The organism is Streptomyces sp. NPDC059909, assembly GCF_042730885.1.
Classification (GTDB): Bacteria; Actinomycetota; Actinomycetes; order Streptomycetales; family Streptomycetaceae; genus Streptomyces.
In genome coordinates this window covers 1-43,846 of sequence record NZ_JBHWKX010000063.1, presented here as the reverse complement: position 1 = coordinate 43,846, position 43,846 = coordinate 1, and the positions used below count along the sequence as shown (strand labels likewise).

General features: G+C 70.3%; 34 protein-coding genes and 6 pseudogenes. 23 read left to right on the top strand and 17 right to left on the bottom strand.

All coding sequences use genetic code 11. The annotated features are described in order from the left end of the window. Window positions 1-86: 86 nt before the first annotated feature. The 3 genes from ACFV9O_RS31160 to ACFV9O_RS31150 are packed head-to-tail and all read left to right on the top strand — an operon-like array spanning window position 87 to window position 3,005. Window positions 87-938, top strand: a complete 852-nt coding sequence (locus ACFV9O_RS31160) for a carbon-nitrogen hydrolase family protein (protein WP_385423689.1) — start codon at window positions 87-89, stop codon at window positions 936-938. Further along, the gene (locus tag ACFV9O_RS31155) at window positions 935-1,771 is read left to right on the top strand and encodes a carbon-nitrogen hydrolase family protein (protein WP_385423687.1); all 837 of its coding nucleotides are present in this window, start codon (window positions 935-937) and stop codon (window positions 1,769-1,771) included. Before ACFV9O_RS31160 ends, ACFV9O_RS31155 begins: the two co-directional genes overlap by 4 nt. A 19-nt stretch (window positions 1,772-1,790) precedes the next feature. Further along, the gene (locus tag ACFV9O_RS31150) at window positions 1,791-3,005 is read left to right on the top strand and encodes an MSMEG_0565 family glycosyltransferase (protein WP_385423685.1); all 1,215 of its coding nucleotides are present in this window, start codon (window positions 1,791-1,793) and stop codon (window positions 3,003-3,005) included. Window positions 3,006-3,176: 171 nt separating this feature from the next. Here the strand turns inward: ACFV9O_RS31150 and ACFV9O_RS31145 are convergent. After that, window positions 3,177-3,757, bottom strand: a pseudogene (locus ACFV9O_RS31145) (FMN-dependent NADH-azoreductase). A gap of 1,113 nt (window positions 3,758-4,870) precedes the next feature. On the opposite strand from ACFV9O_RS31145, the gene ACFV9O_RS31140 reads away from it, so the two are divergent. After that, entirely contained in the window at window positions 4,871-5,452 is a 582-nt protein-coding gene (locus ACFV9O_RS31140) for a hypothetical protein (RefSeq protein ID WP_385423683.1), read from the top strand. 555 nt (window positions 5,453-6,007) lie between these two features. Here the strand turns inward: ACFV9O_RS31140 and ACFV9O_RS31135 are convergent. Both ACFV9O_RS31135 and ACFV9O_RS31130 read right to left on the bottom strand, forming a co-directional pair. After that, window positions 6,008-6,247, bottom strand: a complete 240-nt coding sequence (locus ACFV9O_RS31135) for a hypothetical protein (protein WP_385423693.1) — start codon at window positions 6,245-6,247, stop codon at window positions 6,008-6,010. After that, window positions 6,135-6,581: an ATP-binding protein gene (locus tag ACFV9O_RS31130; RefSeq protein ID WP_385423691.1), complete on the bottom strand. Its 447-nt coding sequence runs from the start codon at window positions 6,579-6,581 to the stop codon at window positions 6,135-6,137. The genes ACFV9O_RS31135 and ACFV9O_RS31130 overlap by 113 nt, the downstream gene beginning before the upstream one ends. A gap of 123 nt (window positions 6,582-6,704) precedes the next feature. On the opposite strand from ACFV9O_RS31130, the gene ACFV9O_RS31125 reads away from it, so the two are divergent. The 4 genes from ACFV9O_RS31125 (at window position 6,705) to ACFV9O_RS31110 (ending at window position 12,051) form a co-directional block, all read left to right on the top strand. Next, complete coding sequence (locus tag ACFV9O_RS31125; protein ID WP_385423681.1) at window positions 6,705-7,172, top strand: respiratory nitrate reductase subunit gamma; 468 nt, start codon at window positions 6,705-6,707, stop codon at window positions 7,170-7,172. Window positions 7,173-7,284: 112 nt separating this feature from the next. Further along, a complete protein-coding gene (locus ACFV9O_RS31120) occupies window positions 7,285-9,975 on the top strand; it encodes a GNAT family N-acetyltransferase (protein ID WP_385423679.1) in 2,691 nt (896 codons plus the stop codon). A gap of 260 nt (window positions 9,976-10,235) precedes the next feature. Continuing rightward, window positions 10,236-10,946 (top strand): CBS domain-containing protein, encoded by a 711-nt coding sequence (locus ACFV9O_RS31115; protein WP_385423677.1) that lies wholly within the window; start codon window positions 10,236-10,238, stop codon window positions 10,944-10,946. Between the two features lie 775 nt (window positions 10,947-11,721). Next, window positions 11,722-12,051 (top strand): OsmC family protein, encoded by a 330-nt coding sequence (locus ACFV9O_RS31110; RefSeq protein ID WP_385423675.1) that lies wholly within the window; start codon window positions 11,722-11,724, stop codon window positions 12,049-12,051. Here the strand turns inward: ACFV9O_RS31110 and ACFV9O_RS31105 are convergent. Both ACFV9O_RS31105 and ACFV9O_RS31100 read right to left on the bottom strand, forming a co-directional pair. After that, on the bottom strand, window positions 12,038-12,898 hold the full coding sequence (locus ACFV9O_RS31105) for a CBS domain-containing protein (RefSeq protein WP_385423674.1): 861 nt from the start codon (window positions 12,896-12,898) through the stop codon (window positions 12,038-12,040). The genes ACFV9O_RS31110 and ACFV9O_RS31105 overlap by 14 nt on opposite strands. A gap of 60 nt (window positions 12,899-12,958) precedes the next feature. Continuing rightward, the gene (locus ACFV9O_RS31100) at window positions 12,959-13,618 is read right to left on the bottom strand and encodes a universal stress protein (protein WP_385423672.1); all 660 of its coding nucleotides are present in this window, start codon (window positions 13,616-13,618) and stop codon (window positions 12,959-12,961) included. Between the two features lie 312 nt (window positions 13,619-13,930). On the opposite strand from ACFV9O_RS31100, the gene ACFV9O_RS31095 reads away from it, so the two are divergent. The 7 genes and pseudogenes from ACFV9O_RS31095 (at window position 13,931) to ACFV9O_RS31065 (ending at window position 19,067) form a co-directional block, all read left to right on the top strand. Continuing rightward, the gene (locus ACFV9O_RS31095; protein WP_385423670.1) at window positions 13,931-14,353 is read left to right on the top strand and encodes an Hsp20/alpha crystallin family protein; all 423 of its coding nucleotides are present in this window, start codon (window positions 13,931-13,933) and stop codon (window positions 14,351-14,353) included. 83 nt (window positions 14,354-14,436) lie between these two features. Next, a pseudogene (locus ACFV9O_RS31090) lies at window positions 14,437-15,259 on the top strand (universal stress protein). Window positions 15,260-15,741: 482 nt separating this feature from the next. Next, window positions 15,742-16,106 (top strand): annotated as a pseudogene (locus ACFV9O_RS31085) (dsRBD fold-containing protein). Window positions 16,107-16,135: 29 nt separating this feature from the next. Further along, a pseudogene (locus ACFV9O_RS31080) lies at window positions 16,136-16,454 on the top strand (STAS domain-containing protein); the annotation flags it as partial. Window positions 16,455-16,740: 286 nt separating this feature from the next. Further along, entirely contained in the window at window positions 16,741-17,619 is an 879-nt protein-coding gene (locus ACFV9O_RS31075; RefSeq protein WP_385423668.1) for a universal stress protein, read from the top strand. A gap of 121 nt (window positions 17,620-17,740) precedes the next feature. Then, on the top strand, window positions 17,741-18,259 hold the full coding sequence (locus ACFV9O_RS31070) for a DMT family transporter (RefSeq protein ID WP_385423666.1): 519 nt from the start codon (window positions 17,741-17,743) through the stop codon (window positions 18,257-18,259). Between the two features lie 658 nt (window positions 18,260-18,917). Then, on the top strand, window positions 18,918-19,067 hold the full coding sequence (locus ACFV9O_RS31065) for a hypothetical protein (protein WP_385423664.1): 150 nt from the start codon (window positions 18,918-18,920) through the stop codon (window positions 19,065-19,067). 309 nt (window positions 19,068-19,376) lie between these two features. Here ACFV9O_RS31065 and ACFV9O_RS31060 read toward each other — a convergent pair. Continuing rightward, window positions 19,377-19,543 (bottom strand): annotated as a pseudogene (locus ACFV9O_RS31060) (IS5/IS1182 family transposase); the annotation flags it as partial. 311 nt (window positions 19,544-19,854) lie between these two features. Continuing rightward, a pseudogene (locus ACFV9O_RS31055) lies at window positions 19,855-20,566 on the bottom strand (response regulator). 358 nt (window positions 20,567-20,924) lie between these two features. Here ACFV9O_RS31055 and ACFV9O_RS31050 point away from each other — a divergent pair. From ACFV9O_RS31050 to ACFV9O_RS31030, 5 genes are read left to right on the top strand one after another with little or no spacing between them, the layout of a single operon-like run. Further along, the gene (locus ACFV9O_RS31050) at window positions 20,925-22,610 is read left to right on the top strand and encodes an NAD(P)H-dependent oxidoreductase subunit E (RefSeq protein WP_385423662.1); all 1,686 of its coding nucleotides are present in this window, start codon (window positions 20,925-20,927) and stop codon (window positions 22,608-22,610) included. Continuing rightward, window positions 22,607-25,291 (top strand): formate dehydrogenase subunit alpha, encoded by a 2,685-nt coding sequence (gene fdhF / locus ACFV9O_RS31045; protein ID WP_385423660.1) that lies wholly within the window; start codon window positions 22,607-22,609, stop codon window positions 25,289-25,291. The genes ACFV9O_RS31050 and fdhF overlap by 4 nt, the downstream gene beginning before the upstream one ends. Before the next feature lie 25 nt (window positions 25,292-25,316). Further along, complete coding sequence (locus tag ACFV9O_RS31040) at window positions 25,317-28,133, top strand: cation-translocating P-type ATPase (protein ID WP_385423658.1); 2,817 nt, start codon at window positions 25,317-25,319, stop codon at window positions 28,131-28,133. After that, a complete protein-coding gene (locus tag ACFV9O_RS31035; RefSeq protein ID WP_385423656.1) occupies window positions 28,130-28,789 on the top strand; it encodes a potassium channel family protein in 660 nt (219 codons plus the stop codon). Before ACFV9O_RS31040 ends, ACFV9O_RS31035 begins: the two co-directional genes overlap by 4 nt. Beyond that, entirely contained in the window at window positions 28,786-29,442 is a 657-nt protein-coding gene (locus tag ACFV9O_RS31030) for a potassium channel family protein (RefSeq protein WP_385423654.1), read from the top strand. The genes ACFV9O_RS31035 and ACFV9O_RS31030 overlap by 4 nt, the downstream gene beginning before the upstream one ends. 35 nt (window positions 29,443-29,477) lie before the next feature. Here the strand turns inward: ACFV9O_RS31030 and ACFV9O_RS31025 are convergent, their stop codons facing one another. Then, the gene (locus ACFV9O_RS31025; protein WP_385423652.1) at window positions 29,478-29,897 is read right to left on the bottom strand and encodes a CBS domain-containing protein; all 420 of its coding nucleotides are present in this window, start codon (window positions 29,895-29,897) and stop codon (window positions 29,478-29,480) included. A 627-nt stretch (window positions 29,898-30,524) separates the two neighbouring features. Between ACFV9O_RS31025 and ACFV9O_RS31020 the strand changes: the two genes are divergently transcribed. Then, window positions 30,525-31,148, top strand: a complete 624-nt coding sequence (locus ACFV9O_RS31020; protein WP_385423650.1) for a hypothetical protein — start codon at window positions 30,525-30,527, stop codon at window positions 31,146-31,148. A gap of 172 nt (window positions 31,149-31,320) precedes the next feature. Here the strand turns inward: ACFV9O_RS31020 and ACFV9O_RS31015 are convergent, their stop codons facing one another. Next, window positions 31,321-31,893, bottom strand: a complete 573-nt coding sequence (locus tag ACFV9O_RS31015) for a rhodanese-like domain-containing protein (protein ID WP_385423648.1) — start codon at window positions 31,891-31,893, stop codon at window positions 31,321-31,323. Window positions 31,894-31,973: 80 nt separating this feature from the next. Between ACFV9O_RS31015 and ACFV9O_RS31010 the strand changes: the two genes are divergently transcribed. Next, complete coding sequence (locus tag ACFV9O_RS31010) at window positions 31,974-32,261, top strand: metal-sensitive transcriptional regulator (protein WP_385423646.1); 288 nt, start codon at window positions 31,974-31,976, stop codon at window positions 32,259-32,261. Window positions 32,262-32,299: 38 nt separating this feature from the next. Here ACFV9O_RS31010 and ACFV9O_RS31005 read toward each other — a convergent pair whose 3' ends face one another. The 7 genes from ACFV9O_RS31005 to ACFV9O_RS30975 form a co-directional block, all read right to left on the bottom strand. Next, window positions 32,300-33,049 (bottom strand): sulfite exporter TauE/SafE family protein, encoded by a 750-nt coding sequence (locus tag ACFV9O_RS31005; protein WP_385423644.1) that lies wholly within the window; start codon window positions 33,047-33,049, stop codon window positions 32,300-32,302. Next, entirely contained in the window at window positions 33,046-33,408 is a 363-nt protein-coding gene (locus ACFV9O_RS31000; RefSeq protein WP_385423642.1) for a rhodanese-like domain-containing protein, read from the bottom strand. Before ACFV9O_RS31000 ends, ACFV9O_RS31005 begins: the two co-directional genes overlap by 4 nt. Window positions 33,409-33,431: 23 nt before the next feature. Continuing rightward, the gene (locus ACFV9O_RS30995) at window positions 33,432-34,829 is read right to left on the bottom strand and encodes a rhodanese-like domain-containing protein (RefSeq protein WP_385423640.1); all 1,398 of its coding nucleotides are present in this window, start codon (window positions 34,827-34,829) and stop codon (window positions 33,432-33,434) included. A gap of 292 nt (window positions 34,830-35,121) precedes the next feature. After that, on the bottom strand, window positions 35,122-37,725 hold the full coding sequence (locus ACFV9O_RS30990; RefSeq protein ID WP_385423638.1) for a cation-translocating P-type ATPase: 2,604 nt from the start codon (window positions 37,723-37,725) through the stop codon (window positions 35,122-35,124). Window positions 37,726-37,796: 71 nt separating this feature from the next. Then, window positions 37,797-38,210, bottom strand: a complete 414-nt coding sequence (locus ACFV9O_RS30985; RefSeq protein WP_385423636.1) for a fasciclin domain-containing protein — start codon at window positions 38,208-38,210, stop codon at window positions 37,797-37,799. A gap of 361 nt (window positions 38,211-38,571) precedes the next feature. Then, window positions 38,572-40,971, bottom strand: a complete 2,400-nt coding sequence (locus tag ACFV9O_RS30980; protein WP_385423634.1) for a glycoside hydrolase family 65 protein — start codon at window positions 40,969-40,971, stop codon at window positions 38,572-38,574. Between the two features lie 61 nt (window positions 40,972-41,032). Continuing rightward, a complete protein-coding gene (locus ACFV9O_RS30975; protein WP_385423632.1) occupies window positions 41,033-41,908 on the bottom strand; it encodes a universal stress protein in 876 nt (291 codons plus the stop codon). A 276-nt stretch (window positions 41,909-42,184) separates the two neighbouring features. Between ACFV9O_RS30975 and ACFV9O_RS30970 the strand changes: the two genes are divergently transcribed. Beyond that, window positions 42,185-42,955, top strand: a complete 771-nt coding sequence (locus ACFV9O_RS30970) for a CBS domain-containing protein (protein WP_385423630.1) — start codon at window positions 42,185-42,187, stop codon at window positions 42,953-42,955. A 122-nt stretch (window positions 42,956-43,077) separates the two neighbouring features. On the opposite strand, the gene ACFV9O_RS30965 is transcribed toward ACFV9O_RS30970, so the two are convergent. After that, window positions 43,078-43,413, bottom strand: a complete 336-nt coding sequence (locus ACFV9O_RS30965) for a transposase (protein ID WP_385423628.1) — start codon at window positions 43,411-43,413, stop codon at window positions 43,078-43,080. Window positions 43,414-43,846 lie beyond the last annotated feature (433 nt).

Below are 43,846 nucleotides of genomic sequence, written 5' to 3'. Positions count from 1 at the left end.
AGCGGCTCGCACCGATGGCCGTGCACCCACCGGGACCGAGAGGTCACAACCCTACTCGTGAGGGCTGCAGAAGGGATGGTCCTCTAATGAGCACCCTTCGCATGGCGGCCGCCGCCGCCGAGTTCGGCCGCGACCTCGAAGAGGACTTCGCCATCGCCGAGCGGCTGATCGAGGAGGCCCGGGCCGACGGCGTACGCCTGCTCGCCCTGCCCGAAGCCTGTCTCGGCGGCTATCTGCTCAGCCTCGACAACGACACCGCGCTGGACGAGGGCCCGCCCGCGCTCGCTCTCGACGGCCCCGAGATCCGCCGGCTGGCCGCGCTGGCGGGCGAGATGACCGTCGTCGCCGGTTACTGCGAGGCCGGCACGGACGGACGGCGCTACAACAGCGTCGTGTGCGTCAACGGTGACGGCGTTCTCGACAACCACCGAAAGGTTCACCAGCCGCTCAGCGAGGACGCCAGCTATGCCTCCGGCGACCGCTTCCACGCCTTCGACACGCCGGTCGGCCGGATCGGCATGATGATCTGCTACGACAAGGCGTTCCCGGAGTCGGCGCGCGCCCTCGCGCTGGACGGTGCCGAGATCGCCGTGGTTGTCTCGGCCTGGCCGGGCGCGCGGACCAACGCCACCACCGATCTCGCGGGCGACCGCTGGAAGCGGCGCTTCGACCTGTTCGACCGGGCCCGCGCGCTGGAGAACCAGATCGTGTGGGTCTCCGCCAACCAGGCGGGCACGTTCGGGTCGCTACGCTTCGTCGGCAGCGCCAAGGTCGTCGACCCCGGCGGTGAAATACTGGCGGACACCGGTGTCGGCGCGGGCCTGGCGGTTGCCGAACTCGACGTCGCCCAGGCCCTGGAGACCGCCCGCCGCGCCATGGGCCACCTGCGCGACCGGCGCCCGGAAACCTACACATACGCAGGAGCAGTCAGCGCATGAGCACGATCCGGATCGCGGCCGCCGCCGCCCACTTCGGCCGCGACCTGGAGTTCGACCTGGCCCGCATCGCCAAACTCATCGATGACGCCCGCAGGTCGGGCGCCGGGCTGCTCGTGCTCCCCGACGCCGCGCTCGGCGGCTATCTCGCCGATCTGCGCCACCCCGACCCGGAAGCGCTTCCCCCGGCCCTCAAGCCCGACGACCCGCTGATCCTCCAAGTCGCCCGCCTGGCCGCCGAGATGGTGATCTGCGTCGGCTACTGCGAGGACGGCGGCGACGAACACTACAACGCGGCCGTCTGCGTCAGCGGCGACGGAATCCTCGGCCGCCACCGCAAGGTCCACCTCCCCGCCGGGGAAACCGCCGCCTACACACCCGGCGACCGCTTCGACGCCTTCGACACCCCCGTCGGCCGCCTCGGCATGCTCATCGACTACGACAAGACCTTCCCCGAGTCCGCCCGCTCCCTCGCCCTGGACGGCGCCGAGATCCTCGCCTGCCTCTCGGCCTGGCCCACCAGCATCACCAACCGCGCCCCGCGCATGGCCCAAGACCGCCAGGCCAAGCTGTTCGACCTGTACGACCAGGCGCGCGCCGCCGAGAACCAGGTCGTCCTCGCCTCCTCCAACCAGACCGGCGCCATGGGCGGCATGCGCTTCCTCGGCCAGTCCAAGGTCGTCGGCCCCGGCGGCGACATCCTCGCCCGCACCTGGGCCAAGGCCGGCCTCGCCGTCGCGGAAGTGGACGTGTCCGAGGAGATCGACCGCGCGCGCCGCGTCCTGCGCCACCTCGACGAGCGCCGCCCGGCGGCCTACCGGGAGAACCCATCGTGACGTACCGGGAGAACCCATCGTGAAGATCGCCCTGCTGAGCTACTCCACCAAGCCCCGTGGTGGCGTCGTCCACACCCTCGCCCTCGCCGAGGCGCTCGCCGCCGCCGGGCAGGACGTCACGGTCTGGTCGCTGGGGCGGGGCGGCGACGACGGCTTCTTCCGCGCGGTCGACCCGGATGTGCGCGTACGGATCGTGCCTTTCCCCGACGGACCCGCGGCGGAGACCGTCGGGGAACGCATCCTGCGCTCCATCGCCACCCTCCGCGACGCCTTCGACCCCACCCCGTACGACGTCGTCCACGCCCAGGACTGCATCAGCGCCAACGCGGCCGGCCGCTGCGTCCGCACCGTCCACCACCTCGACCACTTCACCACGCCCGAGCTGGCCGCCTGCCACGAGCGGGCCATCGTCGAGCCGTACGCCCACATCTGCGTCTCACGCTCGGTCGCCGACGAACTCGCGCAGGGCTGGGGCCTGAAGGCGGAGGTCATACCCAACGGCGTGGCGTACGACCGCTTCGCCGTCACCGACCCGGCGGCCCGCGTTGCCTGGCGGACCCGCCTCGGCCGCTACGTCCTCACCGTCGGCGGCATCGAACCCCGCAAGGGTTCCCTGGACCTCCTGGAGGCGTACGCGCTCCTGCGTGCCGACCACCCGGACGTGCGGCTGGTGATCGCGGGTGGCGAGACCCTCTTCGACTACCGCGACTACCGCGCCCGCTGGGAGGACCGCGCGGCCGAACTCGGCGTCGAACCGGTCGTCCTGGGCCAGGTCCCCGAGGAGGATCTCCCGCCGCTCGTCGCCGCCGCGGACGCCTTCGCGTTCCCCTCCGTCAAGGAAGGCTTCGGCCTGGCCGCGATGGAGGCCCTCGCCGCCGGGGTCCCCCTGGTCGTCCGTGACCTGCCCGTCCTGCGCGAGGTCTTCGGCCCTGCGGCCCGCTTCGCCGCCACGCCCCAGTACCTGGCCGACGAACTCGGCGCGGCGCTCGCGAACGGCGACCCCGTACGCCGCGAAAGGGGCCGGCAGCTCGCCGCCGGCCACACCTGGGACGCCGCAGCCCAGCGCCACCTGGACTTCTACCGCACGCTGCCCCTCTCTGCGGACAGTGGCGCCACGCGCCTGTCCAGTTCCTCGGATGCCGCGGTACCCGTAGACGCCGGTTCGGAGAACGTCCTGCCCATCGCGGACACGCACAGCGGCGCCTTCGGCGTCAGCCGCTCCAGGACTCGATAGAAGGGCAAGTTGGGCTCGGGCGCCGAGGAAGCGGCCCATCCCCGGCACCTGCAGCCCGAAGCGCGTTGAGGAGAACGCCCGCGCCACCGACCTCACCCTGACCGACGCCGACCTCTCCGCCATCGATGAGGTCCTGCCCCACGGCGGGTTCGGTGCCCGCCGCGCGGAAGGTCACGTGCCCACCTGGATCTGAGGCCCGGGCCGGCGGACCGCCGTCGGGGCGACGCGAGAGTGCGGCTCCCTCCTCGCGAGGGCGGCCTCTTCGTGGACGCGGTCGCGGGACGCCTCGAAGAGGGGAATGAGGTGGTGCATGGCCGGGTCCACGGGCGCGAGGGTCAGCTCGGGGACGATGAAAACGATGACGTGCTTGCCCTTGACCGTGGCCGCGCCCATGACCGTGTGCCCGATCACCACCACGTTGTCGATCCACGCCTTGAGGTTGGAGGGCACCGACAGGTTGTACATCGGAGCGCCGACCAGCAGGGCGTCCGCGGCTTCGATCTCCTCGATCAGCTCCTTGCGCTCGGCGAAGGCCGCGGCCTGCTCCGGGGTGTGCCCGGCGGGTCGATCGTGCCGGCGAAGTACGCGTCGGCGGTGATGTGGGACACGTGCTGGATGGCGAGGTCACGGTGGACGACCGAGCCCTCGGGGTGCTGCTCCCGCCAGGACTTGAGGAACGTGTCCGCGACCGCGCGGGACGCGGAGTCGGAGGCGGGCTGGTAGGACGAGTCGATGTGCAGAAGGGTCGCCATGATGAGCTCCATTGGTCGGTAAAGGTGTGGTCTTGTGCGGAGGCGGCCTGATGGCGTGGATGGCACCGACGGCTACCAGGTGCCGCCCTGCGGAGCGTGGATGATCTCGGGCTGGTTCCTCAGGGTTGGGATCCGGGGCCTCACGGGCCGCACCGATCTAACTTGAGGCCCGCCTCACGGAGCAGCTGCTGCAAGAGCTCGCGAACGCCGGCGGCCGGATCGTCAAGCCCAGCAGCGGTCCGGACTCCGTTAACTGGCCGTCCCGCATCGTTGCTGCACGCAGGTCCGGAAGAATCCCGAAGACGAAGGAGCTGTGCGGCGGTTGGTGCCGCGACGGCTACGAGATCAGGCTCGTCGACATTCCCGCCTGGCGCCTTGCCGTCCTCGAACCCGTCCCCGTACCCTCCCGGCTCACCCGCGCCCACACCGTGGTCCGGGCCATGCAGAACGAACCCCCGGCCGCTGGGCCTCACCAAGCCCGTCCAAGGACGCGCTCTCAGACTCATCCAGGCACTGATCACCGCTGCCGAGGCCCAAGCCTGGATCAGGATCCCCCGCTTCGACTACAACCCGTCCGAACGCCTCCGCATCATCCTCAGCGGCGGTCAGCCACACCGGGCCGGCGAATGGGCCGACACCCCCACACGCCTTCTCGAAGATCAGCTCGCCGAAATCGCCCAAGAGGTCACGCTCCGCGGCGAAGCCGCCGCCGTGGAGCGCCTCGACCCACTGAACACGCCACCCCGGCTGCCCGACATCCCAGAACCACGAGCCGACGACCTGAAGCCCTTCCTCGGGCAATGGAGCCCCTACGGCCCCTGACACGACACCCGCCTGCCGCCCCACGCAGCATCACGGAACGTCAGCACCGAGAAGCGAAGGGGCTCAGCCAACGGCTCGACAGCCGGTCCCCCCAATCGCACATGACAACCCATCAGAATCTGCGCCGTTCGTGCGTCACCATACGGGCATATGCGGCCGGCCTCGGAGCGTACGCGACACAGCCTGCAGCGACTCCTGTGACCGCGAATCCAATCAACCAGGCACGGCTTTACGGAGCCCCCACAGAGGCCAGTACGCCCCCTGCGGTCACTCATGGGCAGAATCCGCAAGTTGGTTAACAAGACCGTTCTTCTCCACGGACGCGTGGACGCCGCTTCTACGCTGGCCGTCATGCGCGAAGTCGAATACCGGAGCAGCGGCGTTCCGTTGGAGGAGTATGAACTCACCCGCAGGGACCATCGCCGTCAGAAGCAGAGCGAGGAGACCAGCGAGTCGGTTCGGCGTCAGGTCGAGGAGGACAACGCCAAATGCCGGGCGGACCCGGCGAGGGCGGAGCGTCGCCGCCAGGCGTTCGAGGATGTCGCGAAGCTGATGCAGTCCTTCAAGAAGGCAGACCACGAGATCATGCGATGGCGTGTCCGGCTGTACTGCGGCCACATCATCGAGACCGAGGCGCACTACACGTACACCGACCCCTTCTCCGCCGGGTCATATAGCAGGCGATGCTCTGAGTGCGGGGAAGACCGGCAAACAATCGTGGCCTTCGAACCCATCGGACTGCGTTGCGAGCCACCGGAAGCAACAGAACCTCCTCCTCCGCCCCCGAAGAAGCCGACACGAGCCGACCTCGAACGACGCGTTAAGACCCTGGAGAAGGAGAACGAACGCTTGCGCGCGAAGCTAAGTGGCTGAAGGCCCCGACACTGCCGACAGGAATGCCGAGCCGAAACAGCGAATTGCCGCACGAGGCGTTCAGCCCCGAGCGCATCCGTGCCACCTGGAGCGGTACCGCGAGCGTCCAGGACGTCGCCCAGGCGTTCGGCATGTCGAGATCAAAGGGCTACGACCTTGTGCGTCGCAGGGAATTCCCCTGCAGTGTGCTGCCGATCGGCAGCACAGCCCGTGTCGTCGCCGCCTCACTCCTCCGCGTCCTCGGGAGCGGCGAGCCAGCAGCCCCGCCGGCCAGACCGGCGGGGCTTCGTCGTGCTGTCAGGTGTCACGCGCGAATCACAGACCTAGTGGACACGCTCCCGGCACAGGACCCCGAAACTGGACATATATGTCCGCATAGGACTGGATGGACGGCCCTGGACGGCTTCTACGACATGTGCCATGTAGTACCGAGCGAGGGCCCGAGGACGAGAACGGGTGCGTCGTCAGGACCGTCGATCCGGTACTGCAGGGTCTTCGGGGGCATCTGCGTCTGCGTCTCACTCACCCGCTCACGCTCCCACATCTCACAATTTCTCACAGGCGGGGGGTCGGGACGCTGGCCAAGCCTCCCCACGCGATGGCGCTTACCTCGATCGAGGCGGGGCGCGAATACGCGCCGAGGACAGCCTCCAGGTCGTCGTACAGCTCGTCGGTGACGGCCTCATGCGCAAGAGAGCGGCGCAGGGACGAGCGGAGCGAGCCCAGCGTCGTGACATCGGTGGAATACCGTCGACTTAACATCTGAGCTGAATCGTCGTTCGTCACCACGGCCATCACGAAGCCCCGTCAAGCTCGGTTTTGAGGAGGCTGAGCCAGACGTCCTTGCCACCGCGGGGGAAGGGGACAACCCGAACCGGTCTGCTACAGCCTTGATCAGGTGGAGGCCGCGGCCACTCTCCTCGTCGCCGGCCGCAGTCATCTCACGTGGGAGCTTCGGGTCCCCGTCGTGGACGCAGAGAGCCACCCCGTCAGGTGTCCGCGTGACGGTGATCTGCGCGCTCCGGTGACCGTCGTCGTCCGGCTCGGTGTGAAGCAACACGTTGGTCAGCAGCTCGGACACCGCGAGCCGTGCGCTGTCACGGAGGTCATCAAGCCCCCACAGCCGCATGTGCGCTCCGAGGATGGTTCTTGCGATGTGCACGGAGCGGGGTGTCACGACGTAGTCCATCTCCAGCAGGCCCACAGTGCTGCGCGTTACGCCACGTGCACCGGGGGGAGCAAGGTCATCGGCATGCTGCTCTTCGCCAACTGGCCGTTCACCCGCCTCGTCCACGCCCTCACCGCACCTGTCGGCTATCTGTTCCGGCCGTACGTCGTTTACCGGTCACGGTCTGCCGGCGTCCCGGCGCGGGGGCCGCCGCGGCTGGGAAGGCCGAGGCTCATAGCACGGGCCGAATATCGAACGCAGAGGCGTTCCGTCAGAGCCCGGATGACCGCGCTGGCTGGGACCAGCGAAGCAGTGCGGGGACAGGCGAGCACGATCTGTCCTCCGGGCATGCGGTGTCCTCGGAGCGCGCCTGGGCGCTACATGGCTCGTACGCCTTGCGGCCGCATGACGTGCGTGTCTGCCTTGGCTCTCTCACCAGGCCTGTGGGAGGGGAAAGGCGGGGCGGCCCCAGCAGAAGGGCCGTTCGGCCCATGCCGAGCCCTCGGGGCACGGGCGAACGTGGTGCCGCACGGCAGTGAGGAGGCGCGATGAATCCGCAGGGGCGAGTCCCCCTCGTCGACCTGTGGCACGACGCCGACCCGGTGTGGTCGCGGCTGCCGTACACCAGCACCGAGAGCCCTATCCGGTCGTTGAGAGGCCCGTCATGAATGGGACCGCGCTGACACCCGATGCCGAACACGCTCTCCTCGCGGATGGCACGACTGTGCGGATCCGCCCGGTGCAGCCCAGTGACCATGCACGGGTGCTACGGCTGTACGAGGAGATGTCCCCGGAGAACATCCGGTTGCGGTTCTTCACCACGAACCGGAACTCTGCCGTGCAGGATGCCGACCGGATGTGCTCCCTGGACCGTCCCGGTCGCCGGTCACTGCTGGCCGAGGCCGGCGACGAAGTCGTGGGGATGGCCGAGTACGAGCGGCTGGAGGCGGGCACCGAGGCGGACGTGGCGCTGGCCGTCTCCGACCGCTGGCACCACCGAGGCGTGGGCACCCTGCTGCTGGAACACCTGGTGTCCCTCGCACGGGCAGACGGAATCACCGCATTCAGCGCCGACGCGCTCTCGGAGAACCACGAGGTGCTGAAGGTCTTCGCCGACCTCGGGCTGAGCGTCACCCGGCATTTCGACGGGCCCGAGGTGCACTGTACGGTCCGGCTCGACGAGGACGAGAGCTATCTGTCCGCGGTGGAGACCCGGGGCAGGACTGCCGATGTGGCGAGCCTCCGCCCGCTGCTGCGGCCCCGGTCCGTGGTGGTGGTCGGCCCTGGACGTCGGCCCGGATCGGTGGGACGAGCAATCCTGCGCCATCTGCAGGCAGGCGGATTCACCGGCCGCCTGTTCGCTGTGCATCCCGCGACGCCGGGCGGCCTGGGCGTGCCCACCTACCCCAACGTCCACGCACTGCCCCAGGCACCGGATCTCGCGGTCCTGGCCGTGCGGCCCTCGGTTGTGCCACTCGTCGCCGAGGAGTGCGGCAAGCGCGGGATCCGCGGCCTGCTGGTCGTGTCCTCGGGACTCGACGCCGACCAGGGGCGGGCGCTGCGATCGGCGTGCCGCTGGCACGGGATGCGGCTCGTCGGCCCAAACTGCCTCGGCCTCGCCAACATGGAGGAGGCAGTCGGCCTGGATGCGACATTCGCCGCCGACCGTCCCCGCCCAGGGACCGCCGGAGTCGCGGTGCAGTCCGGGGGCGTCGGCATCGCGCTCCTCAGCGGGCTGGCCCGGCTCGGCATCGGCGTGTCCACATTCGTCTCGCTCGGCGACAAGTACGACGTGAGCGGCAACGACATGCTGCAGTGGTGGGAGTGCGACGGCCGGACCGATCTGGCCCTCCTGCACCTCGAATCCTTCGGCAACCCGAGGGCGTTCTCCCGCACAGCCCGCCGGGTGACCCGCCGGATGCCCGTGCTCACCGTCGACGCGGGACGCACGGACGCGGGCCGGCGGGCGGCGGCCTCGCACACCGCTGCCGCGGCCACCGCGACCATGACCCGCGGGGCTCTGTTCCGCCAGGCGGGCGTCACCGCCACGCGCAGCGTCGCCGAGCTCCTGGAAACGGCCCCGCTGATGCACTCCCAGCCGCTGCCGAGGGGCCGTCGGGTGGCGGTGGTCAGCAACGCCGGTGGCACGGGCGTGCTCGCGGCCGACGCCTGTGCCGAGGCCGGGCTCGACGTACGGCCTTTCGGGCGCACGCTGAGCGCGGACCTGCTCGCCACACTCCCCCACGGCGCATCGGCCACCAACCCGGTCGACACCACCGCCGCCGTGTCCGAAAACCAACTGCGCCACTGCCTCGACACGCTGGCGGCGAACGCCGAGGTCGACGCGGTGCTGGTGGCGCTCGTTCCGACCGCTGTCGCCGCGGCGACAGGCGACGATCTCACCAGGGCCGTCACCCAGCGACCGGAGCGCCCCGGCCACACGGTCGCCGCGGTTCTCCCCGACCAGGAGGCGTCCGTACGAATGCTCCCGGCCGTCAGCGGTTCGATCCCCGCCTACGCCGACCCGCAGACAGCGGCTCGGGCCCTGGCACACGCAGCATTCCGCGGCGAGTGGCTCGCCCGGCCCACCGGCAGCATCCCGCACCTCGAAGGCATCGACACGGAGCAAGCTGTCGGGATCGTCGCCGCGTACCTGGCCACGCATCCGGAAGGCGGCTGGCCCGACCCGCCGACGTGCGCGGCGATGCTGGACTGCTACGGCATCCCCCAGCTGCCCTGGGCCTGGGCCCGGACCGAGGACGAGGCCGTACGTGGGGCGGAACGCGTCTCCGGACCGGACGGCCCCGCGGTCCTCAAGGCGTACTGGCCAGGGCTGATCCACAAGAGCGACGAGCATGCCGTCCGTCTCGATCTACGCGGTGACGCCGACGTACGGGCTGCACACCACGACTTCGTCAGCCGGTTCGATGGGCAGCTGGCCGGTGTCCTCGTCCAGCCGCTCGCCGAGCGCGGCGTTGAACTGTTCGCGGGTGTCGTCCAGGACGAAGTCTTCGGCCCGCTGGTCCTGTTCGGACTCGGCGGTACGGCGACCGAGGTGCTCGCCGACCATGCCGCCCGGCTGGCGCCTCTCACCGACCAGGACGCCCACGACCTGATCGGCGCGCCGCGCTGCGCCCCATTGCTCTTCGGACATCGCGGCGACCCGCCCGTCGATCTCGCAGGGCTCGAACAGCTCCTGCTGCGGCTCTCCCGGATGGCCGGTGAGCTGCCGCAGCTCGCCGAGGCCGACTTCAATCCCGTCCTCGCCCGCGCAGCCGGGATCTCCGTGGTCGATGCCCGCCTCCGGCTGCTGCCCCGGCGCTCCGTCGATCCCTACCTGCGTCGGCTCCGCTGAAGCTCAAGATCGCCCGATTCCTGGCCGAAAGTACGGGTTGAGCGGCACTCCCGTTGTCCGCACGACGCGCAAGCGCGACCGGTAGGGCTGGTGCGCCCCGGTGCCGTGAGAATGCCGGCAGGCGGCCGGTGGGGTTCCTTCAGGGACCATTCGGTTCTGCCTTCGTGAGACAGCTCTGCCTTCGTGAGACAGCGGCGGAGAGTGGTGAGGAGGCCGAGCCCGGAGTCCGCGACCTAAAGGCTCCCAAAAGGAGTGAGCACATGCAGCACCGCACCATCTTCGACGTGATGACACGGAGCGTCGTTACGGCCAACCCTGGCTCGTCGTTCAAGGAGATCGCCCAGCTGTTCCACGACAACGACATCACAGCTGTTCCGGTCGTCGACGACGAAGGCCATCTCCTCGGCGTCGTCTCGGAGGCGGACCTGCTGCGCAAGGCGGCGAGCCTGCCCCACCCGGACGGGCGCCGTGCCCGGCTCGGGCTCATGCCGGTGGACCCGGCACGGGCCGAGGATGAGACCGCTCGGGCCATGATGACCTCTCCCGCCATCACGGCCCGGCCGGCCTGGAGCATCGTAGAGACGGCCAGAACGATGGACCGCAACAGCGTCAAGCGGCTGCCTGTGATCGACGAGTCGGGGAAACTCGTCGGCATCGTCAGCCGCTGCGACCTGCTGCGGCCGTTTCTGCGGGGAGACGGCGCCATCAGCGACGAAATCCACCGGGACGTGCTGGAACAGACCTTGGGGCTCCCTCCCGGCACCGTGCATGCGACCGTACGGGATGGTGTGGTGACACTGACTGGCCGGGTCGCGGAGCGTGCCGACGTCCCGGTGATCGAACGCCTGTGCCGCTCCGTCGACGGCGTGGTCGCCGTGCACCAGACGATCGGCTACGAGTACGACAACTTCGGGTTGGATGTCGAGCCGCCACGGGGGTACCTGGCCTCCGGCGGGCAGCTCGGCGTCTGACGTTCCTGCCCGGATCGGCACGACAAGGCGGAAAGGACCTATCCGCTTCTCGCAGATCCTGATCGCGCGGTGCACGGCCGCCAGCCGCTTCTCCGCGTCCCTTCAGAGGTCCTTTCCGTCAATTCCAGGGAAGCACCCGGCGCACTCTGTCACCAGGGCCCAACGGTCCTTTGGTCGGCCCTGCCCGCGGTGGCCCTCGACAGCCACGCTCGGAGCTACGAGGTATTTACAGCGGCAACGAACAGTCGTACCAGGCCGTTGGTGGCGTGGTGATGCACACCGTGATCGCCGTGGGACGCGAGGCCCGGCTGACCGTCCGGCGCCCGGTTCGGTGCGCTGACGCCGCCAGTACGGGCCAAGCACCAGCGACTCGCGGATGGTGACATCGTGTTCGAGAAGCGGTCGGTTACCCAGGCAGAACGTGTGCGTACAGGATGTGGCCGCACGATCAGCATCTCCAGGTTCGTGCCCGATGGGCTGCCCGCCGAGATGGGACGAGTGGTGCTCGACACCGTGTACGAGCCGTATGACCGCACTGAGGTCTGGGCCTCCTTGACGCCTGAGGAGGCCAGGCGCATCGCCGGGCTTCTGCTGTTCCAGGCCGAAGCGGTCGAGCCCTCGCAGCCCGGCCTGGCACAACACGCCGAGGCCGTTCCGCTCGCAGGCGATGCCTATGAAGTCACGGTGCGAGGACACGTACTGACGGTTGACCAGCCCGTTACGGACGGTGGCCGTGACACGGCGCCGACGCCGGTGGAACTGTTCGTGTGCTGCCATGGCGTCGTGCGTCGCGCACTACGCCGGGAGGTTCCTCGACCGCCACGGCATCGCCCGGAAGGGGCTCCGTGTCGCTGCCGACTACACGATGGCTTCAGAACGCCCGGCGCGTGTGGCCTCGTTGAGCATTTCCGTCGACGTCCCCGACCTGCCCCCGGCCCGTACCACTGCCATGCAGGCGGTGATCTCGCACTGCACCGTCAAGAACACACTCGAGTTCCCATCCGAGATCGCCATCACGCTGAAGAACAGGAACCAGGATCCCGGTTCCGCCGCCGGGCGTGAGGCGGGGGCCGCCCCGCCCTTTGACGCTCTCACGCGCCGCTGAGGTGGTCTTTCACTTCGGTCACGTCGTCGAGGTCCTCGATCTGCGCGAGGAGTCGCGGGACATCGGCCTCCGCCATCCGGCCGCTGAGGTCGACCACGCCGTTGCGTACGGCGACCTCCACGGTGCTCTGGGCGGCCGGGAATCGTTTGGCGAGGATCCTGGACTCGATCTCCTCGCGGATTGCGGCGTCATCACGTATCAGTGCGTTGAGCAGGGCGTTCCTGTGCACTACACCGACGAGACGCCCGTCGTGATCCGTCACCGGTAGGCGCTTGAGACGGGACAGCGACACCAGCCAGGCCGCTTCGGCAACCGTTTGGCCGGGGTACACGGAGACCGCCGGGGTGGTCATCAACTCCTCCGCGGTCTCGCCACGTGCCTTGTCGTGCAGCCGCCGTTCCCTCAACCGGCCGAGCGCGCCCGGACGGTGCCCCGACGCCTCCACGGCGGCCTTGGCCAGTAGATCGGACTCCGACACCACACCCAGCACATGGTCCTCAGCGTCGACGACCGGCAGTGCACCGACGTGTTCACGGGTCAGACTCCGTGCGATGTCCAGGAACGGCGCGTCTCCGCGCAACGATGCGGCCGGTACGTCCATCACCTCACGAACCAGCAAAGGCTCGGGTTCACCGCCCGCCGCAGCGGCCTCGCTCACTCGCTCGGCGGGGGCCGACCCGGTGGCCGTGGGCCGGCGTGCGGCAGCCTGTTTCGCGGACACCGAAGCCACCGCGCCGAGGTATCGCAGCAGCAGATCCTCGCGCCGGGGCTCGTCGGGCCTCGGCGTCCCGTCCGGTACCTCGCGGCGAGCTTCGGCTCCTGCCGACGACTTCTCGCGTTCAGTCATGGTCGGCTCCTCACTCCGGGCCGAGTCGGCCCTGCCCTCCCAGTCTCCCGCTGCCAGGGCTCAGCGGTCCTCGTGAGCCGATGGGGGCACGGTGACCACAGGGCAGACGGCCCTGTGCAACAGACCGTGCGGAACGGAACCGAGTCGCATGCCGGTGAAGCCCTCCCGGCCACGGCGCCCCACGACGACGGCGAGGGCATGCTCAGCGGCCTCAGCCAATGCCTCCACCGGGTGCCCCCGCAGCACTGCATGGCTCAGCGGCACGTCCTGGTACGCGGCGGACCGCGCAGTGGTCGCTTCGTGCAGCTGCCGGTGGCACGACTCGAGCGCAGCCTGCTCGTCGAGGAATCCGAGCAGTGGGCGCTGCCACACCCCCACCGCACGCACCGAGGCACCTCGCGAGGCGGCGGTTGCCAAGGCATGGTCCAGGGCGGCGTCGGCCGACGGGCTGCCGTCGACCCCGACCACGAGATAGGGCGGCTCCTCCACCGTACGCTCGGCTTCCGGCACCACGACCACCGGACAGGCGGCGTTCGCGCTCACCGGGACGGTCGTCGAGAGAGCGCTGACCACTTCCGCCAGCCGCCCCAGCCGACGCGAGCCGAGGACCACCAGTCCCGCCGTGCGCGGACTGCCGTACCAGCGCCTGCGCCGGATTGGCGTCCGTGATGAACCGCGACGGGTGACCGGCAGCACCGCGTGGACCAACTGCAGGGGCACCCCGCGGCGGGCGGCTTCATCGGTCCCCCCAGCTGACGCAACGCCTTGTGATGTGCGGTCTCCTCCACGCCGCGCACCTGCATCGCACGGGGCAGCAGCCATCGGCTACGGCCGACTCATACCTGCACGGTAGGCAGGGGCGGTCGACTCGGCAGGACCGAGTGACCCCCCTTCATGGAAGCCGATCGTCCGTGCAACGGCACCCCTGGGGACTTTCGGACCTCGATGATGCCTCTTCAGCGCCCCTGCGATCTTGCACCTGGTGCGGTGGACTGGACCTATGTCGTAACCGCGATACCGAGGAGCCTGGTCATGGCTGTACTCGCACGCAAGCAGAAGTTCCCGTTCCCTGACCTGCCCGATTGGTTCGAGGCATTCCCCGCCCGATTCACCATGCCGGCCATGGCGGATCTGTACCCGATGAAGATCGAGGAGTACACCGAGGAGGGCCGGTACGTGGTCCGGGCCGAACTCCCGGGCATCGACGTCAAGGATCTCGACGTCACCGTCGACGACGGCGTCCTCACCATCAAGGCCGAGCGCACCGAGCGCGAGGTGGACAAGCACCGCAGCGAGATCCGCTACGGATCCCTCACCCGCAGTCTCACTCTGCCCAAGAGTGCGGACGAGAACGACGTCCGAGCCGAGTACGCCGACGGCATGCTGACCGTCAGCGTGGGCCTCGGCGAAGAGAAGCCGGAACCGAAGCACATCGAGATCAAGCACGCCACGTGAGTCGCGGCCCCTTGACGCCTTGGCGGACTTCCAGACAGTCCGCCCAGGCGTTTCGCGCAGGGGGCGCTCCCGCGGTCGTGGCCATGGGCGGGATGCCACTCTTCGCACCCGTGAGCTGGCCGTTCGGCCACCGCCCTGCGTCACGGCCCGCCAAGCTGATGACGGTGGAAGGGCGGCCGTACTCATGGCCACCGAAGGAGATTCGCACCATGACCCGTCATCTGACCGCTGGCGTGGACGGCTCACCCGAAAGCCGCTGGGCGGCGGCGTGGGCCGCCGACGAGGCCGCGTTGCGCAGCCTGCCGCTGCGCCTCGTCTACGCCGAGGACTGGCCCGTATCCGTGACCATGCCGGTGAGCGGCCTCGAGACGCAGCAGCAGTTGGTCCGACGAGATGCTGACCGAGATCGCGAACGACCTGCTGGGGCGCCGTCCCGGGCTGGAGATCACCACTCGGCGGCTCTCTGCGCGGCCGCCGGCGGCCCTGTCCGCCGAGGCGGGCGAGGCGGATCTGCTGGTCCTCGGCTCGCGTGGGCTCAGCCGTATCACTGGATTCCTCATCGGCTCGGTCGGCATGGCCACGATCAGCGCCACCGAGCGGCCGGTCGTCCTCGTGCGGGCGGCCGAGCGGCCGGCCGACGGGCCGCCGCCCCGTACCGGCCCTTACCGCGACGTGGTCGTGGGTGTGGACGTTCACGAACCCTGCGACGCTCTCCTGGCCTTCGCCTTCGACGAGGCGGCACGGCGCGGCTGCGCGCCGTGTACGGCTGGTCGCTGCCCCCGGTGCTCAGCCCGGACCCACGCTCGATCAGGGAGTCCGCCAGGGGGCCGCCGCGGCCGTCGACCGCGCACTCGCCGACCTGCTGATGCCCTGGCGGCAGAAGTTTCCCTCAGTGGACGTCGTTGAGCGGGCGCTCATGGGCGCTCCCCGGGGAGCAGCTGGTCCACTGCGCCGCCGAGGCGGATCTCGTGGTCGTCGGCCGACGTATCCGCCAGTCCCCCTGGGAGCCCACATCGGCCCCATCACCCATGCGGTGATCCACCACTCCCCGGCACCCGTCGCCGTCGTCGCCCATGACTGATCGCCGTGCATGAGGGCCGCTTCCTTTACGAGAGCGCGCGACCGCACCGTCCAAGCCCGGCGTAAGAGCCATGTCAACGTACGGCCGATGTCCCACATGGCCGACCTCCGCTACGGAACAAGGCCGCATGGGGCACACAGCCGGGCCCTGTCGGCCCAAGTGCGCCGCCCTGCCGCTGACGCCGCCTGGGTGTGTACACGGTCGGCACCCGTCCTGAGCAACCGCGGGGGCCGGAACCTGGGAGGACACCGATGAACAGCACCTTCCTCCACGGACTGCCGTCGGAGGGCCAGGACCGTCTGATGGCCTGCTCGCACGAGGTCTCGTTCCCCGCAGGCACACGGATCTTCAACAGGACGGAACGACGAAGGCCAGCGTCGTGCTGGACACGGGATCGACCGTGCTCACCTCCTACGGGGTCGCCCACTGCAATCCCGCGGACAAAACGTGCCGGAGATCGGCGACGAACTGGCCGCGAGCTGCGCCGTCCACGATCTCGGGCGTGCGCCGGCAGGCCGTCGTGTCGAAACCCGTGGGCCAACCGCCCGAGTTCCCCATGGTGCAGGCGGTTGGCCCGCTGGGGGTGGCTCCGGAGTGGTGTGCTTGATGTGCCGACGGCACAGGCAACGAAGGCTCCGGCGGGTGGTGTGGGCCCGGTCGCCGCGCAGGTGACTCCCCTCTTACGTGGATCACCACTGCCCCGCCGACGGGCACTGGCCGCGATCGACGAACAGGACGACGAGGTCAGGTGGTTCGTCCTCAACGCCGAGGCGAACGCCGAGGTCGACATCACCGCGCTCGACGCGCTGGACGCCCTTCGCCGGGACCTGGAAGGGCGCAGCATCGTCTTCCGCCCTGGCATGCGTCAAGCAGGACCTGCAGACGGAACTGGATGCGTACGGCCTGACCTCCTCGGTCGGTGCAGACCGTATCTTCCCGACCCTCCCGACAGCCGTCGACGCCTACCGGGCCTGGTGCCAGAGGCCCGGTGGTGGTACTGGACCGCGTCATCCGGCGTGACGCGACGCGACCTCTCTCCGCGCGCCTTCGGACACGCCGTCGCCCTGAGCGACGACCGCGCACCGCCTCAGTGTCCTGCGCTTGAACCCGGTTGCGGGGATGGGCTTGTTTCGGAGCCGTGAAGCCGAGCAATACCGGTTGGACAGGTTGAATCTGAGCAATACAGGATGAGTAGCGCAAATCCGACAAGACGCCCAATCACGGTCGATGGCGATGGGCCGATGCTGCCGCTGCGCCAGGAGGCTGGGAACGGTGTCACGCACACGACGCGAAGGAGGTCCGCCCGATGCCCCACCATGTCACCGTCGGCCTGGACGGGTCCCCCGAGAGCAGCGCCGCCGCCGAATGGGCGGCACGAGAGGCGCTGCTGCGCGAGGTGCCGCTGCGCCTCGTGCACGCGGACGAGTGGCCGGTCTCGGCAGCCATTCCTGTCGCCGGCCCCGATGTGCGGCGCCGGTGGGCCGACGAACTCCTGGCCGCTGCCGCGGAAGAGCTGCGGCAGGAGTATCCCTCCCTGGAGATCAGCACCCGGCGACTGTCCGGGCGGCCTGCCGCCGCTCTGTCGATCGAGGCGGCCGAGGCCGATCTGCTGGTGCTCGGTTCCCGCGGCCTGAGCGGCGTCATGGGCTTCCTCCTCGGATCCGTCGGCATGGAGACGATCGGTGCCACCGAGCGGCCGGTCGTGCTCGTACGGGCGCCGGGACAACCGGGCGGGCGGACCGAGGCCGCTCCGGAGGGTCGCTTCGGCGGTGTGGTCGTCGGCGTGGACATCCACCACTCCTGCGACCCGCTCCTGGACTTCGCGTTCGACGAGGCAGCGCGGCGCGGCGTCCGGCTGCGGGCGGTGTACGGCTGGTCGCTTCCGCCGTTCGCCCGCGACGCCTCCGCACTCGCAGCAGCCGAACGGGAGATGAGCCCCGATATCGCGCGGCGCCTCACGCACATCCTGGCGCCCTGGCGGCAGAAGTTCCCCTCGGTGGAAGTCGTCGAGCGGTCCCCCATCGGCGCGCCCTCTCAGCTGCTGGTTCACGCGGCCGCCGACGCGGAACTGGCGGTGGTCGGCCGACGCATCCGCAGATCCCCCCTGGGCGCGCACATCGGGTCCGTCGCCCACGCCGTGATACACCACTGCGCCGCGCCCGTCGCCGTCGTCGCCCATGACTGACCGCCCCGGCCGGGCGGACACAGTGCTCCAGCCGGCCTTCGATGTCGCCGCCGCGCTCCCGCTCCCGGGCTCTCGCGTGTCGGAGGCGGTCGCTCGTCCCTCATGTGGGGACGCTTGGCCTGTGAACGTCGCCGTCGCGGTGCCGGCCGCCCTGCTGTCTGCACTCTGCTTCGGCGTCGCCTCGGTGGTTCAGCAACAGGCGGCGCGCGAGGCGCGCGCGCAGGAATCGCTGCGTCTTCGGCTTCTACTCGACCTGGCCCGCCGACCGAAGTGGCTGTTGGGTATGGGCCTGGTCATCTCCTCCTACGCGTTACTGGGCCTCGCACTGACCTTCGGTCCACTCGTCCTGGTCCAGCCACTGGCAGCCACCGATCTCGTCTTCGCCCTGCCGCTGCTCGCCTGGCGCCGCAGAATGCCCCTGACTCGCAATCGTTTCACCCGCCTCGCGGACCAGCACAACGACACCGCCTACCCCATGTCCTGCGCCGATGGGCACAGCGACCGCCGGGCCCAGACCGGCGAATCGGTGGGCCTGCCGGCGGAGACTCGCTCCCGGCCCTCTGCCGGGGGATCCGGCGTTAGGCAGAGTTTGCTCTCACAGCGCCAGTTGTCTCAGACGTTGCGTCACCCGTTCGTATAGGCCCGTCGCGGTGTGTTCGCAGCGGGTTGGTCAGCGGCGGCCGATCTCGTGTCGTTCAAGAAGTGGGAAGGCGGGCGCCTCAGTCCTCGGCTTGGCGTGCGAGCTGGAGGACTTCGGCCAGTTGTTTCACGCTGGGGGCGCCGGCGGTGTGTCCGTCGGTGTCGCGGTAGATCCGGCACGAGCGCTGACGGTCGTGTTGGGCGTGGCGAAGGGGTCGGTGCCGTTGATCAGCGGGGTCGGGGAACCGTGGATGCCGTACCGGGCCGCCTCCACCTCCTCGCTGACCAGCCGCAGTCCGGCGGGGTGGCGTCATGGGACAGCACCTGCTCCAGGCGCTCAAGCATCAAGGCGACGTTTGGGCAGTCGGACACCGCCAGCAGGACAGGATCCATGATCATCCCCCTTCGACGCCGCGGGGTGGCTTGTACTGGTCATGGTAGATCTCCCGCCGCGTCAAGAACTGGGAGTGCGGTCATCGAACTGGGATGGGGTCGCGTATAGCGTGGCAGTGCGAGAAAGGTGGCCCCCAGGTGCCCGCGCCTCATAACGCTCGCGGTCCCAGGTCCATGGCCGGCCAGTCGAGCAGTCGGGCTCCGATGACCGCGGTCTGCAGGGTGTAGCGGTGCATGGGGTCGGCTGGATTGGAGCCTGTGAGGCTGTGTCGTCGGGTGCGGCGATCGGTGGCGGGGTGGTGGTGGTGGTGGTGGGCAGGCACGGCACCCACCTGCTCGGCGTGATCACCGCCGCCCACCTGCTGCACGAACTCCTCGGCGCCGTGGGCGACGACGGCCGTACGAAACGGCCCTAACTGCCGGCGACGGCTCGCGCGGACTAACTCAGCCCGGACGTCCGGAGGATGGCGCGGCACACCTCACCCTCGATCCGATGACCCAGCTCGCCTCACCGTCGATCCGATGACCCAGCGACTCGATGGCCGTCGCCCCGCACAGCAGGGTCCCGTTGCCGCAGGAGCAACGGGCCCCTTGCTCCAACATGTGCCAGATCAGCGGATTGGAAGCCAGCACCCTCGGATCCAACTGCATCCGCTCGCCGTGCACATCACTCAGCACCAGACGCGCCGCCACTCCGTCGTACAGCCTCACCGAGACCAGGCAGTGCGGGACTTGGCGGAGTAGTAGCCGGCGTCGAGGTGCACGGTGATTTCGTCGGGCAGCGGCCCAAGGTCCGTCAGGAGATCGAGGGTTGGGGCCAGCAGCGGCGAGTCGTGGCAGTTGGCCCGGCCAGGACACGGCCGAGCGGGATGCCGTAGCCGTCGGTGTGAAGAAGTAGGACACAAGACTCCAGCGGCTGGGCGTAACGACCGCGGAACCTAACAGCCGAGCTTCCCCGCCCAGTTCGCTCCGTCAACGAGCTGAGACAGGTAGAGACACTGGTCCTAACCGCGTCTCGCCGGACTCGTGCCCGGAGATGTGCGGGCTGGTCACCAGGGTGCCGGTGGAGAATGCCCCGCCCATCAGGCTGCCCTCCACGGGCAGCACGAGCCCGCGGTACTCCGCCGCCTCCCGGCCGATGGCCACGTCCACTGTCAGCGCGCCAGGGCGTCCGCGTTGAGGGGCTTGCCGCGGGCACACAGGTCATGCAGGAGGGGAACCGTGGTGCGCCTGGCGTTCCCATCGGTCCTGGGCCTGAGCGGCGATGACGGCGGCCTGGATGCTGCCGCTCCACACCGAGCTTGGCCAGCAGGCGGGAGATGTGGTTCTTGACCGTCTTCTCGGCGAGGTAAAGCCTCTGGCCGATCAGCCGGTTGGTCAGGCCCTCGCCGATCAGTGCCAGGATCTCTCGCTCACGAGAAGTCAGATCCGGCAACGCGACCGCTTCCGGATCTTCCTTCTGGTCCGCCCGCAGCCGGGCCATCAGCCGGGTGGTGGCGCTGGGATCGAGCAGGGACTGGCCGGCGGCCACCGTGCGTACCGCCGAGACCAGGTCCGAGCCCTGGATCTGCTTCAGCACATAGCCCGAGGCCCCCGCCATGATCGAATCGAGTAGTGCTTCCTCATCGTCGAAGGAGGTCAACATCAGGCAGGCCAGGTCGGGCATGCGGGAGCGGAGTTCCCGGCACACGGTCACGCCGTCGCCGTCCGGCAGGCGCACGTCGAGCACGGCCACGCGCGGTCGCAGGGCGGGGATGCGTGCCAGGGCCTGCTCGGCGGTGGCGCCTTCGCCGACCACGACGATGTCCGGCTCGTCGTCCAGCAGGTCGTGGACCCCGCGACGCACCACTTCGTGGTCGTCCAGCAGGAAAACGCGGATCGGGCTGTCGGTGCCGTACTGCTTGCTGTCCACCATCAGGGTGCTCCTGTCGCGCGCCGCCTGCGCCGTGCGGTGACATGCTGCCTGCGGTGGCGCATCGGCGGCCCCGTCATGGCAGATCCTGCGGGATTCAGGGCCGAAGGACCAGGGCCGACAGGCCCAGCTTTCCTGCCATCTCTGCCGATGTGTGACACTCTGTCGACGATGCCTCGCGCGAGCGGGACATCGAACGTCTCTCGCACGGAGCGGCGTGATGCAGAGGCCTGGCGGCCGTTTCTCGAGCGACGGCGGCCCGGTGGGACGCCGTCCCCACGCGGGTGGCCACGCTGACGCAGTCCTACCGCACGGCGGTGTCGGGGATGCGGGCTCGTGTGGCTGCCTCCACGATGAGGGCATGGTTCCCGTGGATCCTGCGGACCGTTTCGACGCGTTTCGGGCCCTGGCCGACCGGCGTGGGCGGCCGGGAGACCGGTTGATCGCGTCGCTTTCCGAGGCCAGGGCGGGAACGGCGGTCAGTGCCGCGGTCTGGGCTCCGGCTGTCGCCGCCGGTTTCGGCCTGCCCGCCGCCGCCGCGCTCGGACCGGCCGGGTATTACGCGGACCTCGCCGCCCCGCACGGCCGCCGTCACGTCCGGCTCTGCACGGCGACGGCGTGCTTCGCATCGCAGGCCGGACGGCATCTCGACGATGTGGAACGCGAGCTGGGCATCACCGCAGGCACGGCCTCACCGGACGGGGAAACGTCGTTGCAGGCCGTGCGCTGTCTGGGGTACTGCTACACGGGGCCTGCGGCGCTCGACGGTGACACGCCCTGTAGCGGCCCGACGCTGGCCGATCAGCTCGCGGGGCGCGAGCCCTCGCAGGCGCCGGAGATCCCGGCGGCCGACGACACCGGCGACCCCGTTCTGCTGCAGGGCGTGGTGGCAGGTGAGCCCGCGTGGCAGGTCTGGCCGCGAATGGTGACGGCAGGCACTCCTGACGAGGTACAGCTGGAAGTGGCGGCCTCCGGACTGCGGGGGCGTGGTGGTGCGGGCTTCCGGGTGGCCGCGAAGTGGGAGGCGGCCGGCCGGGCGCCCGGCACCGTGGTGGTGGTCAACGGGGACGAGGGGGATCCCGGCTCGTACGCCGACAGGCTGCTGATGGAGACGGATCCGGAACGTGTGCTGGAGGGCCTGGCTCTGGCGTGCTTCGCGTGCGGGGCCCGCCGGGGTGTGGTGCTGGTGCGCTCGGAGTATCCGCGTGCGCTGGCACGGATACGGGACGCGGTCGAGCAGGCGTACGCCGAGGGGCACTTCGGCCTGTCCGTGCACGGCACGGACACGGCCCTGGACGTCGAGGTGGTGCAGGGCGCCGGGTCGTACGTCGCCGGTGAGGAGACCGCGCTGATCGCGAGCCTGGAGGGGGACCGGGGCTGTGCCCGGCCGCGCCCGCCCTACCCGACCCAGCGCGGGCTGTGGGACGCGCCGACCGTGGTGAACAACGTCGAGACCCTGGCAGCCGTCCCGTGGATCGTGTCCCGGGGCGGTGAGGCGTACGCCCGACGCGGAACGCCCGACGAGACCGGGACGAAGCTGGTCTGCCTGTCGGAGCGGTTCGCCCGGCCCGGCGCCTACGAGGTCGAGCTCGGCACCCCGGTGGAGCGGATCGTCACCGAGCTGGGCGGCGGCCTGAAAGACGGCTCCGAACTGACCGTTCTCCAGGTCGGCGGGCCACTGGGCGGCTTCCTCGCCCCCGACGCGCTGGATGTGCCGCTGACCGCTGCCGACCTCGACGCTCGGGGGGCATCCCTTGGCCATGCCGGCCTCGTCGCCTTCGACCAGCGCGTGGTTCCGGAGGATGTCATGCGTCATGTCTGGCAGTTCGGCGCCGCAGAAAGCTGCGGCGCCTGCTCACCCTGCCGCGTGGGCTCGCGCCGCGGCCTGGAGCTGGCGTCCGCCGGCACTCCGCCCGGACATGAGTGGGAACGGCTGTCGCATGTCCTGGCCGAGGCGAGCCTGTGCGCCTTCGGGCGGCGGATCCCTCCCGCCGTACGCAGCCTCGCCCGCGCCTATGGAGACCGACTGGCGGGATGGTCCCCATGACCAGGATCGAAATCGAGGTGGACGGCACGGGCGTCAGCGTGCCCGATGGAGCTTCACTGCTCGCGGCGGTGCGGGCGGCCGGAGGCGAGTTGCCTGCGCTGTGTTCCGACGACCGGCTCAGCCCTGCCGGATCCTGCCGTACGTGTCTTGTACGGGCCGATGGGCGGATCGCAGCGGCGTGCGTGACCCCGGCCGCATCCGGGGTGCGGGTCGAAACGGTCACTGACGATCTTCGGCAGCTACGTCGGGAGGCAGTGGAGGTCATCGCCTCCGCGCTGCCGCCCCGTGCCCTCGCCGACGACAACCCCAGCGAGCTGGCCCAGCTCTGCCGGTCGATGGGCATCGGCCCCGAGGCGGCACAGGGAACCGGAGGCCGGGGAGCGGACGACTCGCACCCGTACGTCCACCTCGACCGCGACCTGTGCATCGCCTGCGGCCGGTGTGTCCGCATGTGCGCCGAGGTGCAGGGCACCTTCGCCCTCACCCTGATCGGCCGGGGCGCCGACACCGTCGTCGCCCCCGGCACCGGCGGGCCCTGGGCCGAGTCGGACTGCGTGGCCTGCGGCGGATGCGTCGACACCTGCCCGACCGGGGCGATCACCGAGCCCGGCCCCGGGCGTGGGCTCACCTCCGCCCGCCGCCCGGCGGCCGTAACGCGCACCACCTGCGGCTACTGCGGCGTCGGGTGTGCACTGGACGTCGTCTCCCGCGGCGGCGATGTCACCGCCGTGCTGCCGGCCCGGGACGGCCCGGTCAACCAGGGGCACGCATGCGTCAAGGGCCGCTTCGCCCACGGATACCTCACCTCCCCCGAACGGCTCACTCAGCCCTTGCTTCGCCGCGACGGCAACCTGGAGCCGGTCGGCTGGGACGAGGCACTCGGCCATGTCGCCCGGGGGCTACGCGCAGCCGTTGACGCCGGCGGCCCGGACGCGGTGGCGGCGATCTCCTCGGCCCGCGCCACAAACGAGGAGAACTACCTCATCCAGAAGTTCATGCGCGTCGCCATCGGCACCAACAACGTCGACAACTGCTCCCGGCTCTGCCACTCCCCGTCCGCCGCCGGCCTGACGGCCTCCTTCGGACTCTCCGGCGGCACCGACAGTTTCGACGACGTCGAGCGGGCCGACTGCCTGCTGGTGGTCGGAGCCAACCCCGTCGAGGCCCATCCGGTGGTCGGAGCGCGGCTGCTGAGGCGCGTGCTTCACGGGGCGAAACTGGTCGTCGCCGACCCCCGCGCCGTCGGCCTCGCCTTGCATGCCGACGTGCACCTGCGCCCCCGCCCCGGCACCAACGTGGCGCTCTTCCACGGGCTCGCCCACGTCCTGCTCGCCGAAGGACTGACCGATGAGCAGTTCCTGCGCCGGCGGGCAACGGGGCTTCCGGAACTCACCGAGTTGCTGGACGACTACCCGCCCCATCGGGTCGCGGACATCACGGGGGTACCCGCCGCGGACCTGGTCGCCGCCGCCCGGCTCTACGGACGGGCCGAACGACCCGCGATCGTCTACGGCCTCGGCGTCACCGAGCACCTGCACGGCACGGACGGAGTGCGGTCCCTGGCCAACCTGGCGATCCTGCGCGGCGCCGTGGGCACCGACCGCGGGCACGGCGTCAACCCGCTGCGCGGCCAGAACAACGTCCAGGGCGCCTCCGACATGGGTGCGCTGCCGGACCTCCTGCCCGGCTACGGGAAGGTGACCGACCCTGCCGTACGAGCCCGGGCCGAAGCGGTGTGGGGCGTACCGGTTCCCGAACGCCCCGGCCTGCGGATCCCGGACATGTTCGCCGCCGCACGGGCCGGGGACCTACGGGCGCTGTGGGTCATCGGCGAGGACGTCTGCGCCACCGATCCCGACGCGAACCGGGTGGCCGAAGCCCTGGAAGCGTGCCCGCTCGTGGTGTGCAACGAACTGTTCCTGTCCGAGACTGCCCGCCACGCCGACGTCGTGCTGCCGGTCGCCTCCTGGCTGGAGAAGGACGGCACCTTCGTCAACTTCGACCGCCGGTTCCAGCGGGTCCGCCCCGCCGTGCCCCCGCCAGGAGAGGCACGTGCGGACTTTGACGTCGTGCACGCCGTCGCGACGGCCATGGGCATCGACATCGGTTGCCCGACGCCGGCCGCGACCCTGGCCGAGTGCGGGCGGGTCGCGCCCGTCTTCGCCGGGCTCTCCCACGACCGCCTGGACCGCGAGGATGCTGTGCCCTGGCCGTGCCCGGACCCCGACCGGCCGGGGGAAGCCAAGCTGTACACAAAGCACTTCGCCACGCCGGACGGGAGGGCCCACCTGGCCGCAGCACCCTATCTCCCGCCCGGCGAGCAGCCCGACGACGACTACCCGCTGGTCCTGGTCACCGGGCGGCGCTGGGCCCACTACAACTCCGGCAGCATGACCCGACGCGGCGGCAACCTCGCACTCGATCCGGTCGACCGCCTCGACCTCCACCCTGACGACGCCGCCCGGTACGACGTGCGGGACGGCACGCAGCTCACCGTGGAGAGCCGGCACGGCCAGGCCAGCCTCATCGCCCGGGTCAGCGAACAGACACCCCCCGGCCAGGCCTTCTGTTCCTTCCACTTCCCCACGAGCGGAGTAAACCGCCTCACCTCCGACCACGCGGACACCGTCACCTCCTGCCCCGAGTACAAGGTCACGGCCGTACGGGTCGCCGCGCCGTGACCGCGTCCTGCAAAGGCGCACAGCGATGCGTACCGGAACCCCCGTACTGACGCCTGGTGACGGCGCCTGCGGCCCGGCGGTGCAGACCCTGCCGACCGGAAACGTCTTCGTCGCGCTGGACACCTCACCACGGGGACTGCCCTCGGCAGAAGTGGCGGCGCGGCGCAAGCGGTTCGGGCCCAACGAGCTGCCGCCCGCAGGGCGGAGGGGGCTGTGGCAAGACCTCGTCGGACAGTTCACCGATCTCTTCGCCGTGGTGCTGCTGGTCGCGTCGGCGATCACGTTTCTGGCGTACGGACTTCAGGAGCCGGGTGATGTGGGCACCTTGCAGTTGGCCGTGGCGATTCTGGCCGTGGTGGTGCTGAACGCGGCCATCGGCTTCGCGCAGGAGTACTCGGTTGAGCGGACGGCGGAGTCGCTGCAGGCGATGGTGCCGCACACCTGCAGGGTGCTTCGCGACGGGGAGCGGCGGGAGCTGCCCGCGTGGGAGCTGGTGCCCGGGGACGTCGTCGTCCTGGAAGCCGGGGACGCGGTGCCGGCGGACTGCCGCCTGGTGGAGGCGCACGACGTCTCGGTGAACAACGCGGCCCTGACCGGGGAGAGCGATGCCGTCGCACGTACGGTCGAACCGGTGGCGGACGGCCCGGTACTCCAGGCCCGCAACTGCGTCTTCATGGGCACCGATGTCGTGGCCGGCTCCGCGAAGGCCGTGGTGTTCGCCACCGGCGAGGATACGGAGTTCGGACGCATCTTCCGGCTCGCCGCAGCAGCGCCGCGGCAGAAGACCCCGCTGCAGCGCCAGGTCGCCTCGATGGCCCGCCGGGTGGCGGGCACGGCACTGGCGATCGGAGCGGCCCTGTTCGCCGTACGCGTGCCCACCGGGCAGCCGTTCGTGGAGACCTTCGTGTTCGCGCTCGGGGTGATGGTCGCGCTCGTCCCCGAAGGGCTGCCCGCGACGCTGTCGGTGTCGCTGGCGATCGGCGTACGGCGCATGGCCCGTCAGCACGCCCTGGTCAAGCAGTTGCTCGCGGTGGAGGCGCTCGGATCCACCACCGTGGTGTGCACGGACAAGACAGGGACGCTCACCCAGGCCGAGATGACCGTGGTCCGGGTATGGGCCGGCGGCGTACCGCATGCCGTGTCCGGGGTGGGGTACGCGCCTGTCGGGGATGTCACCGACCCGCAGCCGGTGCGCGGGCTGCTGCGTGCGGCGGCACTGTGCTGCAACGCCCGGCTCGTCCCTCCCCCAGCCAACGCTGGGAGGTGCCCCCAGTCGGACCGCGAGGGCTGGCGGGTGCTCGGCGACACCACCGAGGGGGCGCTGCTCGTCGCCGCGGCGAAGGCCGGACTTGATCTGGCCGCCGAGGAAGCCGCCGCGCCACGTGTGGCGGAGTACCCCTTCGACTCCGCCCGCAAGCTGATGAGCACCGTGCACAAGAGACCCGACGGGAACGACGCCTATGTCAAGGGCGCACCGCAGGAACTCCTGGCCCGCTGCACCGCCATCGACTGGCGAGGCGAGCGGCAGCCGCTGACCGACGAACTCCGCGCGGCGGTGACCGCCGCCAACGACCAGCTGGCCTCCCAAGGGCTGCGCGTACTGGCGGCCGCGTCGCGGCGCGTGGGCGACCCCCACCCCGCCCAGGACAAGATCGAAGCGGAGCTCACGTTCCTTGGCCTGGTCGGGATGCTCGACCCCCCACGCCCCGAAGTCAGCGACGCCGTGCGCGCCTGCCGACGGGCCGGGATCCGCATCGTCATGGTCACCGGCGACCACCCGCTGACCGCGGAGGCGGTCGGCCGCCGCGTCGGGATCGTGCGGCAGTCCGCGCCCACGATCGTGACCGGCACGCGGCTGGACGCACTCGACGACGACGGCCTTGACGCCCTGCTCGCCGCATCCGGCGAGCTGCTGCTGTGCCGGGTCAGCCCCGAACACAAGATGCGGGTGGTCACCGCCCTGCAGCGGCGCGGCCAGGTCGTCGCGGTCACCGGCGACGGAGCGAACGACGCCCCGGCGCTCAAGCACGCGGACATCGGCGTGGCGATGGGCGCCTCCGGCACCGATGTCGCCCGGGAGGCGGCGGTGATGGTGCTGCTGGACGACTCGTTCGCCTCCATCACCACGGCGGTGAGACTCGGCCGATCGGTCTACCAGAACATCCGCAAGTTCCTGGTCTACCTCTTCAGCCACAACATCGCCGAGCTCGTCCCGATCCTGGCCGCGACCTTCGCCGGCTTCCCACTGGTCCCGATCACCGCCGTACAGATCCTCGCGATCGACCTCGGCTCCGACGTCCTGCCCGCCCTCGCGCTCGGCGCCGAACCGCCCGAGCCCGATGTCATGGACCGGCCGCCGCGCTCCCGGCGCGAACGGCTCTTCTCGACCGTGGTGATGGGACGCATCCTGTTCCTGGGCGGCATCCAGGCCCTCGGCGTGACGGCCGTGTTCTTCTGGCACATCCACGCCTCCGGAATCCCGTACGCCGACTTCACCGAGGACGACACCGTCTACCGCGAGGCGATCACCATGGTCCAGGCCGGGATCGTGGTCAGCCAGTTCTTCAACGCTCTCGCGGTACGCACCGACCGGCAGAGCGTGTTCCGGATCGGGCTGCTGTCCAACCCGTGGCTGCTGGCCGCCGGCTGCTTCGGCATCGCCCTCATGGCGGCCATCAGCTACCTGCCCCCACTCCAGGCCGTCTTCAACACCGCGCCGCTGGACGCCGCCGACTGGGCGGTCCTCGCCGGTCTCGGAGCACTGCTGCTGGCCGCAGAGGAGGCCCGCAAGGCGTGGCTGCGCCGCCACCGGACGGCGACTCTGAAGGGAGAAGCGGGATGAGGGTGATCATCGCGGGCTGCGGGCGTGTGGGATCCACGCTTGCCGTCCAACTCGTCGCCGAAGGCCACGACGTACGGCTCATCGACCGTGCCGCCAGGACCCGCAGGCTGCTGCCGATCGGCTTCACCGGCCAGTTCCACGAAGGCAACGGGTACAGCCGCGCCGTACTGGAAGCGGCGGGAATCGAGCACGCCGACGCCTTCGTCGCCGTCACCTCGGGGGACAACAGCAACATCGTCAGCGCCCGGACAGCCAAGGAGACCTACAGGGTCCCGATCGTCCTCGCCCGCATCTACGACCCCCGCCGCGCCGACATCTACCGCGAACTCGGCATCCCCACCATCGCCAGCGTCCGCTGGACGGTGCACCAGATCCACCAGATGCTGCTGCACCGCCACCTCACGCCCGAACTCACCTTCGGCAACGGCGAGACGCTCCTGGTCCGCTCCGAGCTCCCCGCCTACCTCACCGGACGACGGCTGACCGAGTTCGACGTGGACGGCGAGATCCGCGTCGTGGAGGTCACCCGCGCAGGTCGCTCGCTCGTGCCCGCCCACAACACTCCCGCCGAGCCCGGCGACCTGGTCACCTTCGCCGTCGCCGCCACCGCCCTCGGCCGCCTGCGCGGCTTCCTGGACAAGGAGCTGGGGACATGAAGGCCCTCATCGCAGGCGCCGGGCGCCTGGGCACCCAGATCGCCCAGGTCCTCGCCGCTGCCCGCAACGACGTCACTCTCGTCGACATCGACGAGGACCGCATCGCCGAGCTCGAAGGCCGCCTTCCCGTACGCCTCATCGCCGGAGACGCCTGCGAGCCCACCCGACTCGAACACGCAGGCGCGCACACCACCGACCTCGTCATCGCCGCCACCGGCAACGACGAGGACAACCTCGTCATCAGCCTCCTCGCCAAGCGGCAGTTCGCCGTCTCCCGCGTCGCGGCACGCGTCAACGACCCGGAGAACATCTGGCTCTTCGACCAGCGCTGGGGCGTCGATACCGCGGTCCCCGCCGCCACGCCCCTCATCTCCCTCATCGAGGAAGCCACCGGTGCCACGGACACCGTGGCACTCCTGCGTCTGAGTAAAGCGGGCGTCGACGTGATCGAAACCGCCATCACGCCGCAGTCCCGCGCCGCAGGCCGCACGCTCGCCGAGATCGCCCTCCCCGCAGGCACAGTCATCGCCACCGTCATCCGCAAAGGCCAACCCACGGTCCCCACCCCCGAGATGCGACTCCAGCCCGGCGACGAACTCCTCGTCGTCTCCCACGCCGCCACCGAACAGGAGATCCACGCCGCCTTCCAGTGACGGCGTCCGCCTCGACCAAGGGCACGGCCGAGTGGTCAGTGGGTCGCGCAGACCACCTCGACGAAGTGGCCCACCTGTTCCTCCGGCAGGCGACGCGCGAGGTCCGCCTCGCTGATCATGCCCACCAGACGATGATCCTCGATGACCGGCAGCCGCCGGATCTTGTGCTCCTCCATGGCCCGCAGGACCTGGTCGGTGTCAGCCTCGGCGTCAATGGTGATCGGCTTGCCCTGCTCGAGCATGCCCGCAGTCATGGTCTTCGGGTCCTTGCCCTTGGCGAGACACTTCACCACGATGTCGCGGTCGGTGATGATTCCGTGGAGCCGGTCGTCCGGCCCGCAGATCGGGAGCGCTCCGACGTCCAGTTCACTCATCCGGCGCGCCGCGTCCTCCAGCGTCTCGCTCTCCTGGATGCAGGTGGCACCGGCATGCATGATCTCCCGTGCAGTGGTCATGGCCATCTCCTTCGAGCCTCGAGATCGGCGCGGGGAAAGCCCAGAGAGCCGGCCCGCCCCGACCGGAACTCCATAAGGCCAGTGTGGGTTCGGCGCATCCCGTACGCATGCCGGCGAAGAGGACACGACCCACCACTGTGCCCTCACTCCGCGAAGGCCGGCCAGGTCACGGCTGCTCCGACATGGCCAGCCGGGATCCGGAGCCGACCAGACCCGCATCCCCCGGCCCCGGCCACCGTGACCCGCGAGGGGCCGAGCTGCCGCCAAGTGGACGCAGAGGGCCCGAGCGGCCCAGGCAGCGGGGCCGATGGGCTCTGGCGTCCTTCCCGGTGCGCGCGGAGAGTGAAAGAGTCACAGGAGGTGAGCCACGGTGATGTACTGGAATGGCGGCTGGGCCTGGATGACCCTGATGCCCCTGCTGTGGATCGCGTTGATCGGCCTTGTGGTGTGGGGGGTCGTGCGCCTGACGCAGCACTCGGCTGGTCGCCACAACGCCACGGACCCTCGGAAGACACCGAGGGAAACGCCAGAGGAGATCCTTGACCGCCGCTTCGCCTCCGGCGAGATCGACGCGGACGCGTACTCAGAGGCACGTAAGCGCCTCGCCGCCCACCGGCCGGGGCCCCGGTGACCAGGCCGCACGGCCGTTGGCTGCCACTGACCGTGCTGGTCGCCGCGGTAGCCGCACTGATCGCCTCGCTCGTGTGGGTCGCCGGCAGTGACTTCGGCCGGCCCGGCCCCGCGGCAGTGATGGGCGCGGTCTCCAGGGACGGCCCCGTACGCACTCTGGACGAAGCCGAGCGCGCGGCCGGGCACTTCGCCGACAAGTGGGACCTGCACGTCGGGGAAGTCATGGAGTTCAGCAACGGCTACTACGCCGAACTCCTCGACCCCCAAGGCCAGGGCGCCACCGAGGTCCTCATCGACCCGGACAGCGGCACCGTCCAACCGGAATTCGGCCCCGCCATGATGTGGAACACCGCCTACGGGATGCACGCCCGCAACCGGACCGGTGCCACGACAATCGAGCCCGGCCAGGCCGTACGGATCGCCGACACATGGCTGCGGGAACACCGACCCGGACTGCACACAGCCGACCCCGAATCGTTCCCCGGCTACTACACGCTGCACGCCCTACGTGGCGACAACACCGTCGGCATGCTCTCGGTCAACGCCCGCACCGGCGCGGTCTGGTACCACACCTGGCATGGACGCTTCATCCAGATGCAAGAGCATCCGGAGCCCCGGTAGCGCGCTCCCTCACCAGCGGCAGGACGGCATCATGAGCCGCCGCGTCCTGCTCGTCCTCAACGACCTGTGTGTCACGTCGAATGTTGCGGCTGGACAAGGGCCGGGGCAGTCCGTCGGGCGCGCAGGACCGGCGCGGACTCGGACACCCTCAACGCGCGCCGATCTTGTGGATTCAGCGGCGGCGCAGGGCGGCCAGGGTGCGCTCAAGGTCGGCCCGCCGGGGCCGGTTGTGCGGCAGCACGGCCAGGAGGGCGGCCATACCGCACGTGTTGGTGAGGGCGGAGAACACGAGCCCGCCGGCCACACCCGCCGAAAGCAGCTGCCAGGCCGGGTGGAGGAGGCCGAGGGCGAGGCCCGTCAGCACGAGGGCGCCCGCGGTGAAACGGACCTGGCGCTCCATGGACCATGTCCTGCGGGCGGGGCCGTCGGGGCGGTGGAGTTCATGGCCTTCGTCCGCCCAGGCGTTCGTGCCTCCGGTCAGGGTCGCCGCGGGGACGCCGTGTCCGGCGAGGAGCGCGCAGGCGCTCTCGGAGCGGGCTCCCGAGGCACAGACCACGAGGAGATCGGCACGGTCCGCGGCCTGCCTGATCGCGGGGAGCGCGCGGTCGAGCAGATCGAGCGGGATGTTGAGCGCGCCGGGCAGGTGGCCCGAAGCGTATTCGGCGGGGGTGCGGACGTCGATGACGGTCAGGTCGCCCAGTCGGGGGCGGGCCTGGGCGGGGGTGAGTGCGGCGGTCGTGTGCATGTCGGCTGTCATCCTTGACATTGGCTGGTGAAGCCCCATAGGGAGTAAGTTACCCCCAGGGGTATACGTAGGGAGTGGTTGTGGAGCTGGATCTCGCGGGTGCTGAACTGAGGGCCGTGCTGAATCGGCTGCGCCGGGCCCAGGGCCAGATCTCCGGCGTGATCCGGATGATCGAGGAGGGGCGCGACTGCGAGGAGGTCGTGACGCAACTCGCCGCCGCCTCGCGCGCCCTCGACCGGGCGGGCTTCGCAATCATCGCGACGGGCCTGCAGCAGTGCCTGACCGACATGGAGGCCAGGGGCGCGAACGGGGAGGACCGGGAGCAGATGCGTGCGCGGCTGGAGAAGCTCTTCCTGTCGCTCGCCTGATGCGCGCCTGACGCGCCTCGTACGCGTCGCGTGGGGTGTCATACGAGGCTCCCGATCACCATGAGGCCGGCGACCGCGAGCAGGACGCGGGCGAAGATCCGCCGGAGCGCGTCGGCCTTCACCTTCCCCGACCAGCGCTTGCCGTCCCAGGCGCCGAGAATCGCGGCCCCGGTGAAAGGTGCGACGACCGACCAGTCGAGAGCGTTCGCCGTGCCGGTACGGGTGGCCAGGGCGGCGAGCGCGTTGACGGTGATCACCAGGAGGCTGGTGCCGACGGCGGTCCGCATCCGCAGGCCCAGGGTGGCGACCAGGGCCGGTACGGCGAGGAACCCGCCGCCCACCCCCAGGACGCCTGTGACGGCCCCAAGTCCGGCGCCGGCTGCCGCCGCCCGGCCCTTGTACACGACGCGGTCGGCCTCGACCGCTTCGGTCGGCGTACGCAGCATCCGCAGTGCCGCGAGGGCCGCGACGACGGCGAACGCCCCGGTCAGCAGGGCCGGGTGCAGCCGGCCTGCGAGCGCGCCGCCGATTGCCGCAGGCACCACGCCGGCGGCGGCGAACAGCAGTCCCGTGCCCCACCGGACGTTGCCGTCGCGAGCGTGCGCGTACAACCCGGTGGCCGCGGTGGCGGCGACGATGACGAGGCTCGCGGTGGTGGCCTCGGCCGGAGTGAACCCGAGCAGGTGGATCAGAGCGGGGACGGCCAGCACGGCGCCACCGCCCCCGAGGGCGCCGAGCGCGAGCCCGACGAACGCTCCGGCGGTCAGAGCGAGCAGCAACGCACTCACGCGATCGATCCGCTCGCGCCGTGCCCGTCCACCACGGGCAGACCTGCCTCGGCCCAGGCGGCCATGCCACCAGTCACGTCCACGGCCACCAGGCCACGTGCGGCCAGCATTCGTGCGGCGTGTCGGGACCGGCTGCCGGAACGGCAGATCACCACCAGCGGCCGGCCGCGGGCGGGTGCGGGAAGCTCGGCCCCGGCATCGAGTGCGCTGAGCGGCAGATGGACGGCCGCCGGGGCGTGGCCCGCGGACCATTCGTGTGCCTCGCGCACATCCAGCAGTACGGAACCGCCAGGGCCGAGGGTGCGATCGAGGGCTTCGGCGGGATCGACCCGGCCGGGGCCTCGGCGGAAGAGAGACATGCCTCGCTCCTGTTGACGAGTCGTCACGAGTCGGTGGTGGAGGGGCGATCGTGCCCCGGTCGGCTCTCCACGACGGGCAGGCCCGCCGCGCGGGCCGAGTCGAAGCCGTCGTCGATTGCGACGACGTCACGGCCGACCGCGTCCAGCAGGGAGGCGGCGATCGCGGCCCTCATCCCGCCGGCGCAGTGCACCCACACGGCTCCGTCCGGTATCTCCCTGATCCGTCCGCGCAGCTCGTGCAGCGGTATGTGCAACGAGCCCTCGATGTGGGCCCTGGCCCGCTCGGCGTCTCGCCGGACGTCGAGGATGACCCACGCCTCGGCCGCGTCCCGGGCGGCGAGCCCGGCGAAGGTGGAGCGCGGGAAGGAGCGGGACCGCTCGCCCGAGCGCACCCAGTCGGCCGGTGAGCCGGTGGCGGCCGCGGCGGGCCGGTCGATGCCGACCCGTACGAGCTCCCGCTGGGCGCCGGCCAGTTGCTCGGCCGACTCGGCGAGCAGGGTGACCGGCTTGCCCCAGGGAATCAGCCAGGCCAGATAGGTGGCCAGCTGGCCCGCCGCCTCGAAGTTGAACGATCCGGCGACATGGCCCTCGGCGAAGGCGACACGGCTGCGCAGGTCGACCACCCATTCACCGGCGGCCAGCCGCTCGGCGATCTCCCCGGAGTCTGCGACGGCGGGCGGCGTCAGGTCGACCGGCGCCGGCCCCCGCGCGTTCAGCGGGCCCATGTGCGCGTAGTAGGCGGGTATGTCGTCCAGGCCGGCGAGCAGGTCCGCGACGAAGGTGTCGGCGTCCTTGACCAGTGCGCCGTTGGTGAACCGCTCCTTGCCGATGGTCGTGGCGTCCCCCGAGGCCTGCGCCGACGAGCAGAAGCTGCCGAAACCGTGGGTAGGCAGAACGGCCGTCTCGTCCGGCAGCGCGTCCGCCAGCCGGTGCGCGGAGGCGTGCTGGGCGCGCGCCAGCCGCTCGGTGAGGCCCGGCTCGACCAGATCGGGACGGCCGACCGTGCCGATGAGCAGCGAGCCGCCGGTGAAGGCGGCGACCGCCTCGCCTGACTCCTCCAGGACGTACGCGGTGTGGTGCGGGGTGTGACCGGGCGTGGCCAGCGCGCGCAGCACCAGGGCCGTGTCGATCTCGATCCGGTCCCCGTCGGCGACCGGGACCCGCGGGTACGACACCCGCGCCCCGGCGGGTACCAGGTAGGCGGCCCCGGTGAGTCGGGCCAGCTCCAGGCCGCCGGTCACGTAGTCGTTGTGCACGTGCGTCTCGGCGACGTGCGTGATCCGCACGCCGCGGCGGGCTGCGGCCTCCAGCACCCGGTCGATGTCCCGGGGCGGATCGACGGCCACGGCGGCGTCCGCGCCGCCCGCGAGATAGCTCCGGTTGCCGAGCCCAGGGACCTCAACGGTGTCGATGAAGAACACGGCTCCACTCCTCTCGCAGATGGTTTACCCCGGGGGGTATGCATCCACCGTAGCAGAATTACCCCCGGGGGTATTTCGGGAGAGAAGCTCGGTGCGCTCACTGCACCGACCGATCCCCACAGTGGGCCGGGGCGCCCGGCCACCCGGAAGGAGCCCCATCCGCGAGGTGTGACCGCGGCGTGCGTGCCTTGAAGCAAGATTCGCCGAGACAGTCACGACGCCCGGGTGGCATTCGCCGCCGAAGGCTTCGGCGCCCTGACTGAGCCGGAGCCCATGCCCCGGAGCAGGTGGCTCAGCGATCCCAGGTTTTTGACCGGACCGTCACACGCGGTGGACGCTCCGGCCACAGCCGCGCCTGGAGACGCATGACGACATGGCCGAGGCCGGACAGCGCGGCGGCGATCGCCAGGTCGGAGAGTGGAAGCGGCTCGGTACCCAGCACGGCCCGCAAGGGAGGCAGATAGACACCGGCCGCCTGGAGGATCAGGGCCGCGCCGACGGCGACCAGCAGGAACGGGTTGGCCAAGGTGCCCGGACGGGCCCGGGAACCGAGTGCCACGCCAAGCTGCGTCGCGCCGAGGATCAAGAACATCATGGACTGCCAGGGGCGGCCGGTCTCCCGCGCCCAGACCCCGGCAATAAGGGTCACCGTGGCGACGAATGCCCCCATGAAAAGGATCCGCGGCCACAGGCCGGCGCCCAGCACGCTCTCCTCGGGAGGCCGGGGCGGGTGACGCATCGCGTCCGGGGCGACGGGCTCCGCGCCGAGGGCGACACCGGGCAGGCCGTGAGTGAGCAGGTTGATCCACAGGATCTGCGCGGGCAGCAGCGGCAGCGGCATGCCCAGGAAGGGGCCGAGGAGCATGACCAGGATCTCCGCGGTGCCGCCGGTGAGCGCGTAGAGCAGGAACCGGCGCACGTTCGCGTAGACACGGCGCCCCTCCTCCACGGCCGACACGATCGTGGCCGGATTGTCGTCGGCCAGCACGAGATCGGCCGCCTGGCGCGCCACCTCGGTGCCGCGCCGCCCCATGGCCACGCCGATGTCGGCCCGGCGCAGAGCCGGGCCGTCGTTGACGCCGTCCCCCGTCATCGCCACCACGTGCCCCGCCCCACGCCACGCCTGAACGATGTCCAGCTTCTGCTCCGGGGTGGTCCGCGCGTAGACACATACGCCCGTCAGGTCGCCCGCCGTGCCTTCCCGGATCCGCTCGCCTGTCGTAACCTCCTCGTCCCGGGAGGCGATACCCAATCGCTCGGCTACGGCGCGTGCCGTCAGCGGGTGATCGCCCGTGATGAGTACGGGGACGATACCGGCCCGTTTGCAGGCGCCGATGGTCGTTGCGGACGCGCTCCGGGGCGGGTCCAAGATGCCGACGAGGCCCAGTAGCGACAGGCCGGACTCCCAAGTCCGGGGCTGTTCCGCCGATTCTTCATGGTCTGCGGAGGCGACTGCGAGCACTCGGTACCCGTTGCGTGCCAGCACCTCGGCCTGAACCGCGGCGCGAGCGAGTACGTCAGGGCCGTCGGCCAGGACGTCCGGCCGGAGCAGCGACTCCGGCGCTCCTTTACACGCGACCCGCAATCCGCCCTCAGGCGGACGGTGCACGGTCGACATACGCTTGCGGCCGCTGTCGAAGGGAAGCTCCTCCACACGCGGAAGCTCCTGGTCCAGCTCCGCCCGGCCGAGCCCGAGGCGGGCTCCGGCCGCAAGCAGGGCAGCTTCCGTGGGATCGCCCAGCCCGTGCCACTCCGTGAAGCGGTCCGACGGAGGCTCCAGCGCCGCGTCATTGCACAGCATCGCGACGCGCAGCAACGCCGCCAGGTCAGGGGCGTCGCCCGGCGTGACCGTCTCGCCGTCGCGGACGACCCGGCCCTCGGGCTCGTAGCCCGTACCCATGACAGTGGCCTCTCCGTGTGGCGTCCACAGCCGTTCGGCGGCCATTCGTCCCTCGGTCAGGGTGCCGGTCTTGTCCGTGGCGATCACGGTCACGGAGCCCAAGGTCTCCACCGCGGGCAGTCTGCGGACGATGGCGTTGCGGTCCGCCATCCGCCGTGCTCCCAGCGCGAGAGCGAGCGTCACGACGGCGGGAAGGGACTCCGGAACAGCAGCGACGGCAAGGCTGATCGCCGCCACGATCATGAGCTCCACGGGCTGTCCGCGCACCAGCCCGAGAGCAAGGACCACGGCACACAGAGCCACGGTGACAGCTGCCAGAACCCGGCCGAACCTCGCCAGACGATGCTGCAGCGGAGTCAGACCGGGCGCGGCTCCCATGAGGGAAGCGATCCGGCCGAGCGCGCTGTCGGCTCCCGTGGCGGTGACCACGACGCGGCCGCGGCCACGGACAATGACCGTGCCCGCCGACACCCTGCCGCGCGATGCGTCACTGTCAGGAGCCTTCTCCACCGGAACGGACTCGCCCGTCAACGAGGACTCATCCGCCAGCAGCAACGCCGCGCTCAGCACGTCTCCGTCCGCGGGAACGATGTCGCCCTCGGCCACCAGGACCAGGTCACCGGGTACAACCTCGACAGCCGGGATGGATCGTTCCTCGTGGTCCCGTACCACCCTGGCGGCGGGGGCACTCATGGCAGACAGAGCGAGAACCGCCTGCTCTGCCCGTACTTCCTGCACGACACCGACCACGGTGTTCACAGTGATCACGAGCAGAATCACGGCGGCGTCGGTGAGATCGCCGGTGGCGATCGTCAGAGCGGCGGCCACGAGCAGCACCAGGATCAGCGGGTCGCGCAACTGCTGCAGCACCCGCCGCCACACGGGGGTTCGCGGCTCCTCCGGGACCTCATTGGGCCCGTGGCGCTCAAGCCGCCGCGCGGCCTCGACCGACGATAGACCCGCTGCTTCGGGTGTCGTGCTCCGGAGTTCGTCCACGTCCTCATCAGGCCTTCGGGCGCCCCTGCGCCGGTTCATGCCCCTGACCAGCCGATGGAAGCAGCTCCGGGTCAGGCAGGCGGGGTGAGGAGCGCGTCGATGAGGCAGACGGTGGCGTTGGCGGTGGTGATGTTGCCGCAGACGATGTCGGCCGTGTCATTGACCTTGTACGAGGTACCCGAGCCGGAGGTGGTGAGCTCGGAGCCTTCCAGCGTCTGGAACGAGCCGTTCGGCAGCTGGCTCGGTGTGATGTTGTCGTCCACCACGTGGTAGGTCAGTACCTTCTTCAACTGCTCCGGGTCCTTCAGCAGCGAGTCGCGCTCTGCCTGAGACAAGCTGTTGAAGGCGTGGTTGGTGGGCGCGAAGAGGGGGATGTTGTCCGATTGGTTGAGGGTGTTGTCCAGCCTCGCCTTCGTCAACGCCGATGACAGCTGTGCCGGCTGGGGGCTTTCGGCCGCCGCATCCGCCACCCTCTGCTTCGCCATGGTGGCGACACTGCCTTCTCCGCTCTTGGGCAGTTCCGAGCAGTCGGGGCCGAATGTTCCCGTCGGAGCGGGAGTCGGCTCCCGTGCGTAGGTCTGGGGGCGAAGGCGCCGAGCGCGAGCGGAACCGCGACTGCTGCCGCCATGGCGGTCTGCGCCCGGCAAGCTCCCATGAACCTCATCGTGAACCCTCCTTGGGGGACGGACCTGGTGAGTGTGCCGACAATGGCCGTCCGACCGGCCATGGGACCGCGACACTTCCACGTAACCAGCCCCTGCAGGGGAGCGCACTTCGGGCTCGTGGAGTGGCACGGTGACCGGGGCACTGGACCGCTGATCTGTTCGCTGCCGTCCTCGGGAAGGATCACCTTGCCGGCAGCACGAGCCTGCAGGTCTCCCCTGGTGCGATGGTGACGGCCCGGTCGGTCAGTACCACCCGGATCGGTGTTTCCTCCGAGTCGGGCACACCGATCCGGAGCTGTCCGCTCTGCAGCTGCACGCTGACGCCCCAGTGGCCGCGGTAACGCAGCGAGAACCCGTACTCGGACAGCGCCGACAGCGGCACCGGGTCCAGCCACAGGGCGTCCTCGCGGGTCTCCAGTCCGGTCAGGCCGCGCTGGACCAGGTCGAGGGTTCCGGCCATGGCGCCGAGGTGGATGCCTTCGCCGGTCGTGCCGCCTTGGATATCGGCGATGTCCGCCTCAAGAGCTTCCTGGCAGTACTTCCATGCCTCGGCCCGTCGGACCCGGGTGAGGACCCAGCCGTGGACGAGTCCGCTGAGGGTGGAGCCGTGGCTGGTGCGCTTCAGGTAGTAGTCGACGGTCTTGCGCCAGACCTCGTCGTCGAGGTCGTATCCGAGACGGTGAAACAGATCCTGCAGTTCGGCGGGCGAGAAGAGGTAGCCGAGCATGAGGACGTCGGCCTGCTTGGAGGCCTTGTAGCGGTTGACCGTGTCGCCCTCGGCCTCGAGTATCCGGTCCAGCCTCCGGATGCTGTCGTACCGCTCCCGGTAGGCGTCCCAGTCCAGCTCCGCGAGATCGCCGTAGCCCTCGAACTGACTTATGACGCCCTGGTGGTAGGGCACCCGCAGCCGCCGGGACACCTCCTCCCACATCGGGAGTTCGTCGCTGCCCAGGTTCACGCGCTCGAGCAGTTCCTGCCGGCGCCATGCCGGAAGGCGCTGCAGAAGTTCCAGGGCGCGGCTGAGGACCCAGGCAGCGGTGACGTTGGTGTACGAGTTGTCGTCCAGACCGGGCAGATCGGCGCCCGGGTAGCTGTCGTGGTACTCGTCGGGGCCGACCACACCACGGATGCGGTAACGGCTCATCGTGGGGTCGAAGACCGCGGCGTCCGCCCAGAAGCGGGCGATCTGCAGCAGCATCTCCGCGCCCTTGGTGTGCAGGAACTCGGTGTCGCCGGTGGCCTCGCAGTACTGCCACACGTTGTAGGCGACGGCCGAGCCGACATGGTGCTGGAGCCGGGAGTGGTCCGGCAGCCAGCGGCCGGAGCGGGGGTTGAGATGCAGCTCCTGGGTCTCCTCGCGGCCGTCACTGCCGCTCTGCCACGGGTACATCGCCCCGGCCCGACCCGCCTCAACAGCCGCCCGGCAGGCCTGCGGAAGCCGTCGGTGGCGGTAGTTCAACAGGGCGCGGGAGACCTCCGGGAAGTGCAGGTTCAGATACGGCAGCACGAACAGCTCGTCCCAGAAGACATGGCCGCGATATGCCTCACCGTGCAGCCCTCGCGCCGGCACGCCCACGTCGAGGTCCGCGGTGTGCGGCGACAGGGTCTGCAGCACATGGAACAGGTGCAGGCGCAGGACACGGCCTGCCTGGCCGGGCACCTGGACCGCTGCGTGCCGCCACAACTGGGCCCACGCGGTGACATGGGAGTCCATCAGTGCGGGGAAGTCGGCGGCTGCCGACACCCGGTCGACCGCTGCCCCGAGCGGATCGCTGATTGCCGCATCGCGTGAGGTGTGCAGCGCCATGGTCTTGTCCACAACGACGGGCCGGCCCGGTGCGATGGGGACCACCAGGCGGCGGACGGCCCGGTGCCGAGCGGGATGCAGCCGCGACGATGTCGGCGGCTGCCCGGTGACGACCGTACGGGCGGCCATGGCGATGCCGATGTCGGAACTGTTGGTGCGGCAGCGCAGCCACACTGTGCCGGACTCCTCCACCCCCGTCTGTACGTGGGCCAGGTGGCTCCGGTTGAGGGACCGGTAGCGGTGCACGTTGCCGTTGACGACGTCTCCATCGATCGCCGACTCGACTTCGATCTCTCCCGACCAGTCCTCGGCCGTGAAGACGGTTCGCAGCACGGCCAGATGAGGATCCGCCATGTGCACCAGACGGATCTGCTCCGCACTCACCACGCCGGCCGCGTCGTCCCGATAGCGGAACGTGCGAGTGAGCATGGCGCGGCGCAGATCCAGGGTGTGCCGGTGATCGAGGACGGTGTGGGTGTCCGGGGTGAACCACGGAGCCGCCGAGCCGTCGGCGGAGCCGAGACGGAACCTCAGGGGCAGCCAGTTCGGGAGATTGACCAGATCCTCGTTCACCACCGGGCGCCCGGCCACGGTGGACTCCAGGCGGTTGTAGCATCCGGCCACGTAGGTCGCCGGGTAGTGAATCAAGCTCGCCCGGCTCTCAGGTACGGCCCCACGGGTGGCGAAGTAGCCGTTGCCGAGCGTGCACAGGGATTCCCGCAGCCGCTCGGCTGCGGGATCGTAGCCCTCGTACTCCCAGATCCACTCCGACATCCGCCCTCCCAACCCCCTCTCCCTTCACGAGGTATGCGGGAGCACAGTCGACGCGCCGGGTTCAGACTCGCTGAGCGATGACAGCGACCGGGCACTCGGAGTGATGGAGCAGTGCGTGGGCCACCCTGCCGAGCTGCAGACCGAAGTGGCCGTTCCGCCGCTGGGCGCCTACGACCAGCAGGTCGGCGTGGGTCGACGCATCCAGGAGGACCTTGTGGGTGGGGCCTTCGACCGGTCGGCGTTCCACGTCGACCCGGGGGTGGTCCCGTACGGCCTCGCGCAGCGCGTCGTCGAGGGTGGCCGAAGCGCGTTCGTTGTGGGTGTGCGCGGCATCGTCCGCGAGAACGGGGTGGTCCGCGTCCTCGCGGGCCGGGCGGCGCCAGGCCCGCACGGCCTCCAGGGCGCAGCCGCGCGCTTCGGCCTCGCGGAAGGCGAACCGTACGGCGGCCGAGCCCTCGGTCGTGTCGCCTACCCCGACCACCACCCGTCCGAAGGTTCCCTGCCGGTTCTGCTCCGAGCCACGGACCACGATGACCGGGCACGCGGCGCGGGCCGCCACCGTGAGGCTGACCGACCCCAGCAGCAGCCCGGCAAGCTCGCTGCGCCCACGGGCGCCCGTGACCAGGGCAGATGCCTCATGCCCTTCCCGTAGCAGCACGGACACGGCATCGTCGGGCAGCACCTCGCCCGACACCTTGACTTCTGCATTACGAAGTCGGGCGCGCTCCGCGCTGGAGGCGACGATGTGTTCCGCCATGATCTCTTCGGCAGGACGATCGGTACTGAGGGAGGGGCGGCTGCCCTCGTACCGCTCCCACAACGACGCATAGACGAGACGCAAGGGCAGCCCGTGGCGTGCCGCTTCGTCCACCGCCCAGTCCACCGCCTGCAGGCTGGAATCCGATCCGTCGACACCCACGACCAGCGGGAGTTCCATTCGTCCCACCGCCTTCCTTTCCGGCCTCTGCGAGCGTCCCCTGTGAATACCGTCGCACCGCCCAGGGGCCACCGCGACACGCAGCACCGCCTCCCGGACCGGGGTCTTCGGCCCGGTTGCACCGGTCCGGTTTGCAGCGATGGTGGAGTCATACGGCCGGTCGGCCCACCTCCATGCCCCTTACGGCCCTGGAGCCGGGCGCTTTCTCGCCAGAGGCTGAAGCCGAGAGCAGGACGAGTGGCACGAGTGGGCCGCACCTGCGAGAGGGAGCCAGCGATGAAGCACAGCAAGATCGGCAGCCTGATGGTGAACGACGTCGTCTCGGTGATTCCGCAGACGCCGTTCAAGGAGGTCGCCAAGCTGCTCGCGGTGCACCGGATCAGCGGTCTGCCGGTGCTCGACACCGACGACAGGGTGCTCGGTGTGATCTCCGAGAGCGACCTCATAGTCCGCCAGGCGGGCGTGCCGACCGAGCCGGGATCCATCCGCAGCGCACGGCTGGCGTGGCGAACACCGCCGTCCGGCGGCACCGGCAGCGGACGCACGGCAGACACCAAGGCGCACGCGCTGAGCGCCCGGGAGCTGATGTCTCGCCCCGCGATCACTGTCAAGGCCGAGGACACCATCGCCGTGGCCGCCCGCACCATGGCGGAGCATCGCGTCGAGCGGCTGCCGGTGGTCGACGAGGAGGACCGCCTGGTGGGTATCGTGACACGCCGCGACCTGCTGCAGGTCTTCCTCCGGCCGGACCCTGACATCCGCCGGGAGATCGTCGACGAGGTCCTGGACCAGACGCTGTGGCTGTCCCCGGACGCGGTACAGGTGCATGTGATCGACGGTGTGGTCACTCTTGAAGGACAACTGGAGCGGTTCAGCGACATCCAGGTCGCGGTCCGGCTGACCCAGGAGGTGGACGGCGTGGTCTCCGTCATCGACAAGCTGACCTACCGCTATGACGACTCCGGCATGCGACCCGCCCAGAAGAAGGCGCCATCCGCTCCCGACGACGCCGGGCACGGCGCGATCCATTGGGAAAGGTCACCGTGATCAGAGGGCGTGGTCTCTTCAGCGCGCTGCCCGAAGGAGGAGGTCCGAAGTGCCTGAGACTCCGCACATCGTGAGCGATGTCATGACCCAGACGGTGCTAGGGTGCGTTTTGAAAGTGCCGGTCACAGCCACTCGTTGATGGCTGCGACCAGCACGGTCGCTTCGTAGCGGACGGCGAGCTTGTCGTATCTCGTGGCGACCGCGCGGTGGCGTTTGAGGCGATTGATTCCGCACTCCACCGCGTGGCGCTCCTTGTAGTCGGCCCTGTCGAACGTGGGTGGCCGGCCACCCTGGGAGCCGCGTTTCTTGCAGTTGGCGCTCTGGTCGCGCTTCTCCGGGATGGGGCAGCGGATACCGCGCTTGCGCAGGTAGGCGCGGTTCGCGCGGGAGCCGTACGCCTCGTCAGCACGGACCTTGTCCGGCCGGGTGCGCGGGCGGCCTGGCCCAGGCCTGGGCACCCGGATACGCCCAGGACCACCTCGAACTGCGGGGAGTCGCCGCGATGTCCGGCCGTGATGACCAGTGACATCGGTTTCTGGGCCTGCTCGACCGCCAGGTGGAGCTTGGTGGTCAGCCCGCCCCGGGAGCGCCCGAGCCCGTGGTCCTCGGGCTCGGTGAAGACACCACCCGGCGGCTCGATCTGCAGATCCCCTTTTTGCGCGCACCAGCCGCATGCTGGTGGGCGCGGGCGATGGTCGAGTCCACCGAGACGTCCCAGGTGATCAGCCCTTCGGCGTCGGCCTGGGCCTGCAGTTGCTCGAAGATACGGTGCCAGGTGCCATCCCGCTGCCAGCGCCGGAGTGAAGTAGGCCGCCGACGAGGTGCCCGTGGCCCGGGTCCTTTTCCGACGGCCCCTTCCCGAACGGTGCGGGCTAGTTTCCCAGCACACCG

Excerpts from the sequence above, each read along its gene's own strand:
- ACFV9O_RS31160 (WP_385423689.1), top strand. The coding sequence starts at position 87 with ATGAGCACCCTTCGCATGGCGGCCGCCGCCGCCGAGTTCGGCCGCGAC.
- ACFV9O_RS31155 (WP_385423687.1), top strand. The coding sequence starts at position 935 with ATGAGCACGATCCGGATCGCGGCCGCCGCCGCCCACTTCGGCCGCGAC.
- ACFV9O_RS31135 (WP_385423693.1), bottom strand. The coding sequence starts at position 6,247 with ATGGCCGTGGTGACGAACGACGATTCAGCTCAGATGTTAAGTCGACGG.
- ACFV9O_RS31130 (WP_385423691.1), bottom strand. The coding sequence starts at position 6,581 with ATGCGGCTGTGGGGGCTTGATGACCTCCGTGACAGCGCACGGCTCGCG.
- ACFV9O_RS31125 (WP_385423681.1), top strand. The coding sequence starts at position 6,705 with ATGCTGCTCTTCGCCAACTGGCCGTTCACCCGCCTCGTCCACGCCCTC.
- ACFV9O_RS31120 (WP_385423679.1), top strand. The coding sequence starts at position 7,285 with ATGAATGGGACCGCGCTGACACCCGATGCCGAACACGCTCTCCTCGCG.
- ACFV9O_RS31115 (WP_385423677.1), top strand. The coding sequence starts at position 10,236 with ATGCAGCACCGCACCATCTTCGACGTGATGACACGGAGCGTCGTTACG.
- ACFV9O_RS31110 (WP_385423675.1), top strand. The coding sequence starts at position 11,722 with ATGGCGTCGTGCGTCGCGCACTACGCCGGGAGGTTCCTCGACCGCCAC.
- ACFV9O_RS31105 (WP_385423674.1), bottom strand. The coding sequence starts at position 12,898 with ATGACTGAACGCGAGAAGTCGTCGGCAGGAGCCGAAGCTCGCCGCGAG.
- ACFV9O_RS31095 (WP_385423670.1), top strand. The coding sequence starts at position 13,931 with ATGGCTGTACTCGCACGCAAGCAGAAGTTCCCGTTCCCTGACCTGCCC.
- ACFV9O_RS31075 (WP_385423668.1), top strand. The coding sequence starts at position 16,741 with ATGCCCCACCATGTCACCGTCGGCCTGGACGGGTCCCCCGAGAGCAGC.
- ACFV9O_RS31050 (WP_385423662.1), top strand. The coding sequence starts at position 20,925 with ATGGTTCCCGTGGATCCTGCGGACCGTTTCGACGCGTTTCGGGCCCTG.
- fdhF (WP_385423660.1), top strand. The coding sequence starts at position 22,607 with ATGACCAGGATCGAAATCGAGGTGGACGGCACGGGCGTCAGCGTGCCC.
- ACFV9O_RS31040 (WP_385423658.1), top strand. The coding sequence starts at position 25,317 with ATGCGTACCGGAACCCCCGTACTGACGCCTGGTGACGGCGCCTGCGGC.
- ACFV9O_RS31035 (WP_385423656.1), top strand. The coding sequence starts at position 28,130 with ATGAGGGTGATCATCGCGGGCTGCGGGCGTGTGGGATCCACGCTTGCC.
- ACFV9O_RS31030 (WP_385423654.1), top strand. The coding sequence starts at position 28,786 with ATGAAGGCCCTCATCGCAGGCGCCGGGCGCCTGGGCACCCAGATCGCC.
- ACFV9O_RS31025 (WP_385423652.1), bottom strand. The coding sequence starts at position 29,897 with ATGACCACTGCACGGGAGATCATGCATGCCGGTGCCACCTGCATCCAG.
- ACFV9O_RS31015 (WP_385423648.1), bottom strand. The coding sequence starts at position 31,893 with ATGCACACGACCGCCGCACTCACCCCCGCCCAGGCCCGCCCCCGACTG.
- ACFV9O_RS31000 (WP_385423642.1), bottom strand. The coding sequence starts at position 33,408 with ATGTCTCTCTTCCGCCGAGGCCCCGGCCGGGTCGATCCCGCCGAAGCC.
- ACFV9O_RS30985 (WP_385423636.1), bottom strand. The coding sequence starts at position 38,210 with ATGGCGAAGCAGAGGGTGGCGGATGCGGCGGCCGAAAGCCCCCAGCCG.
- ACFV9O_RS30980 (WP_385423634.1), bottom strand. The coding sequence starts at position 40,971 with ATGTCGGAGTGGATCTGGGAGTACGAGGGCTACGATCCCGCAGCCGAG.
- ACFV9O_RS30975 (WP_385423632.1), bottom strand. The coding sequence starts at position 41,908 with ATGGAACTCCCGCTGGTCGTGGGTGTCGACGGATCGGATTCCAGCCTG.
- ACFV9O_RS30970 (WP_385423630.1), top strand. The coding sequence starts at position 42,185 with ATGAAGCACAGCAAGATCGGCAGCCTGATGGTGAACGACGTCGTCTCG.